At 44.6% G+C, this 57671-nt stretch carries 56 protein-coding genes and 1 pseudogene; 16 read left to right on the top strand and 41 right to left on the bottom strand.

Going from position 1 to position 57671, the window contains the following annotated elements; all coding sequences use genetic code 11:
• Positions 1 to 635: 635 nt before the first annotated feature.
• Positions 636 to 1206: pseudogene (locus tag OB236_RS35375) on the top strand (transposase); the annotation flags it as partial.
• 260 nt (positions 1207 to 1466) lie between these two features.
• On the opposite strand, the gene OB236_RS35370 reads toward OB236_RS35375, so the two are convergent.
• Both OB236_RS35370 and OB236_RS35365 read right to left on the bottom strand, forming a co-directional pair.
• On the bottom strand, positions 1467 to 1859 hold the full coding sequence (locus tag OB236_RS35370; RefSeq protein ID WP_262688253.1) for a hypothetical protein: 393 nt from the start codon (positions 1857 to 1859) through the stop codon (positions 1467 to 1469).
• A gap of 134 nt (positions 1860 to 1993) precedes the next feature.
• Positions 1994 to 2788 (bottom strand): SDR family oxidoreductase, encoded by a 795-nt coding sequence (locus OB236_RS35365; protein ID WP_262688252.1) that lies wholly within the window; start codon positions 2786 to 2788, stop codon positions 1994 to 1996.
• 140 nt (positions 2789 to 2928) lie between these two features.
• Here OB236_RS35365 and OB236_RS35360 point away from each other — a divergent pair, with 140 nt between their 5' ends.
• On the top strand, positions 2929 to 3825 hold the full coding sequence (locus tag OB236_RS35360; protein WP_262688251.1) for a LysR family transcriptional regulator: 897 nt from the start codon (positions 2929 to 2931) through the stop codon (positions 3823 to 3825).
• A gap of 116 nt (positions 3826 to 3941) precedes the next feature.
• Here OB236_RS35360 and OB236_RS35355 read toward each other — a convergent pair whose 3' ends face one another.
• The 6 genes from OB236_RS35355 to OB236_RS35330 form a co-directional block, all read right to left on the bottom strand.
• Positions 3942 to 5876: an FAD-dependent oxidoreductase gene (locus OB236_RS35355; RefSeq protein ID WP_262688250.1), complete on the bottom strand. Its 1935-nt coding sequence runs from the start codon at positions 5874 to 5876 to the stop codon at positions 3942 to 3944.
• 114 nt (positions 5877 to 5990) lie between these two features.
• Positions 5991 to 7088 carry a sensor histidine kinase gene (locus OB236_RS35350; RefSeq protein WP_262688249.1) on the bottom strand — a complete coding sequence of 366 codons (1098 nt, stop codon included), beginning with the start codon at positions 7086 to 7088 and terminating at the stop codon, positions 5991 to 5993.
• A gap of 31 nt (positions 7089 to 7119) precedes the next feature.
• Entirely contained in the window at positions 7120 to 7812 is a 693-nt protein-coding gene (locus tag OB236_RS35345; RefSeq protein ID WP_262688248.1) for a response regulator transcription factor, read from the bottom strand.
• 212 nt (positions 7813 to 8024) lie between these two features.
• The gene (locus OB236_RS35340; protein WP_262688247.1) at positions 8025 to 8774 is read right to left on the bottom strand and encodes a class I SAM-dependent methyltransferase; all 750 of its coding nucleotides are present in this window, start codon (positions 8772 to 8774) and stop codon (positions 8025 to 8027) included.
• 173 nt (positions 8775 to 8947) lie between these two features.
• On the bottom strand, positions 8948 to 9064 hold the full coding sequence (locus OB236_RS35335) for a sporulation protein YjcZ (protein WP_083689548.1): 117 nt from the start codon (positions 9062 to 9064) through the stop codon (positions 8948 to 8950).
• A 121-nt stretch (positions 9065 to 9185) separates the two neighbouring features.
• Positions 9186 to 10631 (bottom strand): MDR family MFS transporter, encoded by a 1446-nt coding sequence (locus tag OB236_RS35330; RefSeq protein WP_262688246.1) that lies wholly within the window; start codon positions 10629 to 10631, stop codon positions 9186 to 9188.
• Positions 10632 to 10817: 186 nt separating this feature from the next.
• Between OB236_RS35330 and OB236_RS35325 the strand changes: the two genes are divergently transcribed.
• Positions 10818 to 11234 carry a MarR family winged helix-turn-helix transcriptional regulator gene (locus tag OB236_RS35325; protein ID WP_083689554.1) on the top strand — a complete coding sequence of 139 codons (417 nt, stop codon included), beginning with the start codon at positions 10818 to 10820 and terminating at the stop codon, positions 11232 to 11234.
• 156 nt (positions 11235 to 11390) lie between these two features.
• Here OB236_RS35325 and OB236_RS35320 read toward each other — a convergent pair whose 3' ends face one another.
• From OB236_RS35320 to OB236_RS35300, 5 genes are read right to left on the bottom strand one after another with little or no spacing between them, the layout of a single operon-like run.
• Positions 11391 to 12317, bottom strand: a complete 927-nt coding sequence (locus tag OB236_RS35320; RefSeq protein WP_262688245.1) for a metallophosphoesterase family protein — start codon at positions 12315 to 12317, stop codon at positions 11391 to 11393.
• Between the two features lie 20 nt (positions 12318 to 12337).
• Entirely contained in the window at positions 12338 to 13666 is a 1329-nt protein-coding gene (locus tag OB236_RS35315; protein ID WP_262688244.1) for an ABC transporter substrate-binding protein, read from the bottom strand.
• A 30-nt stretch (positions 13667 to 13696) separates the two neighbouring features.
• Entirely contained in the window at positions 13697 to 14530 is an 834-nt protein-coding gene (locus OB236_RS35310) for a carbohydrate ABC transporter permease (protein ID WP_262688243.1), read from the bottom strand.
• A 19-nt stretch (positions 14531 to 14549) separates the two neighbouring features.
• The gene (locus OB236_RS35305) at positions 14550 to 15428 is read right to left on the bottom strand and encodes a carbohydrate ABC transporter permease (protein ID WP_262688242.1); all 879 of its coding nucleotides are present in this window, start codon (positions 15426 to 15428) and stop codon (positions 14550 to 14552) included.
• Positions 15429 to 15470: 42 nt separating this feature from the next.
• Positions 15471 to 16496, bottom strand: a complete 1026-nt coding sequence (locus OB236_RS35300; protein WP_262688241.1) for a tyrosine-protein phosphatase — start codon at positions 16494 to 16496, stop codon at positions 15471 to 15473.
• 207 nt (positions 16497 to 16703) lie between these two features.
• On the opposite strand from OB236_RS35300, the gene OB236_RS35295 reads away from it, so the two are divergent.
• The 3 genes from OB236_RS35295 to nagA all read left to right on the top strand — a co-directional run bounded on the left by OB236_RS35295 (position 16704) and on the right by nagA (position 19614).
• The gene (locus OB236_RS35295) at positions 16704 to 17360 is read left to right on the top strand and encodes a GntR family transcriptional regulator (protein WP_262688240.1); all 657 of its coding nucleotides are present in this window, start codon (positions 16704 to 16706) and stop codon (positions 17358 to 17360) included.
• A 321-nt stretch (positions 17361 to 17681) separates the two neighbouring features.
• Positions 17682 to 18476: a DeoR/GlpR family DNA-binding transcription regulator gene (locus OB236_RS35290; protein WP_262688239.1), complete on the top strand. Its 795-nt coding sequence runs from the start codon at positions 17682 to 17684 to the stop codon at positions 18474 to 18476.
• Positions 18466 to 19614 (top strand): N-acetylglucosamine-6-phosphate deacetylase, encoded by a 1149-nt coding sequence (gene nagA, locus OB236_RS35285; protein WP_262688238.1) that lies wholly within the window; start codon positions 18466 to 18468, stop codon positions 19612 to 19614. The genes OB236_RS35290 and nagA overlap by 11 nt, the downstream gene beginning before the upstream one ends.
• Before the next feature lie 179 nt (positions 19615 to 19793).
• On the opposite strand, the gene OB236_RS35280 is transcribed toward nagA, so the two are convergent.
• The gene (locus tag OB236_RS35280; protein ID WP_076234178.1) at positions 19794 to 20621 is read right to left on the bottom strand and encodes a helix-turn-helix transcriptional regulator; all 828 of its coding nucleotides are present in this window, start codon (positions 20619 to 20621) and stop codon (positions 19794 to 19796) included.
• Between the two features lie 116 nt (positions 20622 to 20737).
• On the opposite strand from OB236_RS35280, the gene OB236_RS35275 reads away from it, so the two are divergent.
• On the top strand, positions 20738 to 21586 hold the full coding sequence (locus OB236_RS35275; protein ID WP_262688237.1) for an NAD-dependent epimerase/dehydratase family protein: 849 nt from the start codon (positions 20738 to 20740) through the stop codon (positions 21584 to 21586).
• Between the two features lie 77 nt (positions 21587 to 21663).
• Here the strand turns inward: OB236_RS35275 and OB236_RS35270 are convergent, their stop codons facing one another.
• The 4 genes from OB236_RS35270 to OB236_RS35255 all read right to left on the bottom strand — a co-directional run bounded on the left by OB236_RS35270 (position 21664) and on the right by OB236_RS35255 (position 25587).
• Positions 21664 to 22122: a hypothetical protein gene (locus OB236_RS35270; protein ID WP_262688236.1), complete on the bottom strand. Its 459-nt coding sequence runs from the start codon at positions 22120 to 22122 to the stop codon at positions 21664 to 21666.
• Between the two features lie 185 nt (positions 22123 to 22307).
• The gene (locus OB236_RS35265) at positions 22308 to 23414 is read right to left on the bottom strand and encodes a hypothetical protein (RefSeq protein ID WP_262688235.1); all 1107 of its coding nucleotides are present in this window, start codon (positions 23412 to 23414) and stop codon (positions 22308 to 22310) included.
• On the bottom strand, positions 23411 to 24007 hold the full coding sequence (locus OB236_RS35260; RefSeq protein ID WP_262688234.1) for a 5-bromo-4-chloroindolyl phosphate hydrolysis family protein: 597 nt from the start codon (positions 24005 to 24007) through the stop codon (positions 23411 to 23413). The genes OB236_RS35265 and OB236_RS35260 overlap by 4 nt, the downstream gene beginning before the upstream one ends.
• Positions 24004 to 25587, bottom strand: coding sequence for a vWA domain-containing protein (locus OB236_RS35255; RefSeq protein WP_262688233.1), 1584 nt, complete (start codon positions 25585 to 25587; stop codon positions 24004 to 24006). The genes OB236_RS35260 and OB236_RS35255 overlap by 4 nt, the downstream gene beginning before the upstream one ends.
• 274 nt (positions 25588 to 25861) lie before the next feature.
• On the opposite strand from OB236_RS35255, the gene glsA reads away from it, so the two are divergent.
• From glsA to OB236_RS35240, 3 genes are all read left to right on the top strand, one after another.
• Positions 25862 to 26806, top strand: coding sequence for a glutaminase A (gene glsA / locus OB236_RS35250; protein ID WP_076234186.1), 945 nt, complete (start codon positions 25862 to 25864; stop codon positions 26804 to 26806).
• 271 nt (positions 26807 to 27077) lie between these two features.
• Entirely contained in the window at positions 27078 to 27941 is an 864-nt protein-coding gene (locus OB236_RS35245) for an alpha/beta fold hydrolase (RefSeq protein WP_262688232.1), read from the top strand.
• A gap of 199 nt (positions 27942 to 28140) precedes the next feature.
• Positions 28141 to 29190, top strand: a complete 1050-nt coding sequence (locus OB236_RS35240; protein ID WP_262688231.1) for a DJ-1/PfpI family protein — start codon at positions 28141 to 28143, stop codon at positions 29188 to 29190.
• On the opposite strand, the gene OB236_RS35235 is transcribed toward OB236_RS35240, so the two are convergent.
• Positions 29177 to 29770, bottom strand: a complete 594-nt coding sequence (locus tag OB236_RS35235; RefSeq protein WP_076234189.1) for a TetR/AcrR family transcriptional regulator — start codon at positions 29768 to 29770, stop codon at positions 29177 to 29179. The genes OB236_RS35240 and OB236_RS35235 overlap by 14 nt on opposite strands.
• A gap of 107 nt (positions 29771 to 29877) precedes the next feature.
• Between OB236_RS35235 and OB236_RS35230 the strand changes: the two genes are divergently transcribed.
• Positions 29878 to 30522 (top strand): DUF2306 domain-containing protein, encoded by a 645-nt coding sequence (locus tag OB236_RS35230; protein ID WP_262688230.1) that lies wholly within the window; start codon positions 29878 to 29880, stop codon positions 30520 to 30522.
• 430 nt (positions 30523 to 30952) lie between these two features.
• On the opposite strand, the gene OB236_RS35225 is transcribed toward OB236_RS35230, so the two are convergent.
• From OB236_RS35225 to OB236_RS35215, 3 genes are all read right to left on the bottom strand, one after another.
• Positions 30953 to 31831 (bottom strand): haloalkane dehalogenase, encoded by an 879-nt coding sequence (locus OB236_RS35225; protein ID WP_262688229.1) that lies wholly within the window; start codon positions 31829 to 31831, stop codon positions 30953 to 30955.
• 119 nt (positions 31832 to 31950) lie between these two features.
• Complete coding sequence (locus OB236_RS35220) at positions 31951 to 32538, bottom strand: TetR/AcrR family transcriptional regulator (RefSeq protein ID WP_076238047.1); 588 nt, start codon at positions 32536 to 32538, stop codon at positions 31951 to 31953.
• A 64-nt stretch (positions 32539 to 32602) separates the two neighbouring features.
• Complete coding sequence (locus tag OB236_RS35215; RefSeq protein WP_262688228.1) at positions 32603 to 33550, bottom strand: AraC family transcriptional regulator; 948 nt, start codon at positions 33548 to 33550, stop codon at positions 32603 to 32605.
• Between the two features lie 195 nt (positions 33551 to 33745).
• Here OB236_RS35215 and OB236_RS35210 point away from each other — a divergent pair, with 195 nt between their 5' ends.
• Together OB236_RS35210 and OB236_RS35205 are read left to right on the top strand one after the other, a co-directional pair.
• Positions 33746 to 34003: an Atu4866 domain-containing protein gene (locus OB236_RS35210; protein ID WP_262688227.1), complete on the top strand. Its 258-nt coding sequence runs from the start codon at positions 33746 to 33748 to the stop codon at positions 34001 to 34003.
• A gap of 17 nt (positions 34004 to 34020) precedes the next feature.
• Complete coding sequence (locus OB236_RS35205; RefSeq protein WP_262688226.1) at positions 34021 to 34758, top strand: SDR family oxidoreductase; 738 nt, start codon at positions 34021 to 34023, stop codon at positions 34756 to 34758.
• Between the two features lie 91 nt (positions 34759 to 34849).
• On the opposite strand, the gene OB236_RS35200 is transcribed toward OB236_RS35205, so the two are convergent.
• From OB236_RS35200 to OB236_RS35120, 17 genes are all read right to left on the bottom strand, one after another.
• A complete protein-coding gene (locus tag OB236_RS35200) occupies positions 34850 to 35485 on the bottom strand; it encodes a cysteine hydrolase family protein (protein WP_262688225.1) in 636 nt (211 codons plus the stop codon).
• A gap of 176 nt (positions 35486 to 35661) precedes the next feature.
• Positions 35662 to 36576 (bottom strand): hypothetical protein, encoded by a 915-nt coding sequence (locus OB236_RS35195; protein WP_262688224.1) that lies wholly within the window; start codon positions 36574 to 36576, stop codon positions 35662 to 35664.
• A 225-nt stretch (positions 36577 to 36801) separates the two neighbouring features.
• Positions 36802 to 37659 (bottom strand): M56 family metallopeptidase, encoded by an 858-nt coding sequence (locus OB236_RS35190; RefSeq protein WP_262688223.1) that lies wholly within the window; start codon positions 37657 to 37659, stop codon positions 36802 to 36804.
• Positions 37660 to 38088: a BlaI/MecI/CopY family transcriptional regulator gene (locus OB236_RS35185; protein WP_076238053.1), complete on the bottom strand. Its 429-nt coding sequence runs from the start codon at positions 38086 to 38088 to the stop codon at positions 37660 to 37662. It lies immediately after the preceding gene.
• 158 nt (positions 38089 to 38246) lie between these two features.
• Positions 38247 to 40544, bottom strand: a complete 2298-nt coding sequence (locus OB236_RS35180; RefSeq protein WP_262688222.1) for an AraC family transcriptional regulator — start codon at positions 40542 to 40544, stop codon at positions 38247 to 38249.
• A 31-nt stretch (positions 40545 to 40575) separates the two neighbouring features.
• Positions 40576 to 41622, bottom strand: coding sequence for an oligogalacturonate lyase family protein (locus OB236_RS35175; RefSeq protein WP_262688221.1), 1047 nt, complete (start codon positions 41620 to 41622; stop codon positions 40576 to 40578).
• A gap of 19 nt (positions 41623 to 41641) precedes the next feature.
• Positions 41642 to 42616 carry a Gfo/Idh/MocA family protein gene (locus OB236_RS35170; protein WP_262688220.1) on the bottom strand — a complete coding sequence of 325 codons (975 nt, stop codon included), beginning with the start codon at positions 42614 to 42616 and terminating at the stop codon, positions 41642 to 41644.
• Positions 42613 to 43653, bottom strand: coding sequence for a Gfo/Idh/MocA family protein (locus tag OB236_RS35165; protein WP_262688219.1), 1041 nt, complete (start codon positions 43651 to 43653; stop codon positions 42613 to 42615). Before OB236_RS35165 ends, OB236_RS35170 begins: the two co-directional genes overlap by 4 nt.
• A gap of 9 nt (positions 43654 to 43662) precedes the next feature.
• Complete coding sequence (locus OB236_RS35160; RefSeq protein ID WP_262688218.1) at positions 43663 to 44745, bottom strand: oligogalacturonate lyase family protein; 1083 nt, start codon at positions 44743 to 44745, stop codon at positions 43663 to 43665.
• Between the two features lie 38 nt (positions 44746 to 44783).
• Positions 44784 to 46340, bottom strand: coding sequence for an extracellular solute-binding protein (locus tag OB236_RS35155; RefSeq protein WP_262688217.1), 1557 nt, complete (start codon positions 46338 to 46340; stop codon positions 44784 to 44786).
• A 20-nt stretch (positions 46341 to 46360) separates the two neighbouring features.
• A complete protein-coding gene (locus OB236_RS35150; RefSeq protein ID WP_076238060.1) occupies positions 46361 to 47236 on the bottom strand; it encodes a carbohydrate ABC transporter permease in 876 nt (291 codons plus the stop codon).
• 35 nt (positions 47237 to 47271) lie between these two features.
• Positions 47272 to 48129, bottom strand: a complete 858-nt coding sequence (locus tag OB236_RS35145; protein ID WP_076238070.1) for an ABC transporter permease — start codon at positions 48127 to 48129, stop codon at positions 47272 to 47274.
• A gap of 352 nt (positions 48130 to 48481) precedes the next feature.
• Positions 48482 to 49594, bottom strand: coding sequence for a Gfo/Idh/MocA family protein (locus tag OB236_RS35140; RefSeq protein WP_262688216.1), 1113 nt, complete (start codon positions 49592 to 49594; stop codon positions 48482 to 48484).
• A gap of 161 nt (positions 49595 to 49755) precedes the next feature.
• The gene (locus OB236_RS35135) at positions 49756 to 51810 is read right to left on the bottom strand and encodes a LuxR family transcriptional regulator (protein WP_262688215.1); all 2055 of its coding nucleotides are present in this window, start codon (positions 51808 to 51810) and stop codon (positions 49756 to 49758) included.
• A gap of 51 nt (positions 51811 to 51861) precedes the next feature.
• Positions 51862 to 52611 carry an SDR family NAD(P)-dependent oxidoreductase gene (locus OB236_RS35130; RefSeq protein ID WP_262688214.1) on the bottom strand — a complete coding sequence of 250 codons (750 nt, stop codon included), beginning with the start codon at positions 52609 to 52611 and terminating at the stop codon, positions 51862 to 51864.
• Positions 52612 to 52652: 41 nt separating this feature from the next.
• Positions 52653 to 53108, bottom strand: a complete 456-nt coding sequence (locus OB236_RS35125; protein ID WP_262688213.1) for a DUF2269 family protein — start codon at positions 53106 to 53108, stop codon at positions 52653 to 52655.
• 292 nt (positions 53109 to 53400) lie between these two features.
• Positions 53401 to 54072: a tetratricopeptide repeat protein gene (locus OB236_RS35120; RefSeq protein WP_083689925.1), complete on the bottom strand. Its 672-nt coding sequence runs from the start codon at positions 54070 to 54072 to the stop codon at positions 53401 to 53403.
• Between the two features lie 290 nt (positions 54073 to 54362).
• On the opposite strand from OB236_RS35120, the gene OB236_RS35115 reads away from it, so the two are divergent.
• Entirely contained in the window at positions 54363 to 54704 is a 342-nt protein-coding gene (locus OB236_RS35115; protein ID WP_262688212.1) for a DUF2935 domain-containing protein, read from the top strand.
• Positions 54705 to 54782: 78 nt separating this feature from the next.
• Here the strand turns inward: OB236_RS35115 and OB236_RS35110 are convergent, their stop codons facing one another.
• Both OB236_RS35110 and OB236_RS35105 read right to left on the bottom strand, forming a co-directional pair.
• Positions 54783 to 55436 carry a M48 family metallopeptidase gene (locus OB236_RS35110; protein WP_262688211.1) on the bottom strand — a complete coding sequence of 218 codons (654 nt, stop codon included), beginning with the start codon at positions 55434 to 55436 and terminating at the stop codon, positions 54783 to 54785.
• A gap of 213 nt (positions 55437 to 55649) precedes the next feature.
• Positions 55650 to 56432: an arylamine N-acetyltransferase family protein gene (locus OB236_RS35105; protein ID WP_262688210.1), complete on the bottom strand. Its 783-nt coding sequence runs from the start codon at positions 56430 to 56432 to the stop codon at positions 55650 to 55652.
• A gap of 95 nt (positions 56433 to 56527) precedes the next feature.
• Here OB236_RS35105 and OB236_RS35100 point away from each other — a divergent pair, with 95 nt between their 5' ends.
• Together OB236_RS35100 and OB236_RS35095 are read left to right on the top strand one after the other, a co-directional pair.
• The gene (locus OB236_RS35100) at positions 56528 to 57049 is read left to right on the top strand and encodes a PadR family transcriptional regulator (protein ID WP_262688209.1); all 522 of its coding nucleotides are present in this window, start codon (positions 56528 to 56530) and stop codon (positions 57047 to 57049) included.
• 70 nt (positions 57050 to 57119) lie between these two features.
• Entirely contained in the window at positions 57120 to 57629 is a 510-nt protein-coding gene (locus tag OB236_RS35095; protein WP_262688208.1) for a helix-turn-helix domain-containing protein, read from the top strand.
• The last annotated feature ends 42 nt before the right edge of the window (positions 57630 to 57671 follow it).

Genomic DNA, 57671 nt, shown 5'->3' with positions numbered 1-57671 from the left:
AGGTTTATATGGATATGTATTCTAATATAACAATCGCTTCTCACAAAAAACTCACAAACTTGCTGTTTTTCAATGCAAAATATGTTCTATTACGTAGTTATTTGCAATATGCTAGGCGAAGGATATATCTTCATCTCTTTATATCGTAAATATTACTATATTATTTGTCAGTTGGGCTTAGAGCAAGAAAAGACTGCTTAGCGTATATTTTTTCGTTAAAATGTTGGTAGGACCCCATGCCCATCAAGCTAAGATGAATCTACACCCCAAACTGGAAAAATAAGCTATCCTTTCTACATCAAGCATAATTCCATAGAAAGGATGGTTTGCCATGAATTCTATTCCACTTTCTATCAGCGAAGAAATGCATTTACTAGCCCAACAGCTTCACCATCATTTTTCTCCTACCCAACTTGAGGAGCTCCCTAGAAAAGCTGGCTTCGTCCAACGAAAGAGCAAATATACCGCGCAGGATTTGGTTTCCTTATGTATCTTTTAAAATGATCATGTAGCTGTGACTCCCCTAGCACGATTATGTAGCCAACTTGATGCCTCCAATCAGCTTTCGATGAGCGCAGAAGGATTGAACCAGAGGTTCAATCCTTCTGCAGTTGCCTTCCTTCAATCCCTTTTTTCTTATTTACAAACTTACGGAAGAACAGACTCAAAAGCGGCTCCCGATGCGTGCTAAACAAGAGAAAAAGAAAAACGTAACCTATAAAGAACGATCAAAGCGTTGAAGTGCCATCAATATCTACATGACCAATACCCCTGACATCTACTTAAAAAAAGAGCATGTCCATGACCTGTATTCTCTACGCTGGCAAATCGAGATTTTATTTAAAACGTGGAAGTCCATCTTATTGACCGGTGCAAGCCGATCAAAACTGAACGCTTTGAATGTCATGTATACGGGCAGTTGATCGCCATTTTGCTGAGTTCTTCTCTCATGTTTCAAATGCGCAGGCTTTTGCTGATGAAGAAAAAGAAAGAAGCCAGTGAATTCAAAGTAATTTGTATCTTAAAAGAATATTTACTTTCTTTACATGATGCCATGAAAAAGCAAGCGGATGATGTCCAGCGAGTGCTTCTCTTCGGATGATTGAAAAGGATGGAAGCAAGTCACATCGGTATGAGAAGAAAACCGTATTTGACATTCTAGGTGTAGTCTATAATTGTAAACAGAATTCACGATCTGCTGCCTAGGAAATTGAAATTTTTAAAACGAAGCCACCAAGGCTTATTTAAGTCTGTACAAAGTTCAGTTCTAAGCTAATTGATTTGGATCAAGTGACGAACAGTAGCATCTGGTCCTTTTTCTTTGTTCTTAGCTTGATGGGCATGGGGTAAGCCCCCTTTACGGTCTATAAAATGAAACTTCACAGTCAGCAGACAAAATGCCCTCGACCATGAAGGTAAAGGGCATTTTTACTACTCTATAATGGTATACTGTTCACTTTGTTAGGTTAAAAGCAGCCTCCGCCCTCACGGACGATCCGTTGTGCCTGTTCATAAGCTTTCTCCTCTATAACCACCGTAAGCAAAATATCCATATTACCTACCCCGTTATAATCATAATACCCATCCTCTGAACGAGGAGCACTTAGTCCGCTGGCATCAACGTCTGCCGCTGCCAAGATGCCTTCGTCAATCCCTGGGCTCTCATTATTTAATGTTAGAAAGCTTAACCCAGGAAAACCGCCCGTTAATGGATTAAACGTTTCACTCACACCGTCACCCTGGAATTGACCAATCCTAGCAACCTGAACATCAATGGTTCCAAGCTCCTTAAGCTTGGGAAGCAGTCGATTTGCATCATCAGGTGAATGAAAGTAAGCCATGATGCTTTTTTCTGCCAAGGGTATCCCCCCTTTCTTCATTATATAAAGCTGCTTCTACCGCTTATTCGTTCGTACAATGACATCCATATGTCGCCTTCTCCTCTGAATAGTTTGCTATAAATCCAGTAAAATATGTGTTGATTTATAGGATATTACACGGTTGGAATCGTGCCTCCATCAATAACATATTCGCTCCCTGTAATCGATGACGCACGGTCGGATACCAGAAATGCCACCAGCTCGGCAACTTCTTCCGGAAGTCCCGGGCGGCCAAGCGGAATGCCACCGAGTGAGTCCATTAACTGATTCAGCGCACTTTCTCTGCTCCCAGCTGTGGTTGCGATTCGATCAATCATCGCATCTGCGGCCTCAGTTTGAATAAAACCTGGTGATAGTGTGTTTATACGTATTCCTCGTGGAGAGAACTCGTTGGACAAACCTTTGCTGTAGTTGGCAAGAGCAGCCTTCGCCGCCGCATAAGCCAATGTCGTTTCATATAGAGGCATTCGTCTTTGGATTGACGTGAAATGAAGAATGACGCCGGAGCCTTTCTCTACCATCAGTGGCAGCAACCCGCGGTCCAGCCTAACAGCGGCAAGAAGATTCCAATTCAACGCATGAAGCCAGTCTTCGTCGGTCAGGACAAGCGCTCCTCCGGGTGGTGTGGTGGATCCACCGACGCAATGAACCACAATATCTACACCACCGAGCCGCTCTTTAACCCCTTGAATAACCTTTTCGACACCATCCGGTGTTGCCAAATCCGCTTGAACGAACAGAGGGGGTTCTGCCAAATCGGCCGGTAAAGATCGCGCGGTTGTCATGACGGTTGCGCCAGCAGTAGATAGTCGTTTGACAACGGCTTGACCCATTCCTTTTGTACCACCTGTTACAAGTACCTTTTTGCCTTCAAATTCATTCAACGGATTTGTATATGATTTGTTCATTGTATAGCCTCCTGTAAATTTGGGTTATGCACCCGGATTGAATTAACTTCAAAGTTAGTTTACACTTGACCCTTTCATAGCGTCCAATTTATAATAATAATGAAATTGATTAATAATATTCATATAAAAGAGGCGAACTATTGGAACTTACCCAATTGGAATATTTTTTGACGGTTGCCCGGCTTCAACACATGACTATGGCTTCCAAAGCACTCCGTATTACTCAGCCCGCATTAAGCCATGCTATCTCCAAGCTTGAAAACGAATTAAACGTTCCTTTATTTGAACGCAACGGCCGAAATATCAAGCTTAACCGGTATGGACAGATGTTCTCGAAATGGATTGAACAGGCCATGCACAATATTGAGAACGGTATGCAGGAAATCGAGGAATGGTCCAATCCTGATACAGGTGTCATCTCCATCTCCTACCTTAATATTCTGGGTGTTGATCTGGTTCCCACCCTTGTGAAGGCTTACCAATTGAACCATCCTAACGTTCGTTTCGAATTGACGCAAGGAAATCTCGGAGATATTGACGAGCATTTGGAACAAGGGCTATCGGATTTAATGATTACCTCGAAGGAATCGATTATTGACAATCATCAATGGATCGTCATCCACACTATGCCTTTATACATCGTCGTCTCTTCTCGGCACCGTTTTGCTGGTCATTCTGCATTAAGTCTGGCGGAGCTATCAGGAGAGCCCTTCGTAGGCCTCAAAAACAACTGTGGGTTGAAAGCCACCATCTTGTCCCGTTTTCAAAATACCGGTTTTGTGCTAACCTCAACTTACGATGCTGAAGATCTAATCACGGTCGCGGGATTTATTAAGGCAGATCTCGGCGTATCCGTACTTCCCAAAACATTGGGGCTGATGCTGGACGGGCTCGTCTGGATTCCAATTACGGATGAAGGCTGGTACTGGGAGATTGGTCTGAAATGGAGAAAAGACCACTATGTGTCACCAGCGGCCAAACGATTTATCGAATATGTAGAGCTTTCATCATCCAACCATGATGAACCACAAGGTTGAGTCTAGAGGCAATTGAATCCCTCTGCTCGACCTTTTTCAATGTAAACAAGAGTGATGACAGCAAAAGAGCTGCCTCTCCAGTAGCTACAAAACTACTGGAGAGGCAGCACCTCATGCTAGAACTGCTTACCAACTATGCTGCTTACTGCATCCTTGAGCAGCATAAAAGCATCCCCATTGGTTAAATTCTGTTTATCCGCGATACTATCGACGGTAGCTTGGCTGATGATCCCTTTAGATTGAAGTTCAGCTTGCGCTCCATCTAAGTTTGTGTTCAAGCCGAGTGCTTTCACTAACGTAAAGCTTGCTTGCTGCAAGCTTAAAGGTTCATTAGCTGGTTCTGTCACACCTTTTAATGCTTCAGAAGGAACACCCGTAAAATTAGCCGCGTAGATCCGTTTCATATTATTGATCTGATTAACCATCCTTTGAGCATTAGACGCCTTGTCCAAATCAAAGGCCGTGTTGCCGTAAGAGCCGTAAGCAAGCCCCATATATACGGCTGCTTTAAGACCAGGATAAGCCTTATGCTCCATAAAGGACGGTTGATTCAAGGTATACGGCTTTATATCCATCCCTTGGTCGTTCATTTGCTTTTGCATTTCCGTAATCAACGGCTTCGATTCGGATAACTCGTGGAAGGTAACGTTATGATCCTTGGCAAGCTTTACGGCAACACCAGCTGCTTGGCCTTCCGCCATTCCAGTCGGAATAACACGAGCGCTTCCGTGTGCCAACGTATCATAACTGGCAGAACGTCCCACCACGAGCAATCCGTCAACAGCTTGCGGCACGATACTGCGGAATGGTACAGCATATCTCCAGGGATCAACAGGAATGGCACCGTTATCTGCTGGTGAAGTTTTTTGGATATCCGCAGGGTAGGAGCCGAAGGCTATTCTGTCCCACTGATCCCGATTTTCCAGTAAATCAATAATACTTAAGCGGTATAAGCCTTTCATATGTCGGGCTTCTCGAACATAAAGCTCAGAGGCGATTCCATCCAGCTCGGCATTCTTGAATTCAGGGAATGTATTTAAATATTTAACGACATTCGGTATTTCCTCTTGGGCAATGTCCAATGCTTCCTTGTGCGAATCCGGGTTTAATCCATCAATACCAAAAATATGCAGCGCATTAATTAAAATCGTATCATCATTTTGCCTGCCAATGTTAAGCCCGCGCATCATGGCACGTTCCTTGTTCAGCGGCACGTATGATTTCATCTCAGTCCCGTATCCCCAGGCAGACATTTTGTCTGTTCCTGTGCCGTCGTTCCCATCTTCATTAAGCCGTTTGGAGATGAGCTCCCATGCTTTGGCATCGATATTTTTCAAACGAAACACGGCCGTAACCGCCATCGCAGATTGAATATCACCCAAATCTTCGCGTCCTATTGTAAATTCGACGCCAGCAGCAGCGGCGAAGTCAGCATCCTGAGTGGCATCAATAACAGCTTTGGCCTCTATATGATGCTGTTTACCGTCCTTGGTTGTAACCTTAACTCCATTAACCACACGGGACTTGTCATTTTGCTTAACGATAGGCTCAATCGTCTGTGATTGCATGAACACATCAATGTTTTCTTCCGAGCTAACCAGCCCATAGAAACCATTAGCTGCTGTCTCAATATCAAACGAATGGCCTTCTATTTGTTTGTACCATTCGGTAAAAATTCCTTGATTCAAGTAGGCCTGTGTGTTTCCCGGCAAGTTGGATTTGGGCTTCACCCAGTTCATATCAATACTGTTTAACCAGCCTACCGTCATCAAACCTCCCAATACTTCACGATCTCTGCTTTCTATTAATAAGGTTTTCAATCCATTGCGCGCTGCAGAGACGGCTGCACTAATACCTTCCGGATCTGTACCAACAACAACCACGTCATAACTATCCTGAAGCTTGTCCACCGATTCGACCTTCTTGGGCTCCTGACGCTGCGGCGCCGCTGCCAACGGGGTATCTCCTTTCATTCCTTTGTTGTACAGCCAGCTTCCTCCGATACCCAACATGACAATCACAGCTACGAATAAAATCCAATTACGTGACATCCTACACCTCGATTTCAAATTTTTAATCACTTGTATAATCAAGAGTATACTAGCCAAATCTTTAGATCTCATATGCGGCCGCTTATGAACCGCTTAAGTCATTCTTAATAATTATTAAGAATTACCTGTAAGCAGTGGAAACCTCGTTTCAAAAACGGTCATGCTTCTATTGCTATGTACAGCGATTTGACCGCCATGCACTTCAATAATGCTTTTAGCAATGGCCAATCCGAGCCCGGTGCCTCCTGTTTGCGAAGATCTTGATTTCTCAGCACGATAAAATCTTTCGAATATATAAGGCAAGTCCATTTGAGGAATGACTTCTCCATAATTAATAATTTCCACGATGGCTTCACTACTGCTTGTTCTGATCTGAATATCGACGTATTTGCCTTCCCTACCGTAGCGAATCGCATTGGAAATTAAATTTTCATAAGCGCGTACCAATTGATTTCCATCGGCATGGATGTACACCATTTCATCATCAGAAGCCAAGCGGTAAGACATTCCTGCTTTCGTTAAAGCCGGTATAAACTCTTCCGCAAGCTGTTTTAAAAAACCGTACATGTTAATTTTGGTCTTCTTCAGAACGGGATCATTACCATGCAGGGAAGTATAATCAAATAAGTAATCGATTAGTTTTTTTAAATTTTTCGTTTTTTCGTAGGCTATATTCGTATAATACCGAAGCTCTACCTCATCCTTATAACGGTCTGATTCAATCAATTCGAGATAGCCTAATATCGAGGTAAGCGGCGTCCGCAGGTCGTGAGAAACCCCGGTAATTAATTCATTCTTAGTTCGTTCAGCGATTCTTTCTTCCTCAATCGATTTGCGCAGCTTTCTCGTCATCAGGTTAATGTTATCGACCACTACGCCCAATTCATCCGACGATCTTGCGACAATTTCGTAGCTGAGGTTTCCTTTGGCTATCTCCTGAAGACCCAGCGTAATTTCCTCCAGATAACCTATGATTTTTCTACTAAAGATAAAGAAAAAGAACAGGAACAAAAAGCCGCCGATGACAACCATTACGGGAGTAGAACCAATGTTATTGACCACCCATCTGACAGGAGTCGTAAACGGCTTCACATAAATCAAAGCAAGTAAAATTCGATAGCTGAGAAACACGGTTATAGCCGCAAGTACAATACTGAGCACAAACACGTATATAAACTTCCAACGCATCGTATAAATAAATTTATTTTTCAATAACAGTCTCTCCCTGCCCAGTCTCTCGTCCTTACTCAATCGTATAACCAATTCCCCACACGGTTTTAATATATAGAGGATTGCTTGGATCTTTTTCGATTTTTTCACGAATTTTGCGGATATGTACCATGATAGTATTGTTCGATTCCCAGAAGGGCTCGTTCCAGACATTTTCGTAAATTTTCTCCATGCTCAGTACAATTCCTCGGTTTCTTGCAAGCACCTGCAGGATGGCGAATTCCCGTGGTGTCAGCCTGACTTCATTGTGATCAATGCTCACTTTGTGCGTTGCAATATTAATGACGAGATCATCAATAATGATTTCATTATCGTTCTTGATGGACGAAACGTTAAGCTGCCTATACCTCCTAAGCTGGGATTTGACACGAGCCGTGATTTCAAGCGGACTGAACGGTTTGACCACATAATCATCTGCACCAATGCTGAGTCCCGTTATTTTGTCCATTTCCTGGCTCTTGGCTGAGAGCATAATAATCGGCATATGCTTTTCTTCCCGGATTTTCATACAAGCTTCAATACCGTCCATTTGTGGCATCATCACATCCAGAATAATTAAATCGACGTGCTGAGAATTCAATATCTCCAAGGCCTCAATACCATTACTTGCTTTCAATAAAGTAAAACCTTCATTTTTCAAATAAATCTCCAGGAGATCGACAATTTCCTTTTCATCGTCAACTAGGAGAATGGTGCCTCCGAACATATCAAGCCCTCCTGATCCTCTATCTACCTCGCAAAGTTCCTGCAGTTGCGGATTCTCTATATTAGCATAGCATACCCATTTAACGAAAACTCTTAAGATGATCTTAATATAATACCTACTTGTTCTAAGGGTATGGCATCATGTGTCTTGTTAACGCAAAAAAGACTGCTATTATGAGCAGCCTTTGTACTTAACTTGAATCATCTTGCTCGTTATTTCCTTGCGATTATCATGAAGCGGTTCGAATTCGTCCTTATTCCTTGCGCGGTTTGATTGTCTGCTATAAATTTCTGAAGGATGTTGAAATCATCATCACATGCCCCAAAATCGGGAATAATCGGAGTGTATTTCAAAAGAAATACCAAATCTTCATACGACTCGTAATATTCTGTTGCATCGTATTCATAGAACTGAATTTCAGTAAAGCCAGCCCTTGCTAACTCTGATAGGTACTTATCTTTTAAAATCCCTTCGTCAGCTCCAAATTGCTGTCCCCTGCCAAAAGCTTGTTTTATGTTATATTTATCGTTATTGCTTACTTGTTGGGTGAGAAACCAACTCTCTTGTACTAGTACTTTGGCTACCTCTTCTGAACAGAAATGCGAATGCTGACATGTTACCATATTAAAAAAGCTTGAAGGGAACTCCAGATTTGCTGCATCCATCTGTAAGAAGCGCACATTCGATTTATTGGACTTGTGCAAATTAGCAGCAGCCGTTTGCACCATACCATTCGAATTGTCGATTCCTACTAGCAGCAGAGCAGAATCGGAGATGGATAGCAATCTTTCACCTCCACCAGTCCCGATATCCAGCAGTAAATCAGACTTCTTACATCTTTGGGTAACTTCATTGTAAAAATCCCACTGCTTTCCCTCGGATACCACCTTCAGTTGACTAAAATCCCAACCGTTTAATCTTCCAACCTTATCGTAAAAGTTCTTATATTCTAATGGGTTCATACGTTGTTTCGAACGCTACGGAATGACATCGATCTCACCTCATATAGAAAGATATTCCAATTATAACGATGATATTATCGACATTCAAGGGTAGCAAATAACTTAAGCAAGGTTGTCCCTTCCCTACAGCAAAAAACGCCTTCAATGAACATGAAGGCGGGTGGTCCGAGAAATTAGTAAAGAAATGCGCCGGTAATGATTACCAACAATATAAACAGTACAAGAATCGCACCTGTAGAAGTGCCAAAGCCATAGCCGGCACAACTTTCACCAACTCCGAGTGCACCCATGTCAATCCCTCCTTCCGACTTCCATTCTGTAGGTTATGTGAGTCAAATGTCATGTGATTGGACGCTTTAAAAATATTCAGAGAGAAATGTAGTGAGTGGAACCAACAGAGAAATGCCCACCTTACTCGGTCAGGGAGTGTGCTTTCTTGCGCCTTTCTTTTAATAAAAAGGTCAACGGAATAGCAACAATACAAATGATGGTCGCCGTCATAAAAACATCCTGCACCCCTAAGGTCATCCCCTGCTCTCTCACGAGTTGGGCACCTGCCGACGTTCCAGTACTCAGCTCTTTCTGGTGAGTCAACGATCTGGCCGCGAGCAAAGAACTGAAAACTCCAATGGATAACGCTCCTGTTGCTTGGCGCACCCAGTTCGTCACAGACGAAGCATGTCCTGAATTCTCCTTGGGAATAGCAGACATCCCTGCATTCATGACTGGCATAAATGCCAAGGCAATCCCCACATAACGAATTGTCATCCAAGTGGCCACATACATATGAGTAGCCTGGAGTGTGATATGACTTAACTCCCAAGTCGATACGATCAGCAGTACAATACCACTTAGAATCAACCAGAAAGGACCTATCTTGGTATACAGCTTTCCGACAATCGGAGAAAAGAAAGCCATAACCATAGAACCAGGCAGCAGCACCAAAGCCGTGTTCAAAGCTGTCGATTGCTGAATATCCTGCAGAAACACCGGAATTAAAAAGGTTCCCGAATATAACGAAGCCGTAATAATGCAATTAATAATCAAGCTGTACGTGAAGCGGTTGGTATGAAACACGCGCAGGTTGAGCAACGGTTCTTTCAAGGAAAGCTCACGGCGAATGAAATATACCAAAGTCGTTGCCCCAACGATCAGAAACGAACATGTTTTCCAGGAGGTCCAGCCCCAGCCATTTCCTTCGCTAAATGCAAGAATAATAAAAGAACTGCTGATAAGGACGGTAATAAACCCAGGTAAATCGAATGTATTTGACTTGCTTGCTCGTTGAAAAGGAAGGCACTTGAAAGCAACGGTAATCGCGATAAGTCCTATCGGTAAATTCAGTAAAAATAAAGATCTCCAGCCAAAGTATTCAGTTAGCCAGCCTCCCAGAGTCGGTCCAAAAGCCGGTGCCAGCATGGAGGATAAGCTCCATAAACTCATCGCAAATGCCTGTCGGTCTTTTTCAATAAATTGGTAGATCATCGTCATTGTTGTAGGGATAATCAAGCCACTGAACACCCCCTGCAAAATTCGAAACAACACCAACGATTCAATATTCCATGCGATCGTACATAAGCCTGAGAATAATGTAAAGCCGGATAAGGCAAATATATATAAACGCTTATAACTCCACCGGTCACCAAAATAGCCGACAACCGGAGCAACGACCCCTGTAGCCAGCAAAAATCCGGTAATCATCCATTGAACCATGCCGAGCTCGGCGTGAAAATCTTTCATAAATATCGGAAAGGCAACATTGATTGTTGTCGAACTAAGCATGGACATAAAATTTCCGAAAAAAATAGCTAAAATAATGAACCAAAACGATGCATTGCCAGCTGCCTTATTAGCCACAATATCCTCCACCTTCTCACCTACATGTTTACATGATGCAGATATTGGTTAACCCTATATTCTCCAACAGAACGTGTAAATAATGGGGTTTATTTGTAAGTAGTTGTATGATACAATCATCTCATGTATTTGTATTATACAACTACATATCCAATTGTCAATGCCATGCAAAGGAATGATGTACAGGTGAAAGAAAAGGATCTGGAATTGATCGATTATGAATTAGTCGTGCTTATCCGTCGCACCTCTTTGGACAAGGAGCTGGGAGGACTAGATCGATCCACCTACACGCTTCTCACACAGCTGTCCATGAATGGACCCGTTGGCGTTAAGGCGTTAGCTGACGAATTTCGTTTGGACATATCGACGATAAGCAGACAAACGACTCTTTTGGAAGCTAAAGGGTATGTGCAGCGAATGCCCGATCCGACGGATGGAAGGTCCAGTTATTTTCAAGTCACGGAATTAGGTATGCGTAAAGTAAAGGAGGCCAAAAAAGCCCGACTAGCCCGACATGCACAGCTATTCAAGGACTGGTCTGATGAGGAACGCCAAAAGTTCGGGGAGCTGCTGGCAAGATTAAATCGGACGTTTGTCGAGTGAGAGTGTGACGAACACGGACTGAATAACTTCACAAAATTGATGAAGTTGACCCCATAGGTCTGTCCAATCTCGTGTAAACGCAGTTAAAGACCTCTTCCCGATGGAAGAAGCCTTTAACCGGATTCTTATTATTTTCCATACGTATCGTGTAGCTTGCTAATTTAACTGTAAAGTGCCCTCCAGCTTAATGGCCGTAAAGCTCGGAAACCCATTTTTCACAGCTACCCAAATGAAATGATGAAATTCATCCAGCCCAGTTTTATGCTTGTTGGCGCCAGTTCTCCCCATTTGGATATGTTGATTGCCAGCTTTCTTCTCAACTTCCAACTTATGAAAATGTCCAGCAAGCATTGTATACGGCCTTGAATTCAAGGCTTGGACCAATCGTTCGTATACGGTACCATCCGTTTTCCATATCGGCCGATGTGTCATGACAAAGGTCCAATCCACATCTTGATGCTCATTAAGTATTTTTTCAATAAATGCAAATTGTTGCTCCCCGATGCACGGTTTTGGTTGATACGAACTTGGATCTTGTGCCTGTTGCTTGGAAATGTTAGACAGCAGCGCCTGAATCACCTCTTCAGCTTTTTCCGGTTCACGCTTGCTAAGTATTTCTGTCTCTCGAAATGCGAGTTCAAGTTCAGGGGAAAGCGATTGCTGCGGTTCTTCCGTATTCAGAGCCAAGAATAGAACCTTCCCATAACGAAAGGCATAATAATCCATCCCCTTCCGTTCCTGCCAAACCTGCTTCATGACCACACTACTATAATCATGATTGCCAGCAATCGGTAAGAACGGCAATCCTGTACTTTTAATATGTGCTTCAAGCTCGTCCCATTCCCGATGAGCGCCTTCTGCTTGCTGCCAGTATCCTTCAATCAAATCGCCAACAGCAACGATAAAATCCGGGTTCATATTCTTGACCAACCCTAATGCCTCTTCAAACTTTCCTTCAATCGCAAATCCGGTACGATCCCCCATGATAGCAAATTGGAAATCATTTGACGATGTCTGTGGTAATTCACCTACCCATGGTCGCTTGTCTGTTTGAAAAAGCAGCTCATCATAAAACATTTTCATATCTAAAATCTCCTTTTGGGTCATTTTTGGGCTTCCAGTAATTGCTGTACCTGTTTTGCTGCCGATTTCACTGTATCCTCCGGAGTAATTGTAAGATCCAACAATGCTTTTTTGATTTCATCCTGAATTTTAATCGATATTTCCTTGTATCCTCTCATCGTCGGCCTTGAACGAGCAAAATCAAGCTGATCATATGCAACACGATATTGCGGTGTTTTAGTCCATAGCTGTTTGATTCGATCACTTTCCTTTGCTTCCTTTGTCACTGGTATATACCCTGTTAATTCGCTCAATTGAGCCACATTTTCCTTTTGCGCAAGCCACTTAATAAAAGCTACGGCAGCCTTTTTTTCCTGCGTTGATGACTTTGCTAGAACAGTCAGATTGGACCCAGTTGTGCTCGCTGCGTACTGCTGCCCTGCCGGTAGAAAGCCAACACCAAGCTCGAATTTATCCTTTGCTCCCTCAAGCATAGTAGGCAATGTAGCCGATGTTGTAAAAATGATTGCGGCTTTCTGAGAGATGAAGTCGTTAATCGCGGATAAATGCGCATTTGATTCCTGACCGGACGGTATTTTCATGGAGCCGTTCTTGATCATGTCTTGATATAATCTGACTGTAGCGTAGCCCGCTTCGTTGTCGAAAGCGACTTGCTTTTCATCTGGCGAGAACATTTCACCTTTTTGCTGAAATACACCATCCTCGAAAAAGATCACGTCAATTGGCATCTCAAAACCGACAACCGATTTGTTTTTATCAGTCGTTTTTAAAGCAAATGATTTCAGCTCTTCCCAATTTTTCGGGCCTGCATCTGGAAGCCCTGCGTCACGCAGCATATTCTTGTTGTAGTACATGACAAAAGTACTTCGATAAAAAGGTATTCCGAGCAATTGATCCTTGATTAAGGCATTATTCAACATACCTGGATGAAAAGCAGCAATCTCTTCTTTCGAAAAATACGTTTTTAAATCGTCCAATGCACGGGATAAACCGAATTCCGACGTTTGCGTCGTAGCAAGCATCGCGATGGCCGGCTGATTCCCCGCAAGAATGGCGGCTTGCAGCTTGGTGGCAAGAGCACTACCATCCCCCAAGTTCACTCCAGTTACTTTAACGGCTGATTGTTCGGAATTATATTTACTGATCATTTCTTCTGTTGCTTTGCTTAGCTGAGCGGCTTGCGCATACCAATATTCAATTTTGGTCACGGAAGCAGCTGTGTTTTCGGATTTGGCACCTCCCGAGCCTGCTTTATCCACTGCTGGGTTATCTGTCTTGTTGTTTCCTGCACACCCGGCAATCGATAATACTGTTACTAAGATAGTTAAATTTAATAAAAGTTTCTTCATAAGGTTCTCTCCTTTTAATCGTTCAATTATCTATTTGATGCCGCTATATGTAAAAGCGGACTTGATGTGTTTACTGGCAAACAAATAGATCATAAATATCGGCGCCACTAGAATAACGTTACCAGCCATCAGTAATTGCCAATGCGTACCCTCGGTATTGGTCAATTTGATCATTCCAACCGTCAACGTATGAAGCTGCTCGCTGCTCGTCATGATTAGCACCCAGAATAAATCGTTCCAGTGCGTAATAAAAAGCAGCAAAGTGACGGTAACTATGATTTGCTTGATCATGGGAAGCAGCATATTCAACACGAGTCTTCCTTCTGACAGCTGCTCCAACTTTGCCGCATCAATAATGTCATCCGGTAATTGCTTGAATGATTCGGTCAGTAGGAAAATGGCAAATGGCGAAACCATATAGGGGATCGTTAATGCTGCATAAGTATTTATCCAGCCCAATTCACTCAGCAGCAGGTAGATAGGAATGATCACAACCTGCATCGGAAGCATCATGCCCGCAAGAATCATGGCGTACACGACCCTGGATCCCTTGAACCGTCTTCGTGCGAACGCATAAGCAGCTGGTATTGCGACAACTAATTGGAGAGCGGTAGTTAATATGGCTACGAGAAAGCTGTTAAACACATAACGGGGAAAAGGTCCCGTCTTCCACACTTCTAAATAGTTCTCAAACTTCAATTGCTTTGGGAAAAACGATGGTGGAAAAACCAGCGTCTCTGGCAGCGTCTTAAAGGAGGTAACAATCATCCAATAAAACGGGAACAAATAGATCAGTCCGACCGCCAGCAACAAGAGTAACCCTGCCGCTTCTGGGATGTTTACACCAAATACGCGTTTGCTCATTTTTTGAACCGCCTTTAGTTTAATGATAATGAACACGGGAACGTAGTATCAGGAAGTTCGCAATCGTCACAATGGATACAATCACAAACAGGATCAAAGCTCCGGTCGAAGCCTCACCAAATTTATAAAATTCGAATCCCGTTTGATAAATCCAGTAGACTAACACATTCGAAGAGTTCGCCGGCCCTCCGCTTGTCAGAACTTTGACGGAATCAAACACTTGTAAAGAACTGATGATATTCACAGTCAGCATGAAAAAGAGCGTTGGCGATAACAAAGGAATAATAATTTTGGTAACTATTCGGATAGGATTTGCACTATCCAAACGTGCGGCTTCTAGCACAGGTATCGGAATAGCGTGCATACCCGCAATAATGAGCAAAATATTAAATCCGAGACTTTTCCATATGGCCACCAGAATCAATGACATCAACGAAGTGGCCGGACTATCGATCCATAGTAATGTGGGCAAGTGAAGCGATTGGAGTATCATGTTCAGTAACCCATAATCCTTATCCATCATCCACATCCATAATAAAGATATAGATACTAATGGGATGATATGGGGTGTGAACACTGCAGTCTGAACAAATTGATGCAGTTTTCCGGGACGATTCAACAGAACAGCCAGCACAAGTGATAAAGTACAAGAAATAGAAACCGTAAAAAAAGAATAAAAGAACGAATTTCGTAAAACCTGCAAGAAATCTTGTGATTGTGCCAAGCTCAAGTAGTTCTGTACGTCAACAAACTTCCACGTATTGCTTAGCAGATCAACTTTGTAAAGACTAAGATAGAATAGGTAAATAACGGGATAAACCGTAAACACGAGACACCCGATCAATGCAGGCAAGATGTAAAGAAAGGGTCTGTAATCGATACGATGGCTCCGAGTCAAATTTGTTCTCTCCTTTGCTGTAAGGGTTATAAGTCAAGTCGATTAAATGTCGGTGAGCAGCATATCTTGAAGCTGTACCCTATTCGAACCTGTTAAACCGACCGCTTCTTCCAAATAACGGTCAATGTCCCCGTAACGTATATGGATTTCATCGAATGCAGCCTGAAGGTACTCTCGTCTCGCTTGCATCACCGCCCACAGAACATCCCAATCCTCTTCATGCGTAAGCTTCGGTTTAAGGAGAGCTAGGGTTTGTAGATCCGCTTCTTCTCTGTACGTATTGGTAAGTAGATAGTCTTCCATTATGGTTTGTTCCGGGACACCCAACGCCAGTAGAACAATCGCCGATCCGAAGCCTGTGCGATCCTTTCCGGCGGCGCAATGTTGTACCATCGGCAGATTGCCGGGCGTTAACAGAAGTTCGAACAAGGTGGCAAATGACTTCGTAAAATCGGAAACATACCGCTGATTGGCAATTGTCAACATTTCACCCGTTGGACCCAGTAAATGAAGCTTGTCCATGGTGATCATGTCCATATAGTTCATTCGTGAACGATGCCTTGGAGATTTAACTTCAATAGGAATTCCAAATTGCTGAGCATCCCCGATTGGTGGGTTTGGTTTTAATTCCGCCTCGTATTCTGCTCGGTAATCGCAAATCATCTTCAGTCCGCAATGCTGTAAATACAGCCGGTCAGCCTCAGTCAAACCTATCAGTTCTTCTGATCGATAAAGCAATCCCCATTTAATATAACGCCCGTCAGTCGTTGCATATCCGCCCATATCGCGAAAATTCATGGAGCCTTGGAGCGGTAATCTCCTTTCGCTTGTAATTCGAGCTCCGCCGAACTCAGACTTCAATTTAAAATATGTTCTTCGTCCAGGATGCGGGTCATCGAATGATAATGACGAAACACCTGCAGACGTTTCATCCAATTCTTCATTTACATCAATCGGCGATACCCCTGTAAAAACCTTCACTTTTCCCAATGCCATTTCCTTGTTCCATTGAATGTGCATTCGGTTTCCAATACGATTTACTTCTATGTTTGATAATTGAATCTCCATTACTTTATAGTGCCCCTTTCTTATGTATCCATTATTGTATACATATTAGTGTACAATTCATTTGTTAAATGAATATCATCGTTTAATGAAGAATTTATTAATGAAAATGCCACCGCCAGCAGTGGACTCAGATTCGTTTTTTATTGCAACATCGAGTCAAACCGTGTAGAATTCTAGTGAGATAAAGCTGAAGGGAACATTTTGACAATGCCCAAATTATCCTTAGAGTCTATTGCCTATACAAATATTCGCCAAAAGATTATCTCTTGCGAGTACTTGCCTGGAACGGTATTATCCGAAAACGAGCTTGCCATCGAATTTAATATGAGTCGCACTCCGATTCGTTCCGCACTCTCTCATTTGGAATCAGAAGGATTTATTGTTTCCTTCAACAAACGGGGTATCTTGGTGAAGGATATCTCGCATAAAGAACTCGTACACATCTATGAATCGATTTTGGCCCTGCAGTTGTACGTACTGGATCAAGCCGTATTACGTCAATACACGTTTGATGAAAAGAAATTGAAATCATATCTGGATATACAGATAGAAGCCAGCCAAAAAAATGATTATAAGGAATACATCGAAAATTCCGTTTTGTTCAGACGAACTGTCATTTCCGCAGCGAACAACGATACGATGCTGAATATGATCGATTCCTACAAAGACAAGGTCATAATGAAATCATTGCTTCATTGGAAACAAACACCCCATCTGCAGCACTACTCTGCAAATCGAATCAATCAATCGGTATACGAATCTATACTTAAAGGGAATTTCGGAGAAGCCAAACAATCACTGATCGAAGCATTTGAAAAGATCCTATATCGGACTGCGATGGATGTTCCGGGGTTTGATAGCTAAAGCAAGTGCCCCCCTTAGAATCCACATTGGAATAAACTCAAAGTTTATCCAATGTGAACTCTAAGGGGGGCACTTTTTGCGAGTGGTAAACTCGGTAAGCAGCTAACATTGATTTGTAAATCAAATATTTCATAAACACTACCTCTATGCCCCTCTAGTAAGATTTCCTCTTTTGTCGCCTCTTTAATTCTCTTAAAACAATTTGGTAAGCATATATCGGCCGATTTGAATTTATAATTCAACAAAATACTTATATATACTTAAATTATACTTTAATATACTTATATTATATGATAAAGTTACTAACAAGAGGTGAGATTGATGTATCAAGAAGAACGATTACTGAAAATACTCGACTATATTAATATACATCACGCGATGAGTGTTATGGATATCTGTTCTCTTTTAGATGTATCTAGGGATACAGCCCGAAGAGATATTGTTAAATTAGTACAAGAAGGAGTTGTTATCCGTACACATGGAGGTGTCGCTCTGCCTCAATTGCAGAAGGAAATAGCCACGTATCAGGAACGTTTAATTGACGAAACAGACAGTAAAAGAACCATTGGGAAGTTAGCAGCTAAACTGGTCCAGGATCGGGAAACAGTCATTTTAGACGTATCAACTACGGTACAGTCTGTAGCAGAGCAAATTACAGCTAAAAACATTACGGCTATCACACATTCCATTGATATTGTAGGGATTCTGGCAGGTCGGGAAGATCTGCAAGTTTATGTGCTCGGCGGCTATTTACATGCCAAAAATCGGTTATTATTCGGACCCTCCGTCATCGATAAGCTAAGAGAATTAAGAGCTGATAAGGCATTTATCGGAGCTACAGCTATTCGAGCCGATGGGCTTTACTTTCCTTACGAAGATGATGTTTCTGTTAAAAAAGAGATGGCCCGCAGATCGGATCAAGTAATTGTTGTCGCAGATTTCACGAAGTTTACGAGCAAGTCGGTTTATCGTTTAGATTTTGACTTTGTAGACATTTTGATTACCGATCAAGAGGTGCCTATCGAAATAAGAGAAGTACTTCATAATAAAAATATAACGATTATTCAATGTGCGGAGAAAGACAAATTCGAGGAGGATTACAGAGATGAGTCTTAAAATTTTACACAATGTAAACGTGATTCAAGAAGATAACTCTGGTTTATCTGCAGTACTTTGGATACGTGACGGAATTATTGAAAAGATAGAAAGTGGTCTGTCTTCTCTTCCTGAGGGCGAATATGAACTTATGGATGGTCAAGGACATTTATTAATACCAGGCATGATCGATGTTCATATTCACGGTGCCAACGGGTTTGATATGATGGATGGAAGTGAGACGAGTATTCAAGAGGTGTCTCGGGCTTGTGCACAAACAGGCTGCACCTCGTTCCTGGTCACTTCCGTCAGCTCGACTATTGAACAATTATTAACTATGATTCGTAGTGTGAAACGTGTCATAGGGCATGAAGTCGGGGCCAAAATTGCAGGGCTTCATCTAGAGGGTCCTTACCTGAATCCGAAGCGTAAAGGTATGCAAAACGAACGGTTTTTACGACATCCGAACCTTACTGAAATGAAAGAAATTTTTAACGAAGCAGATGGACTAATTAAGATGGTTACAATAGCCCCCGAATTACCTGGTGGGATGGAACTCATCTCCTTTCTGAAGGAAATGGGCGTAGTTATCGCCGTCGCCCATTCGGATGCCACATACGAGGAGGCCAAGCAAGCCTTTGAAGCAGGAGCGAGTCATGTTACGCATTGTTTCAACGGCATGCGCCCGATTCATCATAGGGATCCCGGTCTGGTTGTAGCCGCTTTTGAAGAAGAACATGTAAGTCTCCAAGCGATTGTAGATGGCATTCATTTGCATCCTGCGATCGTTCGAATGATGCATCGTCTGAAAGGACCAGATGGCATGGTACTTATCACTGATGCTTTGCAAGCCATGGGACTAGGTGATGGGAATTATATGTTCGGTGGCCATCATGTTACGGTTTCCGAAGGTGTAGCACGCCTGGAGGATGGAACTTTAGCCTCCAGTACGGTTACAATGAATGAGGCACTGCGACTAACCGTAGAAACCGGCATTCCTTTAAAAGACGCGGTTACAATGGCTACAAGATCACCTGCACGAATACTTGGCCTTGATAATACTATAGGTAGTATCTCAATGGGTTTTGATGCTGATCTTGTTTTGTTAGATGAACAATTCCAAGTTCAATGGACAATGATTAAGGGTTATATCATCTAATTTTCGGGTGGGATGCTGAGCTGGAATATCTTCCTCCAAATGCCCTCATCCCTGAATACGAGGACTGCCGAATCATACCGACAGCCTCGTCCTAGTTGTTTTTGAGCTATCCTTTCCCGTTAAAGCCACGATGCCTTAACAAAGCTTTCTGCACTTTGCCCTGTAACTAACAACTTTCCTTAAGATCTCTGCAAACTTTTCAGATGCTCCGCAGTTGATGATGATGCGGCATAAATCATGATCTTTAGCGCCGGATTGTTTGGTAGTTGTAAAGTCACGTGCTCAAACTCCATCTCCCCGATCAATGGATCGCTCCATCGCTTGTGGCAATCGGTGATAACTTGAACGTCATGCCGCAGCCAACAAGAACGGAACAGTTCACTTATCTGCATAAATTCCTCTATCAGTTCCTTAAACCTCGCGTCATGTTGGAAGTATGCGTAATCTGCTCGAAACCGTGCAATCATGACATGTGCTTTTGCTTCCCAATCCTTGTTGTTCATTTGAAGCGATGGATCAGTCAAAAACCGTCTTAACCAATTGGGCCGCTGCTGTATCCCCTTAGAGAATGCCGGCAGTCTGAACACAACCTCCGCCGCTTTGTTCCACATCAACAAATCCCAACTTCTCCCCAATATAAAAGCAGGATTAGGTTCAAGAGCAAGCACTGTTCGCTCCAAACCGGTACTCACCTCTTGATCCACTTCATCTTTCTCTAAATCTACTGGCCTTACCAGCATGCGGAGATGGCGTCGCTCATCCACGGACAATCGTAATCCTTCGGACAAGCTATCCAGTACCTGCTCGGATGGATTTACTACTCTGCCCTGTTCCAATGAGGTATACCACGAGGTACCTATATGGGCAAGTTGGGCTACCTCTTCACGTCGAAGTCCAGGCGTTCGGCGTCGACCATATGAAGGTAATCCCACTTCTTCGGGAGTAAGGCGCTCTCGACGTGCCCTCAAAAATTCACCCAGCGATTCGTTTGAAGAACTCTTTTTCATAGATTAGTCCCCTTATCCTGACACTGCCAATCGTACGATAAACACAGGAGGGCAGTTGATTCCACGATCTGTAATACTACTAGTATAGCACCGACAATATGAGGAGGGCATCGAAAATGAATGTTTTTGTAACTGGAGTAACAGGGAAAATAGGAAGCCGGTTTGTACCGCGTTTGCTGCAACACGGTCATAACATTAAAGTTTTGGTTCGCGATGCTGCGAAGGCGGATTCGTTTCAACAGCAAGGGGTCGAGGTTATAGAAGGTGACCTTTTGCAAATAGAAAGTCTCGCAAATGCGTTGCAAGGCATTGATACCGTGGTACATCTGGCAGCACAATTTCGTGGAGTAGATGAAGCAACCGCGAGAAAGTCAAACATCGATGCCAGTATTGGCTTAGCGGAGGCTGCCCTGAAGGCAAACGTTCCAAGATTTGTGTTTGCCAGCACGAATTTAGTGTATGGTGCAGGTAATCATAGCAGACCGAGCCGTGAAGATGATGAGCTGCGACCTGTGTTCCCTTATCCACAAACCAAAGTGACAGCTGAAAAAGATTTGCTTCGGATGCATTGTGAGCAGGGATTAGGGCTTCGTATCTTACGATTTGCTTTTGTTTATGGAGAGTGTGATCCCCATGTCTCGGAATTTCTGCCGATCATGAGTAAATGGAACCCTGCCAAACGGCTCCATATGGTGCACCATGCGGATGTAGGACAAGCGCTGCTGCTTGCTACCTCCACATCGGACATAGATGGCCGCATCTATAACGTTGCCGATGACTCGCCCATAACGGTGTCAGAGCTGGTACAACTCCATGGTTTTCCCCACCAAGAATTAACGGGATCCTTGCAGCAAGAGTTCAATCCATGGGATATGATTGTGGATACAACACGTATAAGAGACGAATTAAACTATCGTCCGATATTCCCTTCGTTCTATACAGCAAGGGATGCAGGAGCATTGTAAAAATTCCACTTTTTAGCCCCTTATCCTTTTTGGGGGCTTTCTCCCTCAAGTAAAAAAACCACGCTGGGCGCAGTTTCTCATTTACCAAATCCACTTTTGTTGTCGTTTCCTTTTCCTTTACTACTATAGAGAGATACTTCCTCTACAGTAGAATCTTCTGGTAATCCAAACTCCTTCAATACTTCTTCTAAGACATGATATGCTGGTCTCTCGGTTACTGGATTCTTCATTTCAACCCTGAATTTGTCGGGATAATAACCCTTCACTGCAGCATATTCATAAATGTTCCACCATTGATTCCTTATATAGTCTACTGCTTCAGCTTGTGACATCGTGGAAATTGACTCAGCATCCTTGCTTATGTTGATCTCTACCAAAGTATTTGTGATGCCATACAGGAAGTCACTCTTAGTTCTACGTTTATACACATTCACAACTGTAGTTGTGACATCTAATAGGATGCCGCCATTTACTTTATCTGCGGTAACATCGCCTAAACTGACTATTTTATTGTCGATTGCCTTTACCTCTTGCATGATCTAAGTTCCTTCTCCCCATAATACAATTTTTCTATGGCAACAGTATTTAAATCGCAGCATCTAAAATAGGTTTGGCGCATGTCAGCTGTGGCTCTGTCCAAAGATTCATGGTTAATTATATACGTTAAAAGCAGTATCTTCAAATTTAATTAAGGAAGATGTCGAAATGGCTTATTATGCTTTTAATAATTAAACGCTTCTAACAGTTTTTCCATCGTTTCATAATCGGGAAGCTGCATCACCCTATCAATCGAGGCACTTAGACCCTCCACAGCAAACACTGATATATCCGTTGAATTACCAACGACACCCGTACGAAATCCATACCTCTCCCATGCCAGCTTTTGCACTTCGGTATCCTTTAGAAAAGATATCAGTACCCTCGCCTTCTCATTCAAAGGCACAATGGTATGAACGGACCACAAAGTTGGAGCGGGATACAGCATTCTTGGCATGGCGCTTTGCTGGAGCTGCTTCCAAACCTCGGGATTTTGCTTGGCAAAATAAAGGACATCACTTTCGTAGCCGACAATAATTTTATGGCTGCCTGCTCCTGTTTTCAGATATTCCTCGAACAGCTCGGTAGTCGAAGATTTTTTGAATCCCGATTTGGCGAAAATATTTTGAATTGCATTCCGCATTACAGGAATCGAAGCTTGTGTGATTACATGACCATCACTCAAGGCATCGGCGGCAATCGCGGCATAGGAGTTGCCAGAGTTGGATTTTTTCGGATCGGAAGTATCAACCACAATGGGACCATAAAGCTCTGTTAATCCGATATCCGACCATTTTTTATCGTCCATAACGAGCTGCAGCAGCTTTTTATTGTCCAGAGTCAGGGAACGATCGGTTTGTTGCTGGACGATCCCCAGCTGTTCAAGCGGACGCACCACCCTCTCCCAGCTATAATAGACGAGCGGTGTACGAAATACCTCTTCCGTGCCATTTATTTTAGTAAGACTCTTGAGTTTCTCCACCACAGTTTGGCTGGCTGGAAAAACAAAATCATAATCTTTCAATTTCTGCGCATCCGTCATTTCCAATGATCCCGACTTGAAAGTATCCAGGGTGATTCCATATTTGGTTTTTGCCAGCTTTTGAAAATCAGGATCTCCAAACAAAGCCTCCTTCTCGCTGCCGATCAGTCCCTTGAGGACTATAGTACTGCTCATTGGTGAATTTCCAGTAACCATGTTCTGATCTGGTTTCCACACCGTTTTGACTAGAACACTGATGATAATAACCAGTAAAACGAGACTGATTCCGATAACCTGTGCTTTTCTCATTTCGCATCCTCCCATTCCAGCATTTGGCTAACTGCATCCATTTTGATTGCCAGATCGGACAGGTCATTGATAAGCAGCTTGTTGTATTGTGCGATAAAATTAACCTTGACGCCCTCTAGCACCTCTTCGATCTTACGCAATACCTCATTACTGGAAGCATTGAGGTAGCTTTTGGAGGAAAGCGAAACATAGCGGTTCACCATTTCCAAGGTATTATCCAGGTAGAAGGTCAGTAGCTGCTTCGATGCAGGTAGATCGGCTGACTTCTTCTGAATAAGCAGCATGATTTGCATACTGGCTCCAACAATTTCATTCACATCATTTTGGATACGTGGATTGGAAATATGATATGAAGCACTTCGCAGCAGCTCCAGCTTTACCTTGGCAGCTCGAAGCAGTAATTTGGTTTCCTTGGCTGCCGGGTCCGCAGCTGTGAGGATCAAATGCAGGCCCACGTACAGAATCACTCCCAGCACCAGCGATAAAACGAGACTGAGATCTAACACGAACATGAAAAACACAAAAGCCCCGGAGCACAATGCAAGTGATAAAAACATCGTAAATTGCGGCAGAGCCATCAAGCGTGAGATCAATTGTATCCCCTCACTTTCTTAAACGCCCCTGTCAGATCGCCACCACTTGGGAAGACGTCGGCATGTGTCAAATTGGAGATAGCCCGCAACTGCTTTTCATCGGCATCCCCGAACGTAATCGAGAATACAGGAATGTCCTTTCCAAGCGTTGTGTATGCCTGCTGAAAATCATTAATTCGACCACTAGACATTCCGTCCGTCATAAGCACGACGGAAACAACATATTTGTCCGTATCCATCCTGCTCAGCAAATTCAGCGCTGCGATTGACGGGTCATAAATATTCGTTCCCCCACTTGCACCGAGCTTCTGTATTTTATCCAATAAAGCCGGGAATTGTCCGGGACCTACAGCGCTCCATTTATCTATAATATCCGAATTAAAAGGCATCACTACGATGGTATCCTCAGCAGAGGATTGCAGGAGCACCTGCTTTGATTTTTCTTGATTAAGCAGCAGCCCCATTGCTTCCTTCACTCCCCTTTCACCACCATTCGTAGACATGCTGCCGGAATAGTCGATGCAAAAGACGGTATATGAAGGCTTTTTAAACAGGGTTTGATAACTATTTAATGCTTCGCGAATCACCTCGGGCTCCGGGAATGGGATCGGAGATAAAGTCTTGCTCATATCGATACCCCAATCCGGGTTAAACACTGCTTTGTCTACCCCAGAAACAACACCACCGAAGCCTGTTCTTCTGCCTAATGACAGAATTTCCTTTTGGGTTCCGGCTGACAACAGATAGCCCTGCAGTGACTTAAACCGTTCCTCCGCCTCTGCTTTTCCATTGTTAATGTAACCCAGTGAATAGTCCGCTACCGTCAGCCCATTAGTTGGATAGATCAAGTATAAGGGTTCTTTATTAGCTGCAATCAGACTTTTATTCGTATCGATCAACACGGCTTCGTAATTGACCATTGCGTCAAAATCCGCTTTGAGAAACAGGTCCTTCAGCCATTCCGAGCTGCCGCTCGAACGGTTCACTCCACTTAACAAGCTTTTCATTTTTACTGCTAGCTCTGGTTTCTGCAGATCCTGGATAGTTAGGGTAGATGGATTGTCTAGCATGGCATACAGAAATCCGATATAGGCTGATGCCCCTGAATTGGACTGCGAAGCTGATGTCATCGCAAATTGCAGCTTCTTCTGCTGCACCGCCTCTGCCAGCTGCTGCACCGTTACATCACGACCGACAAAACCCAGCTTCTCCGCTACGCTTTTACGGATACCCCATACGACTGGTGAGGTCATAACCGACTTCTGGTCCTTCACTCGCTTGTTCGTATCTCCCATGGAAATCCATTGTGAATTGGCAAGCCATACGGCATCGTATTCGGAATAATGACTGGAAAGCTCAGACATGCTGTCCACGGATCCTTTAAACACAAATTCAACATCGAAACCTTGTGTGTCCGTAAATTTGTTAATCAGCGGTATCAGTGCTTTGTTCTCGGAGCTTGAAAGGATGCGGAGCTTGGGCTTGCTTGGAGATTGCAAGGCTTGACAGCCTGTAACAACTAGTGAAGTCACAATAATCAGCATCAGCGATAATAAAACAAACCTTTGATTTTTACACATTTGGCGCGCCCTCCCTGTATGGTAAACATGACATATTATCAGGATACCTTCATAATAAATTAACATGATTATGGGGAGTAACGATTATTGTTAACGCATTGTTAGATATTCGCAAAAATAAGTACTTGTTGGAAAACGCAGCCGCAAGTGTGTGAAACACAGGGTCCCTCCAGCCTTTTTATGTTTCCTCTTTTTCGAAATGTATGTTTTAATGAAAGGATGACGGCAGCTTTTGTCGAAAAGGATATGAACAGAATTTAAGGAGGAACGGAGCATGACTTCCGTTTGGGAACAATTAGAGAAACAGGTGCCGACATGGCTTGAAGAAAGCCGTAAACAGGCCTGCTCAGGGAACGTAGCTGCCTATATACCAGAGTTGGCTAATGCTCCACGGGAAGCACTTGGCTTCACCATTTTTGATAATACAACACGTATCATCACGGCCGGGGACTACGATATGCGGTTCACCTTGCAGAGTATTTCCAAAGTTTTTACACTACTGCTCGCGTTAATGGATCAAGGGGAAGCTGGTGTGTTCTCCAAAGTAGGCATGGAGCCTACCGGTGACAATTTTAATTCAATGCTGAAGCTGGAGCTCGTCGATCCAGGCATTCCTTTTAATCCTTTAATTAACGCAGGAGCTATTACGGTGTCCTCTTTGATTGCAGGAGCCACTCCTGCCGAGAAGACGAACCGCATTCTTTCCTTTTTCCATGAATTGACCGGAGATCCGACACTTACTTTTAATGACGCTGTTTATCGTTCAGAAACGAATACGGCACATCGCAATCGTTCGCTAGCCTATTTCCTTAAAGCTAACCGTGTTCTTGGAGATGAAGTCGATGTTGAAGAGGTATTGGAGGTTTACTTCAAGCATTGCTCGATAGAAGTTACCTGCTCGCATCTGGCGAGGATGGCACTCGTATTAGCCTTCGACGGCACCGATCCGATGACGGGACGGAAGCTGGTTCCCCGCCGTTACGTGCAAATTGCCAAAACGTTCATGCTGACTTGTGGGATGTACAACGAGTCGGGTGCTTTTGCAATCCGCTCAGGATTACCAGCGAAAAGTGGTGTGTCCGGTGGCATTCTTGCGTTGGTGCCTGGCCACTACGGTATTGGTGTTGTTGGCCCTGCCTTGAACACCAAAGGCAACAGCACTGCTGGTGTTCATCTGCTGGAAACCCTCTCTACCGCTTTTGATTGGAGTATCTTTTAACGATTGACCCTGAACACGAATATCAGCGTACAAAACAAAAACGGCTAACCTCCCATATGAGGCAAACCGTTTTTTATTTTGCAGGAAATCTGCAGGACTATGGAAAGCCGTAAACGTCGCAACGTCTGATGTGAGCGTTCCGACCGGTTGGTTTATTACCATTTATAAATGGATAACTCAAGTCCAACTATTGGACGGTACTCAAATGGATCTTTTTCACATAGTTTTGTAATGGCGTAATATACGTGTTTCGGGAAAAGGAGTTGGAGTGATGGTGCTGTATAAAAAAGTGAATATCGAGGGGTTGACTCTATTTTTTCGTGAGGCCGGGGCTCCGAGTCATCCGACCATTATCCTGCTTCATGGATTTCCAAGCTCCTCCCATATGTTCAGGGATTTGATTCCTCTTCTGGCAGATCGATTTCATGTCATCGCTCCTGATTACCCTGGATATGGAAATAGCAGCATGCCTCAAGCAAAAGAATATCCATATACCTTCGAGCATCTATCCATGGTGATCGAAAAGCTTATCGACAAGCTCAATATTTCCCGCTATATATTGTATGTCCATGATTATGGGGGACCGATTGGATTTAGGCTGGCAATCCGCAATCCGCACCGCATTCTTGGATTTGTTATTCAAAATGCCGTGGCCCATGAGGAAGGGCTGGGGAAACCGTTCGATCTCTTTAAAGCACTGTGGGCGAACCGCAACCCGGCAACCGAAGCGGCATTTTCCGAGCTTGTAACTTTTGATTTTACAAAGAAGCAGTATATTACAGGAGCATGCCAACCTTATCTCATTAGCCCTGATGGGTATTCGATGGACCAGTTTTTTCTGGATCGTCCTGGAAATAGCCAAATTCAGCTCGAACTAGGCTACGATTATAGACACAACGTAGAGCAATACCCTTTATGGCAGCAATATTTGCGGACCTATCAGCCTCCGACACTTGTAACGTGGGGTAAAAACGATTTTATCTTTACGTTGGAGGGGGCCTTCGCCTTTAGCAGAGAATTGAAAAATATCGAAACCTATCTACTATGTGGTGGGCATTTTGTGCTGGAGGAACAAAGCCGGCCTGTTTCCGAGCTTATCAAGCGCTTTTTTGGTCGCCTATATGCTTGGCCGTGAACAGTGAATGATTCGGCCATCGGTTGATTGACCAGCTCTTCCGCGGCAAAATCTATCGTGTATGCAAAGGAGTTGGGGGGTTACACAATGTGTTCACAAAAAGATCATAAGAAAGGGTTTGAAAAGCAAGTCGGCTTCGCTTATCATTAAAAGAGACCGGACGGTTCGGTTTTATTTTATGCCAAGGAGGATGGTCTTTATGCATGTACAAATTGTCTTATTCGATGGATTCGATTTATTGGATGCTCTGGCTCCCTACGAAGTGTTTACAGCAGCCGAGATGTTGTCGGGAGGTGCGGTAACTGCTCAACTCGTATCAGCAGAAGGTATCAGGAATGTATCAAGCGGTACTAATGGGCTGCAAATCGCAACAAGTGGTATGATAGATCCAAGTAAATCCAGCATCATTCTTGTACCCGGGGCCTCTGGAAGCATGGTCGGCGATGGACCTGACTCCGTTGTCTCGTTACTACAGAGAGCTTCAGAAACCCAATTGACTAATCTGGTAAGAGAAGCTTTTGGCAAACCCGGAATCACGATTGCAACCGTCTGTGGAGGTTCTCTCTTACTTGCCATGAGCGGGATGCTGGAAGGCCGACATGCTGTTACCCATCATCAGGGAATGGATGCTCTTAGTGCGACTGGAGCTATTCCTGTGACGGCTCGGGTAGTGGATGACGGCGACTTGGTTACAGGCGGAAGCGTAACTTCGGGTCTGGACACAGCACTGTACCTGATTGAGCGTGAATTGGGGCCGAGAATGGCTCATGCGGTGGAGCAACTGTTTGAATATGAAAGGCGTGGAACGGTCTGGCAAGCTCGCGGACTCGCTCCAATAGCGGGAGTGTCGCCGTCCAGCCCCGAGTCGGACCTATCCCCGCAAATATCCGGTCTTGAAGAAGCGACTGACGGAGACGAGCCTAACTTCGAGGGTGTGTGGTCTGTAGTTATTGCAACTCCAATTGGCAAAATGAAGGTAACTCTCACCATTAGCAAAGTTAATGGACAGGTATGCGGCATTGCTGAACAGGCCGATGAAGTAGTGGACATCATGGAGCCAATTATACAAGACAACCAGCTTTCTTGGCTGCTGCGGGTAACGAAGCCTATGCGATTGAATTTAAGGTTCCATGTTCACGTTCACGGTAACCAAATGTTGGGAACGGCAAAAGCCGGTATACTGCCTGCTTCGAAGGTGACAGGTGAACGACTGGAGAACGCAGAGCAAAACAAACTTACGCAGGTTTGAATGTCAATAACCAACGTTGAATTTGGTTCCTTGCATAGCGGACATGTTTATTATCGAGCGTAAGCCTGCTTGACATAATCGCCCCTTCAATAGACGAAAAAATAAAGGAAGCCGCCGACTCCGTGTCCATGTCAGCACTGAACTCCCCGGTAACGGTACCCTGCTCAAGCAGCCTCTGGATAAATGCAAGCATTTGTCGGTAAGCATCCATGGCTTGATCACGCAGCACCGGAAAGGAATGATCACTCTCAACAGCTGTATTCAGAAAAGGACAGCCTCCTTGAAGGGGTGGATTATGCACCGTATCGCTGTACACATCGCACATCGCCAGTATGGCATCGGTCGAAGTGTGGCAATTCTGTATCGCCCGGGAAAAGTGTTCCCAAAGTACTTCTCCAGCATATTTGAATGCTTCCATAGCAATATCGTCTTTGCTGGAAAAGTTGCGATATATGCCGCCTTTGGTCAATTGGGTCGCATCCATAATATCCTGCATGGTCGTTGCCGCATATCCTTTCTGGTTGAACAGCTCCGCCGATTTCATAATAATATGCAGCTTTGTTTTATCACCTTTACGCATAGCCAATATCCTTTCGAGAATCGATAGATTCTGTATGACTTGTTTTCAGTAAATCATAGCACAATTGGGTACGATAAGGCCAAAAAATGAGAGGAATAGAGAATACAATGTTAAAATCAAGTAGCTATTATTTAATCATGCTCGCCATTATCATCTGTTTTATTGTCTACGTGATTTATATGAATTTTATATATGATCCACAAGCTGCGAGTTTCCTGGATCACAAACTGAACAAGAAATTCAATGCCCCCGTTTGGTTAAATGTGATGTATGTCCATGTCCTGTGTGCTTGCCTGGCCATGGTATCGGGAGCCATTAATTTCTCCCAGACGATTTTAAGGAATTACCGCAAGCTTCATAAAATTAACGGTTATGTGTATCTAGCCGCTGTTATTATTGTAGACGTCACATCCGGTTATATGGCTCCCTTTGCCACTGGAGGAAAAGCTGTCAGCATAGCGTTCAATTTGTTGAATATCGTTTGGCCAATCATGACCGTTATCGCGATTTTGAAAATTAGAAAAAAACAAGTAAAGGCTCATCGCAAGTGGATGACGCGCAGCTATGCTTTTTGTTTTACGAATCTGTTCATACATACGATCACATATGTACTTCATGACGGTATAGGCATTGGGTTTGTAACCAGCTATACAATCGGCGTGTATGGCTCGCTGCTGCTGCTTCCGGTCATTGCTGAAATCATAAATATAAAGTTCCATAGCTCAACTCCTACAGAACCAAAATTCAATTAAGAGTACAGACGATCCATTGCCAATGTGATTAACACAAACAATACAGAACACACGTTCCCTTACCCCTTATGAGATAACATAATCCACATAGTCGTACTTATGTATATAATTGGCAGCGTATGGTCCAATTGGGCCCTTAATTACGGATATTCAAGGGGTTATTTCCAATAAATAACTAATATCCAATATATACCAACGATCCTGATGACGTTTTACTAAAATAACCGCGAGTACAGAACGTATGTTCTATCCTCACGGTTATTATGTTCCATTGTACCTCTTCGATTTGTGTCTATAATATGTTTCTATAAGTCAGTCTTCTGTACGTCTTCGAAACGCTTAAACGATCCTCGAAGATGCGCCGTTGTTTCGTTAAGTGGAACAGCCATCAACCTTTGTTGAAATTCTGAATACCCGTAAGAGTCAAATGCTAAACCAGATCCTTTAACCAAGCAGCAAGGGCTGAACCCACCTCATCCGGTTCGTCCTCCATAGGATAGTGGCGTCCCCGCACCGTGACTTCGTTCTGTGCAGGCCAGGTACGGCAGAAATCCAAGTGCGATTGCGGCATCGTGCCGGGATCACTATTAATGAATAATTTAGGAACAGGGCTTTGTGCCAGCCATTCTCCGTAAGTAGTGACAATTTCAGTCACATTCTCCGGCTCTCCATCAAATGGAAGTTGTCGTGCCCAGGATAATGTAGGACGACGCGCTTCGCCCGGCTCCACAAATGGCCGTCGGTATTGCTCAAGCTCTTCCTCCGTCAACTTACGCAAAATATTGATCGGAAGATTGACCTCGATGAAGGAGTTTTGTTCTAGCACCATCTGTTCGCCCGCAGGGGACCGCAGCGCCTGAAAAATCTTGCGACCGGTCTCGGGTATCTCGCTCCAGCTGCGAGGTTTGATAATGGCCTCCATATATACAATGCCTTTTACGGCGCCAGGATGGCGGTACGCCCAATCAAAGCCCAGAGCCGAGCCCCAATCGTGCACCACAAAGATAACATTCTCCGTTACGCCGAGCTGCTCCAGAAGTGTATCGAGATAATGACGATTCTCGACAAATGTGTAGGAGTCGGGGCCGCTATCAGGAATTTTATCTGAGTCCCCCATACCGATAAGATCAGGGGCAATGCAGCGGCCATATTCCTGCACATAAGGAATAATGTTGCGCCATAGATAGGAGGACGCTGGATTGCCATGCAGGAAAATGATCGGATCGCCGTTTCCTACCTCCACGTACGCCATCTCCAGACCCAAAACCTGTTGACGCTTTTTTTCGTAAGGAAATAATTCGTTAATCATACAACATCTCACCCTTCATCATTTCGTCTGCCACTCCACTGTAAAACCCGCTGTAAATCGTCTGAATAATTTTTCCTGTTGATAGCAAGTGCATACTTACATTATATTTTATAAAAAAGCTAGGGGGTTAATGCCCTAGCGAATAACCGTACGCTTTCCTCGATAAATGCCTCCAACGATTCTTCTGAGATCGCCTCTTTTGCATTCAGGTTACTAACGAAAGCACCATAATTCATCCACATGAATGATAGCGCCTGCAATTCAGGTTTCGACGTGAGAACCTTACCTTGTTCCGATAAGTCGGTCAAATATTTCGTTAAAAGTTTTTTCAGAAGTTTAGGATTACGCGAAGCCTCCTGAAGAACCTCTTCAGGAAGATTGCTGCTTCCTTTTAGAGCAATTGAAATTATTTGTTTATTCCGATTCATGATCTTATGATACGTACGACTGATCATGAGAAGATCCGAATACAGCTCCCCTATTAGGCTTTCACTAAAAAGTATTGTCATCTCCTCGGCATAATGATAGCGATGAAATGCGGATTCAAGCAGCTTCACTTTCGTTCCGAAATGCCGAAATAACGTGACTTCGTTCACCCCTGCAGCAGCTGCTATTTCCTTGGTTGTCGTACCGTCATATCCCTTTTCTGCCATGAGATCGATTGTTGCTAACAGAATCTTATCACTTGTACTTTGATTGCTGCTCATCTGCATACTCCTTTAATGCATGTGCTTACTTACATCATTAATGTATTCGATTCTTGATACGATGTCAAGCTTCTTCAGCTTCTGCCGTTGCACTCAATGAATCGCGAAGACGCTTGATATCGCTGACCGGGGGCTGACCGAACATCCGAGCATATTCCCTGCTGAACTGGGACGGACTCTCATAACCGACACGGAACCCGGCATCCGCAGCTTCGGATGTCTCTGACAGCAGCAGCCGACGGGCTTCCTGCAGTCTGATTTGCTTTTGGTATTGCAGCGGACTCATGGCCGACACTTCTTTGAAATGGTGATGGAGTGATGAAGGACTCATATTTGCGGTCATCGCTAAATAATCAATCCGCAAAGGTTTGTCGAAATCACGATTAATTAGCTCTATCACTTTTGCGATGCGCTGGGCGTGACTGCCGGCAACAGCGAACTGTAGAACGGAACTCCCCTGTTCATCCTGCAGAACCCGGTACAGAATCTCACGAATGATCAATGGCGCAAGAACAGGAATGTCCCGCGGTTCATCGAGTAGTCGAACCAGTCTTAATACGGCGTCGAGAAGTGATGTACTTGTTCTGCTTACCAGCAGGCCGCGCGCTGCATCTCCCTTTTGCCCCCTGGTCACTTCGGATTCCTTGATGATATCAAGAATCTGATCGGCGCTGAAATTCAGCTGCAGGCTGAGGTAAGGTGATTGTGGCGTCGCCTGGATGATCTGCCCAGTAATGGGCAATTGTACGGATGCTACGAGGTAGGTGGCCGGATCATATTGGAAACTTTTCTCTGCGAGCATAACCAACTTCGTTCCTTGGGCTACGATACATAGGGCTGGCTCATAAATCGTATACTGCGGTTCCGATTTTTCCGATGCCCGGATGAATTTTAATGAAGTGATAGCTGTAGAGTGAGTTCCATTCTTTCGGGTGTACCGTTCGATGATCGATGCCAATTCTTCCTGCTGTTTAATAATCTTCTCATTATCCAAAGTAAATTCATAAGACACACCCTCTTCCTCCCAATGATCAAGTTAGCTTAACATTATTATATTTTGGACGATTAGGCAATAACCTCCTACGAATCGGCTACCGTATGAAGTGCCTGATATTTCATAATGAATGACATGCCCCACTCAATAAGCCGAGAGGCCAATGAGTCAGCATCATACTTCCAACAAAACCGAGACAAAGGAGAAAAGAAAATGGAAACAACAAGTCCAGCAGCGCAGCACAAATATGTCGGTATTTGGGTTACACAGAACGGATTCATTCGGCACGAACTCCTTCCTAACGGACGGTACGACGAAGCTCGCGGGAATAAGAAAAGCGCTTATCAAGGACGCTACACCTTGACAGGAGATCATATCGATTATGTTGACGATACCGGTTTTACTGCTGATGGGGATTTTCGGGAAGACATTCTTTACCACGCAGGTATGATTCTATATCGCGAACAATAATTAGAGGAGAGATAAACATGTCGAATATAACAGGAAAAGTTGTCGTCATTACCGGAGCAAGCAGTGGAATAGGTGAAGCCACAGCACAGCTGTTGGCGCACAGAGGTGCTCATGTCGTTATGGGTGCAAGACGTACGGAGCGTCTGGATGCACTTGCCTCGAAGCTTCAGTCAGAAGGCTGTTCCATTGCTTATCAGTCCCTGGATGTGACCCAGCTTGAGCAGATGGAGAGCATAATCAGTTACGCACAAAGCCGGTTTGGGAGACTTGATGTAGTTGTCAACAATGCCGGCGTCATGCCGCTTTCCAGTCTGGCCGCTTTGAAGATTGAAGAATGGAATCGAATGATTGATGTCAATATCCGTGGTGTGCTTCATGGTATCGCCGCTGGACTACCAGTGATGCAAGAGCAAGGATTCGGCCAATTCATCAATATAGCCTCAGTCGGGGCTTATGAAGTTTCACCTACGGCAGCCGTCTATTGCGCGACCAAATATGCTGTCCGTGCCATCACTGATGGCTTGAGGCAAGAAGTTGGCGGGGATATCCGGGTCACACTTGTGTCACCGGGTGTTACGGAGTCGGAGCTTGCCGACAGCATCACGGATGAACAGGCAAGTCAGCTGATGAAAGTATATCGCCGCAACTCCATACCCGCCTCTGCCATCGCCCGTACTATAATGTTTGCCATTGAGCAGCCAGATGATGTGGATGTCAATGAGCTGGTTGTACGACCGACTGTCAGGCTTGCTTAGTTCTACTCTAATCACAACTTTTTACAAAAAGACAGAACCGTGGATTCCATACAAAAAGATGTCCACGGTTCATCATCAAGATGTTTTTCATTTATTGGATAGCAGCAAGAACGGCATCCAAGCCGCATACATGCACACCAATGCTGCTCATTTCCCGGATACCTTGCTCATAAACTTGCGACATGGAGTCCGCAACCATGACTACCCGGAAATCCCGTTCGCTTGCTTCGTACATGGAAGTTCTTGGGCAGTTGGGAAAGTTACAGCCTGTAAATACGATTGTATCGATTCCACGAGCTCGTAAGAACGGTTCCAAATCAGTTTTATAAAAAGCACCCCAACGTGACTTGTACATCACCCACTCTTGTTCTCCAATGGACTGAAAGGCACCTTGTAGCAGCTTGTTCGCATCAAGGGAATTATAAAGTGGTGAACGGATTTCGAATACCAATTCTGCACCATCCGTGTTTGGAGCGGCGATCCTGGCACCTCTTTCAATGGCCTCTTTACGGCTTATATCGACGTTGGAGCCATCTTCCTTATACAATCGAATGACATGCACAATCGGCAAACCTTGAGCTCGATAAGCTTGCAGCACACTCTTCATGTTCGGCAGCACAGCAGCAGTCCCCTTGATTTCGGCCGGAGCGTCGGGCAAGGTAAAGTCATTTTGTGTGTCAATAGTGATCAGTACGGACGTGTTCCAATTGGGACTCGTATAACTCATAACCATTCACCCCTTTAAAGTATTCCTTTAATAGTATCATTTTGTAAAATGTGGTCAACTAAAAATGATCAAGATCCCTGATGGCGCATAAATAAGATAAGATTCCATATGGAGGAGCAATTGACTATTTGAAAGCGATACAAGCTAATAAAATGTATGGAAGTGAGCGCGATATATCAGGGATGACCTTTTACTATTTTGCCAGATATGCCAAATGTAATGTAATGTCTATTGGAGCTGTACGGCCAAATCCAGCAAGCGAACTGCCGATCTTCGCTGTGCAGTCTTCCATGAAGATCATGCAGACCTGTTAACGCGGCCTCTCTACCCTGCTTACTGGCAATATCGAACATAAACTGCATGCGTTCCTTTTCGTTGTTGATTGCATAAAACTGCTCCTCCGGAAAAGGAGAATGCTCGTCGAATTTAACAACATCGGACCATGCGATGATCGTTCCATCCTCTTCAAGTAAATAGAGCATCAGGTCATTGTACGCCTTTACCATACAGTCTCTCAACGTCTTCAGCCCATCTATTAGGACCGTTATTTCCTCAGTTGTGTAGCTTGAAGCATGAACGGCTAGCAAGGTTAATACATGAATATAAAATATCTGGGTATACACAGCTGAAGAAATGACTACAGAAAATCGACCTTTCCATGGCTCTAATAAAGAGCAGCGAACGATTTCACTCGGGATTTGAGTTAAAAAGGAACTTATTTCTGACATTAGTGCTTTCCTCTGCAATAAATCATTAAACCTGCTGTAAAAATTGACTTGATCCAGCTTGGTAAAATCTATACTTCCCAGCAGCTCGATGCGGCCAAGAAGTTCAGGGGCTAGTCGGCTCACTCCCTCCTGAAGCGATAGAGCATCTATGTCTACTAAAGTCAGTTGCTCAAAAACATCACAAAAATAATGAAGATCCAAATCATCACAATTGCCTGCCCCCAGAACGATCGCACAATTCCGTTCATTGCCATCAGCCAGTGAACGGCTAATTAACAAATTAATTTCATGCCGATGACCCTCCCATTCCAGCCATCGATCCTGTATTCGTTCATGATTCAAATCCCGGTAAAAAATCGACATAAGTCCCCCCTTGCTTGGTGCATCCAGGTGAATCTTTGTTAATTGTTAATATTTAAGATTAATAAACTATCCACCGTAGTTTATTTGTATTCCCACTGTATTAAACATGTATACAAATGTCAATAAACAAATTAATAATTCAATATTTATTCATATTTTGGATGTATGCAGCACAAAAAAAGCGGGAGCGTATGTCCCCCACTTTGTTCCTGTTTCCACTATAGTTTAGATACACTGAAAAAAGATAATCATCGAAATCACGATTAGAACCGTACCCGAAGTACAAACGGATCTTAAAGAAACCATCGGTACCTCAATCGATTGCTCAGGATTAATAAGTTGAGATAACCGATAATTGATCGCCGTATCCGAAAAACTTACCCCTTGGCAAGGGTTAACGAATCTTTGGGTTTGGACAAGCTTTAATAATGCTGTGCCGATGGTGTAGGTGGAGTTTGTTTGTGTGATGGCATAACGGTCTGCCAGAAGTTCAATCCAAATATCGTAGTAGTGACCCAACCCTTTCAAGATGGACATATAAGGCATGCTCGTGATTATCATGGTAGCCAGCCATTTTTTCAAAGGATGTCGCTGTGTACAGTGATAACGCTCATGAAGCAAGACAGCGTGTACCTCCTCCAAAGAAAGCATGTCCAATAAACCAGTGGAGATCACAATCCGGGGATGTATCATGCCTATCACAAAAGCTACCGGCTGCTGTTCACGAATAACATCTATGTGAGTATGCCATTTTTTATATTTTCGAGTCCATTGTGTTGTTAAACGGGGATGCATTCGGACTTTGGCATAAGTGTACCAGTTATAGGAAGCATACAGATGTCTGCCCATATAGGTAAGCATCCGTAAGCAGGTTAGGCCTATTAATAAAATAAAAACCGTTTCAAAGAAAGAATGTCCGACTACTAAATCGAACAGCATATTTTGGATAACTAACCACATATCCGGCTGCAATTCAACATCACTGATATGATGGGATAAGGCCATGCCCATTTGCAACAAAATCCAGGCAGCAACAACATATATACAACAAATGGCCATGCTGGGTTTCAACAAGCTGCTCATTTAACGATTCCTTTTCTTTAACTCTTGGAGTTTAGTCTCCAATGTTTGAATAAGATGCGGATCAGCCTCATCAATGACATCTACGATATGGGTTACCATCAAATCGCCAAAATCTTCAATCAAGCCGCGAGTTACGTTTTTCGTCTGTTCGGCCAAAAACTGTTCTTTGGTTGACGCTGCTTTGAAATGAGTAAGCTTCGTACGACCTTTTCCTTCCGTATGCCTATGCAGCAGCCCCTTGTCATACAACCGATTCATGACAGTCATGATCGTATTAATCGAATATGGACTCTCTTCATTCAGCTTATGGTGCATTTGTTTAATGCTCAGCTCTTCAGATACCCAAAAAACCTCCATAATTCGGGCTTCCAAGGTACCCAGAAACCGATGCAAACCTTCCTCCTGAAACATATATTTATTTATCTTCATCTACCGGCACGCTTTCTGGATTCATAGGATTCACCTACAATGAAATTCGCCATGAACTCATCACCTTCATTTCATAATTGATCTTAGCTTACAGTATAACAGAAAATCACCTCCCCCAACTCCCTGAATTCCTAACAAACAAACCTGCTCCGGATCGCTTACTGCCCGTTCGCTTGATTTGTTGATTGGTTTTTTTTCGTAAGGCTCAGCTCCCTGTATTGCTTCGGCGTGACGCCTTCCAGCTTGCGAAAATATCGTATAAAGTTTTGCGGATTGTTATACCTCATCTTTTCCGAAATTTCCGTGATCGACATACTCGTTTCGACCAAAAATTTTTTGGCCATTAGCAGTCGATGTCTCGACAAATAATCACTGAAAACAAACCCGGTCTCTTTGCGAAATACACGACTGATATATTCCGGATGATAGTTCAGACGGGCTGCGCAGCTCTCCAGAGACAAGGGCGAATCGTATTCCTGATCAATAATAGCAAGCATCTGATCGGAAATTCTCGTATACAGGGTTTCCCTGCTCTTTTCGATATAATCTATCAGTGGACGAATCATCGTAAGTCTCATCCATCCTACGATTTCCTTGGTCGATTTCAAGGAAAGAATTTCATTTACAACCTCTTTTTCCTGGGGAACGATATGATACAGGGTGCCCCCCATTTCCTGAACAAGCCGCGTCATATCGACAAGCAGTCGAAGCAGCACCAACTGAAATTCCTGCTGGCTTATGGCTTTGCGGGTAATGATCGCCATGAACTCATCCAACAGCTGATAGCTTCCCGCTTCGTCCAATTGCTTAATGCGGTCCATCAGCTCATTGACGACTTGCTGCGGATACGTAACAGCTGGCTCTGCCACTTCAGGCTGCATGTCCTCGAGGAACAGAATCGATTGCTGTCCCAGTCGCACGCTGTAAGACAGCGCTTCCTTCGCTTCTTTCAAAGCGTTCGGTGCCTCGTTCAACTCCATAAACATGCAGCTGATGCCCATACTGACGTTTAAATGCAAATACTGCTTCACCGAATTTTGTATTGCTGCCGCCCATTCATATACCTCCGCCTTTGAAACCTCTGGAAGCTCGGCATGACTGCCTAATAAGGTTACCTGGAGATCATTGATCACAACCGGGTTCAGCCTGAATGGCTGCGGAATTAATTCCCCCGCCATATTAAGAATTGCAAACAGGAGCAAATCTCGATCCCGATCCGTGTAGTTAGTTCCTTCAAGCGTATCCATGCGCACGCAAATGACCCGCATTTGCTTCCAGCATTCCAACTCGTTCGTATCCATACGGTCAGCTATTTCTTTGGCGTTCACTGCACCCTGCAGCAATTTATGTACAAAAAAATCGTGAAGCTGATGCCTCATATGGGATTCCTTCCCCATCAGCACATGCATGTTTTTTTCAATCCAATAAAATTCATCGTTTCTTTTGGAGCGCGGCATATCCGGCGATTTCAATACAAGATCGTACAGCTTGCGAACCGGACCGTACAGCCTGCGAGTCCCCTCCAACGATACAATAAAGATCAGGATACACACAATCAAACAAATGAAGATAGTCACCCATCCGATTGCTTTTGATTCCTTCGTGATCTCATTAATATTTGTTTTCACCACATAAATCCAGCCGTTGTAATTCGATTGCCTGTACGTAATTCCATAGGTATGGTTAGCGGTTTCAAATTGATCCGCTTCCCTGTTGGCCTGCTTAATGGTCTGCATGTACGTCTCATCGGACAGCTCCATACCGATCATATCCGGCTTGCTAGCTGCAAGTATGCGGTAATGCTCATCCAGGACGTACATGTCGCCAGAATCGCCACCGCTGACTTTGGGGATCATTTTATTCAATTCGTGGCTGGGCAGTACAGCAACCAGAAGACCAAGCGGGCTAAAGGAATTAATCGGGATCGTTTTGACAATCGCCGTATTCCATACCCGCGGGTTTGACTTTTCAAAAAAAGGTGATTCAAACACAGTCCAAAAAAACAGCTTGCCTTTATTGACATATCCCGTAAAGGTGGGGCTAAGCTCACTGGCCTGCAGTGATTCTTTACCAGCGCTGCTTAAAATCCAATTTTTATTGAAATTCACAAGGTAAACGTCCGATAGTCCGAATTCATAGAGCTGCAGCCGATACAGCGTCTGCATCAATTTCTCATAAGTCAGATAGTCTTCACTGTCGAGCTCCTGCTCCATAGCATCGATCACAAGTGGCGAGTTGGTAATTTGGGCCTGGGCATTATCCACCATTTTCAGCTTTTGTTCAAAACGAAGCTGAGTTTGTTCCACCATCTCCATGTCGCTTCTGTGTGCCTTATCCAACAATAGCTGTGATGATTTGGCATAAGAGAAATAACCCAGCGTTATGACGGGAATCAACCCTATCAGGATGCAGAACAAAAACAATCGCTTGAAATAGTTAAAACGGCGGTTTTTCATCATGTACCTCCAACTCGCAGCAACCTATCGACTATTCTGCAAGCTCCGCGAGCATCTCGTCGGGAATAACTGCCAAATAAACATTGGGAATCCCCCCGGCATCCGAATTATATACCACCATTTTGCCATCCGGGCTGAAGGAGGGGTGTGGATGCGTCCACTGTGGATGGCAGGATGAGCTGTTGGGGTAACATAGGACCTTGTGCTTCTTCGTTGCTGTATGAATCAGGTGTATACCATGATCAGGCCAGTTCGTATCCGAGACCATCCATTCCCCATCCAAACTGCAGGACCCATGCCAGTAATGCTCCCCGTTGACAAATAGCTCAGGCTCTTCATAATTCTCCGCCATGATAGCAATTCCCTGCTGCTCCTTCTCCAGATTGGACATAATCCGTTTGGTGCCGCCAAGCCACATCCAATGTCCATTCCCATAGGGAAGCTCCAAAGGACGCAGGTTGCTGCCATCCTGATCAATCAGCCAAATATTTCTGTTGAATGCGTCGGGTCCGTCCTGAAAAGCAATAACCTTGCCCTCCGTAGGCTCGCATTGGGTATGTGTAATATCGGAATTCTCAAAAATCACGTCAGCCTCCTTACCGTCTGTAGTGAATCTGGCAATCCCGCGTCGACCATTTTTCAGAGTAGCCTCTACATAATAATTTTTGTCGTCATAAGTCATACTGGCGCACTCAGCATCCCACGTCAGTGCATCCAAATAGCTGATGCTATCTTCCTCATAGGTGTCCATGGACACTCGGCGAAGCTCGCCATTTGTGACGTAGTACAACCATTTCCCGTCATAGGAGACCATAGCCCCTCGCACATTCGGTCGATCGGTTAGCTGTACCAGCCCCATGCCGTCTGTTTGAACCTTGAAAACATCGATCTGCGAATCTCGCTGCGCGGACCTGTAGGTTTTGAATACCAATGACCGGGAATCCGGAGTAAACGCATTAATATGAAAGTATAGCTTGCTGTTAATGGTCGGGAACGCAGTCAGCTTGGTAATCTTCACGCCGGTTCTGCTATCCTCAAAAAATTGCCTTTCAGATGGATATGCCTGGCCTCTTGCCATTATTGGAAACACTCCTTTGTTAATGGGTTTGTGCTTGTGCAGACTTCTTGGCTCTTATTGCCATTCTAGTGCAATGCAGCTCCGCTTCAAGCGTAACGGGCATTTCCGCTTTACCAAGCAGCGTTAGGATGAACATGTCCCAATAGCTTTCCTCAGGCCCGGATGTGTCGATGGGTCCCATGTCGGTATCCCCCACGATTAGCCGGGTTCTGGCTCCGCCATCGACAGCTTCGATAAAGCCTTTTGTGCCGAATATCCGCAAGTGCTCATTGCCCCAGCTTCCAAAGCCCTTGGCATTCAAATAGTTGGCGACAATGCTGGCGACACCTCCATTCGTGAGCCTCATCATCATACTAGCCGCCATATGAAGCCCGCCGTGTTCGCTCGGATTGCCAAGCTTCGTTTCCATTGCGTGAATTTCTTCGATTCTTACGCAAGCCACATGCTCAACAAATCGTATCGCGTGAATGCTGTTCTGTCCGATGAGTCCCCCGTCTATCGCCTCATCCTGGGGACGAGCGTCGTGGTACGGGTATGACTTCTGGGCGAATACCTGTACCACCTCGCCAATCACACCGGACTGAACCAGATTGCGTATGGACAAGTACGGTTGTTGAAAGCCCGTTCCTGCCATTTCACGGAATAAGCAGCCTGTTTCGCTCTCAACCTGCAGCAACTGATCCAGCTCTGCTTCATGCATGGCACACGGCTTTTCCGCATACACATGCCTGCCTCGCCGCATGCACATGATCGCTTCATTTACTTGGTTGGCTCTGCGTGGTGAGCATAAGGAAACGACCTGCACCCTTTCATCCTTGAGCAATTCCTCCAGCGAATCATAATGCCTTATATCCGTATCGGATTGCTGCTCAGGGGTAAGCAGACTCCTATCCATAGCAGCTGTGGCCACGATAGCTGCATAGGGATGGTTGACCAGCTCGCCATGTATCTGATGTCCCCCGTTATTGCCGAATAAGCCTACGCCAATTTTCATGATTCCTCCTGAACGAGCTCAATCCTTCCACTTCGGTCGGATCTTCGCATCGCTTCAATGATTTTAAGCCCCTCCACCACATCATGGATATAAGACTCTTCATTCATTATACGATCACATACGGACTGGTAAAACTCCTTCCATTGATACCGGCCTGCATCTCCAGTAACCTCGACCTCCTCGGTAACTCTTAGTCTGGTTATCGGGTCCCGTGCAACTAGAAGCAGCTTGTTGGCGTGCCCTTCATTCGTTGGCATCACATCGCAATAAAAGGTTCCGTGCTCGAAATTCAGAATCATCGGGCTTTTATACCTCTGACTGTCATCTACGCAAAAACTCCCGAATATATTGGCTATCGCGCCGTTACGGAAAAGCAGGCTCACCTGCGAGTTATCAACTGTAGGCCGCTCCGTGATCAGGCGCGAGCTCATAGAAGATACTTTATGAACGGGCCCGAATATTCGAGCCATGTCGTTGATAATATAAATGCCGAGCCTGAATATAGGCGCAACCGGACACTTTTCGGGGTCGTCATACCAGCCTCCATCTGCTTGTTCGTGATAATTAACCCAAATGTCCCATCGGCCACCGATCGGCATGCCCAGTTCATATTTCACTCTCCACGCTGTGATGTAGTTCAACGTATCATACCATGCAGGACCCGGAGAATTCATGTGGACGACGAGCTTCATGGCATTTGCCTTATGGAGGATATCGAGTGCTTTTTGCGGATTCAGCTCAAAGGGCTTCGTTGTCATGACATCTTTTCCAGAAATAATGATCTGATCGATCAGCTCTGCTCTTCCTGCCGGAGGCGTGTACAGACCAACCACCTGAACCTCTGGGTCGGCAAGGAGACTCGCAAGGGAATAGTAGGGCTTCGCTCCATATTTCGTAGCGCATTCATCGACCTTGGAGGGATCGAGATCGCAAACCGCGTACACTTGGAAATAGGGATTTCCCGCCCCCTGCAGCAATTCCTCAATGACTGTACTGCCGAATCTTAATCCCACAATTGCTATATTCTGCTTCTCCATAGAGATGTTTCACCCGCCATTTTGTAATTCTGCTCGCAAATGCTCAGGAATTTTGACCAGATACATCTGGGCAGTTCCGGTTATGTCGGAATTATACACCACATAATTACCGTCAGGACTAAATGAAGGATGCGGGTGAGACCATTGCGGATGAGAGGAAGAGCTTTGTGAATAGCATAATGTTGCATACTTTTTGTTATCGACATGAATCAATTGAATGCCATTATCCGGCCAGCTCGTGTCCGATACCATCCATTTGCCGTCGCGGCTGCTGGCCGCATGCCAGAAATGCTCGCCGGTGACAATGATTTCCGGATTATCGTCATGCTCGCCCATCACCGCGATGCCGTTAAACTGTTTCTCCAGATTGGTCAAGATTCTTTGTGTAGAACCGAGCCACATCCAATGCCCATTACCATAAGGCATATCCAGAGGCCTCACATTGGTTCCATCCTCGTTGATCAGCCATATATTGCGATGCTGAGCATCCGGTCCATGCTGAAAGGCAACAACCTTCGCTTCCGAGGGCTCACATTGGGTATGGGTAATCGAATCCGATTCATAAATAATAGCGGCTTCTTTACCGTCTGTCGTATATCTGAGTATCGCTCTTCTGCCATTTGTCAGTGTGGCATCTGTAAAATATACACGCCCATCACTGCTCATGCTGGCATTAATGGTTGAACCTGCTGTGTTACTGCTAAGCCCCGTAGACGGCTGTATGCCGTCTATATATCCAATCCGTTCCTCACGATAATCCGTCATCGATACTCGGCGAAGCTCACCATGGCACATATAGTACAGCCAATGGCCATCAGGCGACACAACCGGGCTGCCAGCCTCTGCGGCGTCCGTAAGCTGTGTTAATCCCTTTCCATCGATATTGACCTTGAAAATATCGACCTTCGAATCCCTCGTTGCCTCGGAGAATACCTGAAATACAAGCGTTTGCGAATCCGGTGTGAATGCATTGACATGAAAATATAATTTAATATTGATGCATGGGAATGAGGTAAGCTGCACAATCTCTGCCCCTGTTACAGCATCTCTGAAAAACCGTCTTTCCGACGAATAGACACGGCCTCTACTCAAAACTGAACACTCCTATCGCTCTTTTTCTAGTTTGTACGCTATTTGGTTTTACTTTTGGCAAAGCTCTCGGCAAATTCGGTCAACACTTTATCCCCGCCCGCCTTTTTCCAGTCCTCCTGAACCTTTTTCCATTCGTTTTCATCAATTTTGTTCATAATAAACTTGACAGCGCCATCCGAAGCTATCTTTCTTAATTCATTGCTTTTTTGGCTCCAGGTTGGGGATTCGAAGTATAGGGGTAGCGCCGGATTAACAACAGCAATTTTCACGTTATCCTTGATGAGCTGCTTCCCTTTTGTTGTCAATGGATTCTCGCCTGTTGCAACGAGCTCCTTAGAGCCGTCGTCAATACGAAGCTCACCGAGACCAAGAGTATCCTTATCGAAGGCCTCATCTCCGCCGATTTTCTCGACTTGACCGTTTGTCAGCTTGTATTGCTTGCCTTCAAGTCCCCAGGTCAGCATGTTAACCGCATCCTGCTCCTGCAGTCTGTCAAAAAACGCCAGAATCCGTTTCAATTCCTCTTCTGTCTTGATCGACGATTTCGGGAACAGGAACACCCCGGTATAGCCCGGTTGAGCCCAGACCCGCTGACCCTTGGTTCCGGTTATCGTATCGAGAATAGCTATCTTCGCATTCGGATTCAGCTTGGCAACCTCCATCTGCTGTTTACCGACATCATCAAACAGACCCAGATTAATGCCAGCCTTGCCTTGATTGAACATGGTGTTCATTTGTTGTTCTTCTGTTACGACGAAGTCCTGGTTCAACAGCTTTTCATCATACAGCTTTCTGATGTACTTCAGAGCTTCGAGGTATTCATTTGTCATGAAATCCGGCGTAAATTGTCCATTTTCTTCCTTCCATCCGTTCGGAGCTCCAAACCATGAAGCGATATGCGGGATCAAGTAACCCTGACCATCTTTAAAAGCAAGAACTCCATAAGTGTCATCCTTGCCATTCTTATCCGGATCATTTTTGGCAAACGCTTTCATGACGTTGTACATATCCTCAGGCGTTTTGGGTTCCTTCAAATTCAGATTATCCAACCAATCCTTGCGGTATGTGACGCCAAATCGGGCAAGAGGTCTGGAACGGTATAAGCTGTACGTTTTCCCTTGTATTTTGGTACTCTCGAACTGCAGCTTACTCAGGGCGCTCAAGTTTTTGTAATCCTTCAAATACGGACCGATTTCCCAGAACAAGCCAGATTTAATCGCATTGACCAAGGGCGGGGCTGAAGAATTCAACGCCAGCATCACCTTGGGCAAATCATTGGAGGCAATCGAGACACTGACCTTGTCGTCATAGGCAGAACGTGGCACCCATGTCATTTCGATTTGTGTATCCGTGATCTCCTGCAGCTTCTTCCAAATGTCATTCTGGTTGCTTGGCGGCTGAGGGGTATAATAAGTAGCCATTATACTCAGCTTGAGCGGCGGCTGCTTCACATCAGGCGTCTTGGGTGTTGTTGTCGTGCTGGCGGCGGCTGGCGCTTCTCCCTGCTGCTGCCCCTTATCTCCACTGCAGCCGACAGTCAGCACCGACAAGGTGACCAATGTACATATAGCTGTTTGATAAGCTCGTTTTTTCATCGCAGTTCTCCCTCTCCATATTATCCTTTAATTGAACCTAACAGCACGCCCTTGGCAAAATGTTTTTGCAGGAACGGATAAACCATAATAATCGGCAGTGTGGCAACTACGATAACAGCCATTTTGACCGTTTGCGGCGGCACAACATATGAGGCTTCTGCTGCGAAGCTCGCATCTCCAATGCCTCCTGAAGACATAATGACAATTTGCCGCAGCAAAATTTGAATCGGCCATTTATGGGAGTCGTTGATGTAGAGCAAGGCACTGAAAAACGTGTTCCAATGCGATACCGAATAAAACAGGGAAAAGGTGGCCATCGCTGGTAGTGAGAGCGGAATAACAATTTTCCAGAGAAGTAAGGGATCGTTGCAGCCATCCATTTTTGCCGATTCCTCAAATTCCACAGGCAATTGTTTGAAAAAATTGATCAAAATGATCATGTAAAATGAATTGATCGCCCCGGGAAGCCATAAGGCTCCGTACGTATTCAACAGTCCTAACGATTTAACGACCAGGAAGCTTGGAATAATCCCTCCGCTGAACAGAAGCGTGAACACAACCAGCAGCATAATCGTTCGCTTACCCTTGACATTACGGGACAACGGATAGGCCATCAACAAGGTCATCGCCATATTGATCAAGGTCCCGACAATGGTAATAAAAATCGTGATCAGCAGGCTGCGCAGTAGCGTATTCTCGGAAAAAATAAACCGGTACGCCTCCAGTGAAAATTCCTTGGGAAATAATATGAATTTACTAGCCAGCACCTCCTTCGCCGAAGCAAGTGAGCCCGCTACAATATGAAGAAACGGAAATAAGGTTAATAAAGCTATCACAGCAAGAACCGTAATGTTGCCAATATCAAAAATCGTGCCTGCTACAGAACGTTTGTGCAAACTCGGGCACCCCTTTCCCAATGAATCCTTTACCTCTAATAGACACCTTCCTCCCCTAATTTTCGGGAAATATGGTTAGCCGCGACGACCAGAATCAAACCAACGACCGATTTGAACAAGCCTACGGTAGTCGAATAGCTGAATTGCCCCTGCGTAATCCCGTTCGTATAGACGTAAGTATCAAAAACCTCACCAACCTCCCTATTCAGCGCGTTGATCATGAGCAGCATTTGCTCAAAGCCGGTATCGAGAAAATTACCCAGACGAAGAATGAGGAGAATGACTATGGTGCTTTTGATCGCCGGCATCGTAATGTACCAAAGCTGGTGCCAGCGGCTCGCCCCATCAATTTTGGATGCTTCATATAAGGTCGGGTCCACACCTGCAAGCGCTGCCAAAAATATGATCGTGCCATATCCTGTTTCTTTCCATATGACCTGCAGTGTCACCATCGGCCGAAACCACTCGGGTCCTGTAAGAAAATTGAGCTTATCGGCGCCCATTGCTGCCACGCCCTCATTAACGATCCCTCCTTCGGTCGTAAACATCACATAAGTGATCCCTACAACAACAACAATCGAGAAAAAGTGGGGAATATAAATGAAGGTCTGGACGGTTCTTTTGAACCATTGAATCCGCAGTTCATTCAGCATCAGAGCAACAATGATTGGTAACGGGAAAAATAACACGATGTTGTATACCGCCAGTATCGCTGTATTCCGAAACAGCTGCCAAAAGATCGGCTCCGAAAAAAAACGTTCGAAATGCTCCATACCTACCCATCTGCTGCCCCAAAAGCCAAGTGCCGGCTGATAATCCTTGAAGGCAATCAACATATCCCACATTGGTAAATACTTAAATAACAGATAGTAGATCAGTCCCGGCAGCATCATACCATACAGCCATATATCCTTACGGACTGCTTTTTTGAAGCTTATGGTCGCATCTTTAACCGGTATCGCCTCTAAGCTGCGTTTGATAGCTTTCACCTCCTCTCCATCGTTGTTTACTTAAGCATCATAGAGCGCTCCACGTTGTTCAGTCTATAATCTTCAGCCGACAATGTGCCGGTAATGGTCAATACAACTTGAATAACCCCTATAATCATTTCATGAGCTTATGCTCATTAGCTGATATTAAGGGGTTATTCTGGCAGGAATAATGCGAATTCTCTTGTTGATTCTATGTATGGCTGTGCTCACCTAGCAATCAAGTCAAGGTTGCTGCCAGCTTCCATACAAGAGCTTATATGTATCTGCTGCGGGTATCGAAAATGTCTGGATTTAATTTGTCCCAAGGCGCAAAGCTTGTCGTTAATTGATATCGTTGGCCGGATTCCGCTGAACGGTAAGCACCGAACATAATCTCGTGAACGTGCAGCTGCTGTTTTCCAGACTGTATGGGCTGTTCACCTGATCGGAGGCAGTGTACAAAATAAGCGATAATCTCCTCCTTGGGGTACGAAGCGATCTTTCCATATGGAACATAACAATTTTCGATTCCACGCCATGATACTTGTTCTGCATTCGGCAAAGCTTGTTCTGGTGAATGCACTACCAAAGGAAATCCACTGTCGTTCAGAGCTACGGTCCCGCTGCGTCCATAAATGATTGTATGATTCTGCTTGTGCGAAAGTCCCCATAACGAACGGATGACCGCATGCTGTCCTCCTGCAAATTGGACGATGATCGTTACATTATCATCCACATCGCTATTTACTTTCTTGCCCTCACCTACAATTCGATTCGGAATCAACGTGTTGACCTCTGCCACGACGCTTACAGCAGGTCCTAACAAACCGATAAGCCGGCTGACCGGATATACCAAACAATCGAGCACGGCTCCGCCATGGGCGATTGTTTTATCGTAATACCAGTTGTCACGCCAAGGCCCGGGTAGGGATAATTGCGCCTCGGCCCCTGTGATTTTACCGATATAGTGCTCGGTTACAAATTCGGAGGCTGCCAGAAAAGCGGGGTTCAAATCGAACGGCAAGCTCATAAAGATGACACCCTTTTCCTCAGCTAGTGATACCATGCGTTTACAGTCCTCAAAAGTAGTAGCCATAGGCTTCTCGTTCAGTACATTCAGCCCCCGTTCCAAAGCAGCGAGCACTGGCTCTGCATGTACGGAATGAGGTGTAGTGACGACGACCGCATCAAGCTTCTCTCTGTCCATCATGACCCTGTAATCGTCATACCACCTGGGCACACCATAGGTCGCCGCCTTCTTCTCCGCATTATCCAAACGTTTCGAGCAAGTAGCCACAAAACGTACACCTTCCAGCATGGCTGCCTGTTCAAAATAGCGATTACTTACATGCCCACTTCCAATCATTCCCAAATTAATTGTCTTCATCGAAATCCCTCCTATCGATATGGGGACAATATTACCAGTTTATCGTATTTATCTCTACTTCAACCTGCTTATTAGGATGAACGTTAAAAAAGGTTGCTTTTCCATTACTGGTAGCAGCCTTTTCCTAATATTATCAGTAATGAAACTCTTCATCTTTAACCTTAAGCTTGACATTTCCCCATTAGAAAAGCCAACTGACTTCTGTTCTTAATGTTCAGCTTTCTGAAAATATTCGACAAATGTTTCTTCACCGTCACCTCGCTGAGATATAGCTTACAGGCAATCTCCATATTGGTAAGACCTTGAATGATAAGCTCCACAACCTCCATTTCGCGCGGTGTCAAGGAGGAGAGCTCCTCCTGTGCATCTCTTCGCTCGTCTAACATGTCTAAACCTGTGAGCATTTTATTCAGATAGCTCTGCAGTTTATTGCCTCTTGTATCAATAACATAATAAGGGGTCGGCGTGATGCCATCATAATCGTAATGAACCGCATGCTTGGCAATCTGGCAGCCGAGACCGAGATGGATCTCGCCAAAGAACGGATTGGCCGGAGGCGCCGCGACAAGGAATCCGGCAGAAATGATATGCGTAATGAAGGTTAAACCGGCAGCTGCACGCAACGATTGGTCTGCGAAATCGGGAACATCGATCGTCTTCACGAAATACCCCGCATTCGTTTCTCTTGGTACCTTCAATTCCTTCAGTCTCTGCTCCGACAAGTCTGTAAAATAAGCTGAAGATAACGGCTGCGTAAGCAGATAGTCCAACGTGTGTACGTTGATCGGTATGATTACCGATAGCCCCGACAAACCTCCTTGCCTGTCCCGGAGCAGCTTGACGATGCTCAAGTCCAGCTCATACAGCTCCTGAAGATGGATATGCTTCAAGGTATATAAATTTTCTTCCATAGAAATGACGTACTCATAACGTTCTAAGGTTTCTGGATTCGTATAAGTAATCCTCGCTTCTTTGGCCGATGATCGCCTATTCTCGATATAACGTTCGGCCTCGGACCAGTTGACACTGTTGAGCGACTCCCACCGATGTGTGCCCGAATTCTGATAAAAAAAGGCAAGAATCGCCGGATCACCAATATAATAAAACCACTCTGCTGTTTCCCAAGCAACCGATTTCTTGTGTACCGATTCCTTGATCAGTTCATAGTAATAAAGGTTGCAGCGCTTCCGAATCCCACTGTATTGTTCAGGTGCGCGTACCTGCAGCTCGTGAGTGATCGCATCTCGCATAAGGTCGTGAAGCAGCCAGCCACGATCCACTCGTCGTACGAAGGAAAGTCCAACCAGCTTAAGGAATTGCTCCGTCGAGATCGGCCTTCCCATGGCACATGTGAGAAGCTCCTGGTTGAAATGCCGTAATACCGCCGCCGTCTCCACCAGCTCCCGAAGCTGCGGATCCGGAAGCTCCTTCAACCAGGTATGCACTACCTGAGCGAACACACCATTATCTTCCTCTATCGCCATTGGCTGCATCGCATGGAGCTGCGTCGTGGATACAAGCAGGGACAGAGTCAACGGATGACCCTTGGTCTTGTTCCATATTTGTTGGATATCGTCTTCGACGTTGAACCCGGAGCGGTTCAAATACTCCTTTACCGAATAATAATCCAGATCCCCAATCGGCATGTGGCAGATCAACTGCCGCCATGCTGGAGAGGACAACCATGCGCCTTGAATCGGGTACCGTCCAGATATAATGACGAGCACCTTGGAATGGAGCTGCGCCATAAACTCTTCGCGGAACCAATACTCGAACTCTCCCAGCTCCTCGAACGTATCCAGCGCAAGGATGACACCACCCGACTCTGCCTCCTGCTGAATGGCTTCCTGGCACAGTGCTAACAATCGGTTTAGTTTATCTGTCTGCTCATCCTTAGATATATGGTAGCGAAGCAGTCGCAGCAGATGGAGACAGAAGTCCTGTGGGTTATGTGGAAAATCCATGCTATCGAGCAACAGAAACCGCGTCTGCGCTTCATGGGCAATACGGCGAAATTCGTCAAGGAGGTAGCTTTTGCCTACGCCACCTGTGCCATAAATATTGAGAATACTTCCTCTATGCCTCATCTCTGAAAGCTGTTCGTGGAAGAATTGGATTTCCTTCTGCCGTCCCACCAAATAATGCTGTTCAATCTGATCGATTTCGTTAACGAATCGTTCCCCAACGTCTCTCGTATTGCCCTTTTCCTTCGACATGCCTCCGAACCGCACCCTTCTCCTTCTAAATACCGCTGCTGCGGTGCTCATCTACGCCATATACATGCCGCCGTTCACATTCGTACATGTACCTGTCAAGAACCGGCTCTCCTCACTGGCTAGAAAAGCGATTGCCCCTGACACATCGTCCGGCACCGCAACCCGCTGCAGCGGCGTCATGGCTGCAATCTGCTGCTTAATAGCTTCCGGTGTATAACGTGAAGCGTCCGTCTGGACAAGCCCCGGAGAAACGACATTCGCCGTAACCCCATGGGGGGCGCTTTCCAGTGCGACATATTTTGCAAACCCATTAAGAGCTGCCTTGGCCGAACCATGTGCCGTGAAATAAGGCGATGCGACTTCTGCCGCACTGCTGGATATGTAGATAATTCTTCCATATTTACGTGCAATCATAGCTGGCAAAACCGCCTGTGTCAGCGTAAATGTGGCCTTCATCTCATCGTTCAGCTTCTGGGCAAATTCCTCCCATTGCATCTCGATCAGCGGCTTCATCACGAAAGACATATTCGCATTGCTTACCAAGATATCGATGTCACCGAGCGTTGTCTGAATATGGGCGATGGCTTTGCTCACCTGTTCGGGATCACGTACGTCCGCCCTTGCAAGCTCTGCTTTACCGCCAGAATTCCGTATACGCTCCACAATCGTCTGGGCGGACTCCTCCTGCTGAATATAATTTACCGCAACACTTGCTCCCTGCTTAGCCAGCATTAGCGCTGTGGCCGCTCCGATCCCTCGGGCGCCGCCCGAAATGAAAGCTACTTTTCCTTGTAAATTCATCGGCTTGTTCTCCTTTTATTAAATAAATTGCGGCTCTTCTGTCACATTGGTTTTATAATCATTAGAAGAATTAATACGAAACCCAGAAAAGAAGCGGTGTTGTAAAGCCGATTGGCTTTTGTAAGGAGCATGGCTGCGCTCGTCGATACGTCCATAGCAGTTGACCTTTCTTCCTCACCATCCAGTACCTGCTTTAATTGATTCACTACTGGAGTAAGCAGACCTACCGCAACCACCTGAATGAGTACATACAATACGAGAGAAATCCATATCCATAAATCTGAGAATTTCCAGCCTGATAAGGACACGAGCACCACACCCGACACAACAGCAATTGAACCGCCTATTTTCGGGAACAAGTTGAGCAGCTGAAATAATGCCAGCGACTGCCGAAGCTGCTCCTCCTGCTGTCTTCTCCTGAACAATATATGACCGAAAAACGTCGGCCCAATGCCGATAATCGCAGATACCACGTGAATTACAATAAGCCATTGCATTTCTATTCACTCCCAAACTCCATCTTTCGTTCAGCAGACGCGTCATCCTAGAACCTCTTTAATTTATCATTCGAACAATGACAGCGGTAGTATACTATAGTAGTAGAAAGGTAGTAGTTGTGTGGAATAAAATGGTATTTAATTATGCTCTCATTAATTTTGAACGCAAAAAAGCTGAGAATGCATTCAAGCTCATTCTCAGCTTCTATACAAAGCATCGTTGATTCATTGATTTGGTTCTACGAGACATAGGATTCGTTTTACTATCCTGCTATACCTTCAAGCTCAGCTATTAAGCAAACCCCTTTAGCTTTGCCAGCACAACCCAGCGCCGTTCGAAGCGCCGTTTATACCTTGGAAGCCCACGGTATAGTTCAACCGTTGCCCGGTAAGCCTCGCGTGCATCCACTTTGCGGTCAAGTTGGCTGTACAGCTGTCCAAGCCGATAATAAGCTTCGCATGAGGAGGAATTGACGCTCTGAAACTGCTGCAGATAGGTGATGGCTTTATGTGGCTCCTGTTCGGCCCAGGCTTCAGCCAAACGCAGATAAGGCTCTCCATACTTAACGCGTGGATTCAATTCCAATGCATGCAGCAAGCTTTGCTCGCCCTGCTGCAAATGCCCAAGCTTTAATTCACAGATGCCGAGATCGGCCCGTACCTCTGCCGAATCGGACATCACCTCGGTAATCTGGAGTAATAATTCATACGCCTGTGTATATTTCCGCTGCTCGATCCATATTCGCGCCATATCGAGCTTAGCGGAGGTTTGGTGGGGGCTTAGCCGCAGCTCCTGGCGAAGTCTGGAAAGCTTTCTTGCCCGCTTTAACGGCTTGACAATACTTGGTGACAATCCGATAAAACGTCGTTCCAATACATAAAATATAATTAGCAATACGATAATGGCTACAATCGGACTTCCGGTCAGCCATGTCAGTGCAACGAACAAAACAATTTTGCTCAACATAACTCAACCTCCTTGCTCAACATAACATTATATCTCATCTCATGTGAAACTTCCTTGCCTTTCCTTCCAGTTGATTCCAATATAGCACAAATGCTTATTTCTTTACAGCCTGCTTGCCCTGCATACCTATCTTAAACCGGATAATAGCCACTGACCCTGTTATTTACAAGCCTTGTAGCCAGGCCTAATATGAATAGCCTCGGGATGGCCCTCATACACTTGAAACAAATGAACTATGAGGAGCTGATCGCTATGCCGGATCGGGAAGCGCAATTCGAGCATCAATTTTGGCTAGACCATTGATCGCCAAAAGCAAAATGTTCGAGCAGCATTTTAATGAATTTTATTTAAAAGCCATTGAACTGACCGGTTATTTGCGAACGATGAGACAACGGTATCCTTCTTTCGTCCGGTTTCATCGGGACATCAACCTGGAATTGACCTTGTTTATGGCTTTTCTAAAAGAATTGGAACAGCTTGAACTGAAAGAAGAGCTGCTTGGCAGCTTGAATCCGCTTCTTCCTGATCATATGTACCGGGAGGAATGCTATTATTTGAATAAGCTCGCACATTCCGGAGAAATTTCTGTACCAGACTGTAATCCAACCACACCTCGAGTGGAACGGTGAAAATTATACAAAAAGGTCGGCATAGGGATCATATGTTCCCCCTTGAATGGTTATCATCCGTTTGCCGACAGGTAATTTTTAACATGTCATAAAACCCCCATATCTGGCTAGATACTCTTGCTTTTCTTTATAATCCGGCATGATACTTCCAACACGTCTCCAAAAAGATCTGTCATGATTCATATGGATCAGATGGCACAGTTCATGAATGATCACATAATCGATAACTTCAATCGGAGCCATGGCCAGACGATAATTAAAGGTCAGCTTTTTATCCGAGCTGCAGCTGCCCCACTTGGTTTTGGACTCTACGATCTCGATGGTTTTGGGTTTTACCCTCAGCTGGTTTTGATAGCTAACAATACGCTCTCGCACAATCTTCTCACAGCTCGAGAAATAAAATTTCTTGAGATTTTTCTTGAGTATGTCTTCAGTCAAATCACCAGTCTCTATTAATTCATGAAGAAAATATTCTTTTCCCAAATGCAGAAACTTCCCCGCATCTTGATATTCTCTTTCTTTAGGTGTTTGTCGTGCATCAGCAATGTTAGACTTTTTCTCAAGTATCCATTTGGCATGATGTTCAACAGCACTAATGATAACCTCTTTGCTTGTTTCATTAGGAGCTTTAACTGTTATGAAACCTAAAGAATCTATCCGAATCGAAATCTTTTTTGTATGTCCATACTGCACATTAAAATCAATACTATTATTTTCAAATTCAATTTTCATCAGAAACATTCTTTCTATAAGGTTATAGTTGGAACCATCAATCACAATTCTAACGGTATGTCAGTATTGCACAACAACATAAGACAGTTTAGTCAAAATGTCAATATATCGTCCCGTGAGGGGCATTGAGAATAACAAAAAAACAGTCCTACCCTCGTCAAAGGGGAACTGCCTGCGAACAACTAGCTGGTATCTGGGGCTAACGCCAGCTCATCATTCATTAAATCCAAAATGTAGTTTGGCCAGCTCTTTGAATCTAACGCTGTCAATCTGTTCTTTTGTACAATTTCCATCAATCCATTGTGTAAAAGAAGTATCAGTTAACGTTACATTTCCATCACTTGTAAGCTGGGTAATCAGTGAGATTTTGTTAAAACGCGAGTCTTTATGCTCAAGGATAATTCCTTGTACTTCATTTAATTCAGATAAATCCTCTACAATTCGTTTGGTATCAAAAGCATAGCCTGTTTTCCACTCGGTATCCTTATATTTTAGTTTGTATTCAAATATATAGTCCCCATATTCACTTTCCACTGCTTTGACCCGAAATTCTCCATTCATAGAGGAAATCAGTTCTCCATTTAGCGGCAGAGGTTGCAGTGGCAGGTTTCCGCCAAATCCAGTATCAACCAGATAGGTTTGACCTTCATGTTGTAACAGAATGGCTACATGAGTTCTTCCAAGATTGGACCAGTCATTCGTTGCCTGATTGTATACTTCTGCGCGAACTAACACGGCATGAAACCCATTCTCTACTAAGAAAAAATAAAGCAGAGGATTCAATTGATAACATAATCCCCCTTCATTTTTCATGAGAATTTTATTAACTAGATTTTCTCTGGTAATAGCTTTTGTTGTATTTGAAATGATATTTAAATTTTCGAAAGGAATAGCTGTTGCTGTTTTTTCAAGAATGTAGTCCAATATGTCAAATGTCAGTTTTGTATGGTCAGGAATACCAAGTCTTTTACGAAATAATTCATTCAACTCAGTCATTGTGAATAGTTCCCCCAGCCTCGTTCATTAATCTCATACCTAACTTAACATATTCGTGCCCGTGAACCCTGATTCCTTTTTGTTTAGGAACCATTTTGCGGCAGGGAATCACTCATGGTTATGGTGTTTACCGTGAAATTACTTCATGGCGGGCCGAAACATGGACAAGTGTAAAACCTGGCTCTATTTACCACGCTTTAGAAAAATTTGAGTCACAGGAGATGATACAAGCCGAAGCTTCAGGGGATAGTGTTAAGCGAGGTCCAGCCCGAACGGAATATACACTAACTGAGCAAGGTAAGACTGAATTTATATCACTTCTGGAAGCAGCACTCAAGAGCAACGATTTTCAGTTATTGGCTGCAGGGATCGCGTTTATGGAAATGCTTCCTCGTCAACATGTGATTGCACTCTTGGAGGAACGTCTTGACTCACTCAAAGAAATAGATACGTTCTTGAAGACTTTACCCACCAAGTCCATACCGTCCGATCCTTCCAAGCATCCTGAGCTAGTGGGCATGTGGATTGGATACTTTGAATATGCAATGGCAGCCACTCATAAGCTCAAGCATTCTCTCAAAGCAGGAAATTATCTTTTTAAAAATGAATCTATATAAGTTGAACTAAAGGAATTCATTTCCACATCGTCGAATTATAGCAATACAACCTAAAAGTGACGGTGAAACCATGGAAACGAAACAAACACGTATTGAGATTGAAACCTTAATGAAAAAAGAGAAAGATCGGCGCATGTTCGAGCGGTACCAAGCCATTTATCTGCATTTGAAAGGCAAGACTGCGCTGGACATTGCAGAGACCATCGGAAGAACGGAAAGAACGGTCTTTAAATATTTGCGTGCCTATCGCGAAGCGGGTGTAGCCGGACTGCAAATGAACTACTCAACGGGAGCCCCGGAGCGACTCACGAAGGAACAACAAGAACAACTTAAACAGACCATAGTTTCTTCCGTTCCTCACGAAGTCGGGTTTTGTAGCAAATACAGTTGGACCCTGTATCTCATTGGCGAATATATCAAGCGGGAATTCGGCCCTACCTACTCGCTGCGTGGCATTTCAAAAATGGCGCACCGGCTTGGGCTCAGCTACACCAAACCCACCTATACGCTAGCTGCGGTGGATGAAGCCAAGCAACAAGCCTTCACTGAAGTGACTTTCCCTACTTTGAAAAAAGATTAATGGACGAGGAAATCGCTCATTTGCTCTTCGAAGATGAGTCGA

This window comes from Paenibacillus baimaensis (assembly GCF_025567575.1).
Note: the sequence above shows the minus strand (reverse complement) of the source record. Positions and strands in the feature narration are given on the sequence as shown.

Excerpts from the sequence above, each read along its gene's own strand:
- OB236_RS35190 (WP_262688223.1), bottom strand. The coding sequence starts at position 37,659 with ATGAGCAGCTTGTTGAAACCCAGCATGGCCATTTGTTGTATATATGTT.
- OB236_RS35145 (WP_076238070.1), bottom strand. The coding sequence starts at position 48,129 with ATGATGCTGCCGGGACTGATCTACTATCTGTTATTTAAGTATTTACCA.
- OB236_RS35220 (WP_076238047.1), bottom strand. The coding sequence starts at position 32,538 with ATGAGCAGCAATCAAAGTACAAGTGATAAGATTCTGTTAGCAACAATC.
- OB236_RS35365 (WP_262688252.1), bottom strand. The coding sequence starts at position 2,788 with ATGAACAAATCATATACAAATCCGTTGAATGAATTTGAAGGCAAAAAG.
- OB236_RS35125 (WP_262688213.1), bottom strand. The coding sequence starts at position 53,108 with ATGCAATGGCTTATTGTAATTCACGTGGTATCTGCGATTATCGGCATT.
- OB236_RS35235 (WP_076234189.1), bottom strand. The coding sequence starts at position 29,770 with ATGCGTAAAGGTGATAAAACAAAGCTGCATATTATTATGAAATCGGCG.
- OB236_RS35295 (WP_262688240.1), top strand. The coding sequence starts at position 16,704 with ATGCCCAAATTATCCTTAGAGTCTATTGCCTATACAAATATTCGCCAA.
- OB236_RS35225 (WP_262688229.1), bottom strand. The coding sequence starts at position 31,831 with ATGATTAACGAATTATTTCCTTACGAAAAAAAGCGTCAACAGGTTTTG.
- OB236_RS35240 (WP_262688231.1), top strand. The coding sequence starts at position 28,141 with ATGCATGTACAAATTGTCTTATTCGATGGATTCGATTTATTGGATGCT.
- nagA (WP_262688238.1), top strand. The coding sequence starts at position 18,466 with ATGAGTCTTAAAATTTTACACAATGTAAACGTGATTCAAGAAGATAAC.
- OB236_RS35290 (WP_262688239.1), top strand. The coding sequence starts at position 17,682 with ATGTATCAAGAAGAACGATTACTGAAAATACTCGACTATATTAATATA.
- OB236_RS35265 (WP_262688235.1), bottom strand. The coding sequence starts at position 23,414 with ATGAGAAAAGCACAGGTTATCGGAATCAGTCTCGTTTTACTGGTTATT.
- OB236_RS35180 (WP_262688222.1), bottom strand. The coding sequence starts at position 40,544 with ATGAAAAACCGCCGTTTTAACTATTTCAAGCGATTGTTTTTGTTCTGC.
- OB236_RS35245 (WP_262688232.1), top strand. The coding sequence starts at position 27,078 with ATGGTGCTGTATAAAAAAGTGAATATCGAGGGGTTGACTCTATTTTTT.
- glsA (WP_076234186.1), top strand. The coding sequence starts at position 25,862 with ATGACTTCCGTTTGGGAACAATTAGAGAAACAGGTGCCGACATGGCTT.
- OB236_RS35230 (WP_262688230.1), top strand. The coding sequence starts at position 29,878 with ATGTTAAAATCAAGTAGCTATTATTTAATCATGCTCGCCATTATCATC.
- OB236_RS35345 (WP_262688248.1), bottom strand. The coding sequence starts at position 7,812 with ATGTTCGGAGGCACCATTCTCCTAGTTGACGATGAAAAGGAAATTGTC.
- OB236_RS35135 (WP_262688215.1), bottom strand. The coding sequence starts at position 51,810 with ATGTCGAAGGAAAAGGGCAATACGAGAGACGTTGGGGAACGATTCGTT.
- OB236_RS35105 (WP_262688210.1), bottom strand. The coding sequence starts at position 56,432 with ATGACTGAGTTGAATGAATTATTTCGTAAAAGACTTGGTATTCCTGAC.
- OB236_RS35195 (WP_262688224.1), bottom strand. The coding sequence starts at position 36,576 with ATGTCGATTTTTTACCGGGATTTGAATCATGAACGAATACAGGATCGA.
- OB236_RS35335 (WP_083689548.1), bottom strand. The coding sequence starts at position 9,064 with ATGGGTGCACTCGGAGTTGGTGAAAGTTGTGCCGGCTATGGCTTTGGC.
- OB236_RS35210 (WP_262688227.1), top strand. The coding sequence starts at position 33,746 with ATGGAAACAACAAGTCCAGCAGCGCAGCACAAATATGTCGGTATTTGG.
- OB236_RS35205 (WP_262688226.1), top strand. The coding sequence starts at position 34,021 with ATGTCGAATATAACAGGAAAAGTTGTCGTCATTACCGGAGCAAGCAGT.
- OB236_RS35140 (WP_262688216.1), bottom strand. The coding sequence starts at position 49,594 with ATGAAGACAATTAATTTGGGAATGATTGGAAGTGGGCATGTAAGTAAT.
- OB236_RS35155 (WP_262688217.1), bottom strand. The coding sequence starts at position 46,340 with ATGAAAAAACGAGCTTATCAAACAGCTATATGTACATTGGTCACCTTG.
- OB236_RS35110 (WP_262688211.1), bottom strand. The coding sequence starts at position 55,436 with ATGAAAATTGAATTTGAAAATAATAGTATTGATTTTAATGTGCAGTAT.
- OB236_RS35175 (WP_262688221.1), bottom strand. The coding sequence starts at position 41,622 with ATGGCAAGAGGCCAGGCATATCCATCTGAAAGGCAATTTTTTGAGGAT.
- OB236_RS35355 (WP_262688250.1), bottom strand. The coding sequence starts at position 5,876 with ATGTCACGTAATTGGATTTTATTCGTAGCTGTGATTGTCATGTTGGGT.
- OB236_RS35270 (WP_262688236.1), bottom strand. The coding sequence starts at position 22,122 with ATGCAAGAGGTAAAGGCAATCGACAATAAAATAGTCAGTTTAGGCGAT.
- OB236_RS35170 (WP_262688220.1), bottom strand. The coding sequence starts at position 42,616 with ATGAAAATTGGCGTAGGCTTATTCGGCAATAACGGGGGACATCAGATA.
- OB236_RS35280 (WP_076234178.1), bottom strand. The coding sequence starts at position 20,621 with ATGAAAAAGAGTTCTTCAAACGAATCGCTGGGTGAATTTTTGAGGGCA.
- OB236_RS35130 (WP_262688214.1), bottom strand. The coding sequence starts at position 52,611 with ATGAATTTACAAGGAAAAGTAGCTTTCATTTCGGGCGGCGCCCGAGGG.
- OB236_RS35320 (WP_262688245.1), bottom strand. The coding sequence starts at position 12,317 with ATGAAAATGTTTTATGATGAGCTGCTTTTTCAAACAGACAAGCGACCA.
- OB236_RS35275 (WP_262688237.1), top strand. The coding sequence starts at position 20,738 with ATGAATGTTTTTGTAACTGGAGTAACAGGGAAAATAGGAAGCCGGTTT.
- OB236_RS35200 (WP_262688225.1), bottom strand. The coding sequence starts at position 35,485 with ATGAGTTATACGAGTCCCAATTGGAACACGTCCGTACTGATCACTATT.
- OB236_RS35315 (WP_262688244.1), bottom strand. The coding sequence starts at position 13,666 with ATGAAGAAACTTTTATTAAATTTAACTATCTTAGTAACAGTATTATCG.
- OB236_RS35095 (WP_262688208.1), top strand. The coding sequence starts at position 57,120 with ATGGAAACGAAACAAACACGTATTGAGATTGAAACCTTAATGAAAAAA.
- OB236_RS35165 (WP_262688219.1), bottom strand. The coding sequence starts at position 43,653 with ATGGAGAAGCAGAATATAGCAATTGTGGGATTAAGATTCGGCAGTACA.
- OB236_RS35185 (WP_076238053.1), bottom strand. The coding sequence starts at position 38,088 with ATGAAGATAAATAAATATATGTTTCAGGAGGAAGGTTTGCATCGGTTT.
- OB236_RS35300 (WP_262688241.1), bottom strand. The coding sequence starts at position 16,496 with ATGGAGATTCAATTATCAAACATAGAAGTAAATCGTATTGGAAACCGA.
- OB236_RS35255 (WP_262688233.1), bottom strand. The coding sequence starts at position 25,587 with ATGTGTAAAAATCAAAGGTTTGTTTTATTATCGCTGATGCTGATTATT.
- OB236_RS35310 (WP_262688243.1), bottom strand. The coding sequence starts at position 14,530 with ATGAGCAAACGCGTATTTGGTGTAAACATCCCAGAAGCGGCAGGGTTA.
- OB236_RS35340 (WP_262688247.1), bottom strand. The coding sequence starts at position 8,774 with ATGAACCCATTAGAATATAAGAACTTTTACGATAAGGTTGGAAGATTA.